The organism is Roseovarius mucosus (genome assembly GCF_002080415.1).
Classification (GTDB): domain Bacteria; phylum Pseudomonadota; class Alphaproteobacteria; order Rhodobacterales; family Rhodobacteraceae; genus Roseovarius; species Roseovarius mucosus_A.
This window is the reverse complement of record NZ_CP020474.1, coordinates 3,312,365-3,367,028: the sequence shown is the minus strand read 5'-3', so window position 1 is coordinate 3,367,028 and position 54,664 is coordinate 3,312,365. Positions and strand designations below refer to the sequence as shown.

Here is a 54,664-nt window from a genome sequence, read left to right as displayed (position 1 = left end):
TATGCCGTCCATGAGGCAGCGTTTGGTCCGCAGCCCGCGGGTGGGCTCTGCCCCCTTGGGCCTGAAGCGATGCGCAAGCGTGACACAAGCGCCCTCCACCGAGATGATCCGCACCACACCATCAGCGCGCGTGTTGGGGTTTTTCCAACTCACCTCATCGCCGACTTTTCCGCGCCCTTCCGAATAAAGACTGGCCGCACTACGCATCATGATGTTGACATCGCCTTGAACCATTCCAGAGCGATCCAAATCGCGGAGAATGGCATTTGCCGAAGCTGGGGCTGCCCCCATGAAGACCATGACACCAATGGCAACAGCGTGCGCGAAATTTCTTTTGTGGATCATGGATCGCCTTCCCCGAGTTGTTACACCAATGCTGGAAAGGTAGGTGGCACTCCTCAGGGCGTCAACACAAAGCCCGCCTCAGCCCCGGATCACGCCCGCGAACTTGTCAAAGATCGCCTCGTTGCCGCAGATCACTTCGCCATCGGCCAGAATATTGCCACCAGAGCGCAGCGGTTCGACAAAGCCGCCCGCTTCGCGCACGATGATCACCCCTGCGGCCAGATCCCAGGCGTTCAAACGCCGCTCCCAGAACCCCTCGTAGCGCCCTGCGGCGACATAGGCCATGTCGAGCGCCGCTGATCCCCAGCGGCGCACACCCGCGCAGGTGGGCATCAGCCGTGCCAAATCCTGCAAGGTTTCAGGCAGGTCGGCCCGCCCGCCAAAAGGCAGGCCCGTGGCAAAAATCGACTCGATCATCTTGCTGCGCCCCGAGACACGCAAGCGGCTCTCGTTCATCCAGGCACCTGCACCTTTTTCGGCAAAGAACGCCTCGTCCTTGCTGGCGTCATAGATGACACCTGCCACGACCTCGCCCTTGTGTTCGAGGGCAATGGAAACGGCCCAATGCGGCAGGCCGTGCAGAAAATTGGTGGTGCCGTCCAGCGGGTCGACAATCCAGCGGCGGGTGGGGTCCTGCCCCTCTTCCTCGCCGCCCTCTTCGGCCAGCCAGCCATAGGTCGGACGCGCGCCCATCAACTCGGTCTTGAGGATCTTTTCCGCAGCAATATCGGCGCGGCTGACGAAATCGCCCGCGCCCTTCATGCTGACCTGAAGGTTCTCGACCTCGCGGAAATCCTTGGCCAGTGCCCGCCCCGCTTTGCGCGCGGCCTTGAGCATGACGTTGAGATTGGCACTACCTACCATGGGACGGGCTCCTTTTGGGTCAGGCCGGGGCTATACGCCGCGCATCCGCAACAGACAAGGCCCGATCAGGTAAAGCGGTTGTCACGCGGAAAGCCGCGCGGGGCCATGCGCCCCGATCCAGCGCGCTTGCCCAACCATTCCTCAAGATTGCTTTCCGTGCGGGTGCGCCCTGCGGGATCGCGCCAAGTCAGACCGGCCGCGAGATCAAAGGTGGTGGCATCGGACAACCCACCGTCCTTATATTTCTGAAGCCGCACGCCCTTGCCGCGCCCAAGTTCGGGCAATTCATCCAGAGCAAATACCAGCACCTTGCGATTATCCCCAACACAGGCGACGTGATCGCCCGTCACCGGGCGGCAGACCAAGGCCCGCGCCGGTTCTTTGAGGTTCAGCACCTGCTTGCCGCTGCGGGTCTGGGCGATCACCTCTTCCTCGGGCACGATAAAACCGTCGCCCGCATCAGAGGCGACCAGCAATTTACGCCCCGGTTTATGGATAAGCAGATCGACGATGCCCGCCTCATTGGGCAGATCGACCATCAGGCGCAGCGGTTCGCCCATACCGCGCCCGCCGGGCAGGTTTGACGCGCTCAGCGTATAAAAGCGGCCATTGCTGCCAAAGACCAGAATCCGGTCGGTCGTCTCGGCATGGAACATGAAGCGGGGGCCATCGCCATCCTTGAACTTCAACTCGCGGCTCAGATCGAGATGCCCGGTCATGGCCCTGATCCAGCCCATTTGGCTGCACACCACCGTGATCGGTTCACGGTCGATCATCGCCTCAAGCGGCACGTCTTCGACGCTGCCCGCCTCGGCGAATTGCGTGCGGCGCGCGCCGATGGGATGGGTCTTGCCAAAGGTCTTTTTGACCTCTTTCAACTGATCGGCCACCGCCGCCCATTGCAGGGATACATCGTCGAGCAGATCCTCAAGCCCCGCACGTTCCGCCATCAATGTGTCGCGCTCTGCGCGCAACTCCATCTCTTCCAGACGGCGAAGGCTGCGCAGCCGCATGTTCAGGATTGCCTCGGCCTGCACCTCGGTCAGCCCGGCCTCTGCGGTGGGTGGGGGCGGTACATAGTCCGCCTCAGACATTGCACGCGGCACGGTGCGGCCCCAATCCTCGCGCATCAGTGCCGCCTTTGGATCCTCGTCGTAGCGGATGATGTCGATCACCCGGTCGAGGTTGAGGAAGGCGATAATCAGCCCTTCCAGCACCTCCAGCCGGTGGTCGATCTTTTCCATCCGGTGCACAGAGCGGCGCAACAGCACCTGCTGCCGGAAATCAAGGAAGGCGCGCAGCACCTCTTTCAGCGAGCAGACCTTGGGCGTTACACCGTCAATCAAGACGTTCATATTGAGCGAGAACCGCACTTCCAATTCGGAGTTGCGATACATCATGCCCATCAACACCTCGGGGTCGACATTCTTGGATCGTGGTTCCAACACCAGACGCACGTCATCGGCGCTCTCGTCGCGGACATCGGCAAGGATCGGCACCTTGCGGGTCTGGATCAGTTCGGCAATCCGCTCGATCAGCTTGGATTTCTGCACCTGATAGGGAATTTCGGTCACGACAATCTGCCATTGACCGCGCCCCAGATCCTCCAACTCCCATTTACAGCGCAGACGGAACGCACCGCGCCCGGTCAGATAGGCCTGTGCGATGCTCTCGGGCGGCTCGACGATGACACCGCCGGTGGGAAAATCGGGGCCAGGGATATACTGCAGTAGCGTGTCGTCGCGGGCATCGGGCGACTTGATCAGATGCAGGCAGGCATCAATCAATTCGGCGATGTTATGCGGCGGAATATTGGTCGCCATGCCAACGGCAATGCCCGAAGAGCCATTGGCCAGCAGGTTCGGAAAAGACGCCGGAAGCACGACCGGCTCGCGCAGGGTGCCGTCGTAATTGTCACGGAAATCCACGGCATCTTCGGCCAGACCATCCAGCAGCGCCTCGGCAAAGGCGGTCATCCGCGCCTCGGTATATCGGCTTGCGGCGGGGTTATCGCCGTCGATATTGCCGAAATTGCCCTGCCCATCCACCAGCGGATAGCGCACCGCGAAATCCTGTGCGAGACGCGCCATCGCATCGTAGATCGCCGCGTCACCATGCGGGTGATAGTTGCCCATCACGTCGCCGGAAATCTTGGCGGATTTGCGGAATCCCCCCGAACTGGACAGGCGCAACTCGCGCATCGCGTAGAGAATGCGGCGATGAACTGGCTTCAACCCATCCCGCGCATCGGGCAGCGCGCGGTGCATGATGGTCGAAAGCGCATAGGTCAAATAGCGCTCGCCAATCGCACGGCGGAGCGGCTCTGACACAGCCTCGGGCTGCATATTGGGGTCGTCCAACAAATCACTCATGGATATGGTGATAGCCCTGCCACCCTGCGGCGTAAAGCATCCAGAGGCCACAGGTTTCAATCTTTTCCGATTTCCCCTCATGCGACGGCACGAATCGGATATACTGGGGGCGCTGCCAAGCACTTTAATCTGTCGTATGGTACTGGGGGGATGCGCAATGTGGCGCTTTATTCTTGTGAGCTTTGCTTTTCTGGGATGGTCTTTTTATGAATTGAGCGGCGGGGCTGATTATCGCCCGTCGGCCAATTCCATTCAGGCGCGTGCCCTTCTTGACAATCACCGGCCGCAGGCCCGGCCCTTGCGTGTGAATGTGATCGAACTGGCGCAGGATGGCACACCCCGGCAGGATGCCGAGGTCACGCGCACCATCACCTCGCTGCATGATCTGGGCCTCAGCATGGGTGATAAAGTGGTGCTGACGCTGGCCTCTGCCGAAGGGGACGCAATACCTGATCCCATTTCCCTCAACCTGCCGACCGTGCGTGTGGCAACGCCCACCGCCCTGCCCGACACGCCAGAGGTGGCCCAGCCCGTGCAAGCGGTTGCGCTGGACGGTGAAACGCTGGCCGCGGCCTCAGACTTGCGCCGGGTTTCGGGAAATTCGGTCAATCTACGCACCGGGCCCGGCACTGGTTTTGGTCGCGTGGCCAGCCTGAAGCGCGGCACCGAAGTGATCGTGCTGCGCGACCCCGGTGAAGGCTGGATCAAGCTGCGCGTGGTCGAGACCGGGCGCATCGGCTGGATGGCAGAGACGCTGCTTACGCTGGCCTCTGACTAACTCTTGCATCGCGGCGCGGCGCACGCCACAAGGTCGGGCATGACGCAACGCTCCATCCTGATCACCGGCTGTTCTTCGGGCATCGGCTATAACGCAGCCCACGGATTGCGCGCGCGCGGCTGGCGGGTGTTTGCCGCCTGCCGGCAACAAGCCGATTGCGAACGGCTGCGCGCGGAAGGGTTCGACAGCCCACGCATCGACTATGCCGATGAGGCCAGTATTGAGCAGGCCGTGGCCGAGGTGCTGGCCGCCACCGGTGGGCGGCTGGATGCGCTGTTCAACAATGGGGCCTATGCCTGTCCGGGGTTGGTCGAGGATTTGCCGCGCGGCGCCCTGCGCGAGATTTTCGAAAGCAACTTTTTTGGCTGGCATGACCTGACACGACAGGTGATCCCGGCCATGCGCGCGCAGGGGCATGGCCGCATCGTGCAATGCTCGTCGGTATTGGGTCTGGTTACACTCGGCTGGCGCGGGGCCTACGTGAGCACCAAATTCGCCCTTGAGGGGCTGACCGATACGCTGCGGATCGAAATGCGCGACAGTGGCATTCATGTCTGCCTGATCGAGCCCGGTCCCGTGACCACAAAAATCCGCGAGAATGCCCGCGCGCCATTTGAACGTTGGATTGACTGGGAAAGCGCGCATCGCATGGCCGAATATCGCGACAAGTTGCGCCCGCGTCTTTACGGCCCCTACGCCAAAGACAATTTCGAACTGCCCCCCGAGGCGGTCACCAAGAAACTGATCCATGCGCTCGAAGCGCCCCGCCCAAAGGCGCGGTATTACGTGACCACGCCCACTTACCTCATGGGCACGCTGCGCCGCATTCTGCCCACGCGCCTGCTGGATTGGGTGATCTCGAAAGCGTGACGGGCGCGCGCCCGCGTCATATTTTCCCTTTCGCTTTTCGCCCCGCGCCGCCTAGATGTGCCCCAGCACCAACCCCGAAAGGACACCTTATGCTGCAAGACCCGCTTTTCATCCTCATGGCCGTGGGCTGTATTACGGTGGCGGTGATCCTGATCCGAGGCATTTCCACCTTTGGCAAAGAAGGCGTGGAGAATGCGAAACGATCGAACAAATTCATGCAATGGCGGTTGATCGCGCAATTCATAGCGATCATCCTCATCCTAATTTTCGTATATTTCCGCAGGCAGGGAGGATAATCCATGGTGGTTCTCAACAAAATCTACACGCGCACCGGCGATGCGGGGGAAACAGCACTGGGCAATGGCACCCGCGTGGCCAAACATTCGGCCCGCGTGACGGCCTATGGCACGGTGGATGAGGTCAACGCGACCGTGGGTCTTGCCCGGCTCTATGCCAAGGACGAAACCGACGATGCGCTGGCACGCATCCAGAATGACCTGTTTGATCTGGGGGCTGATCTCTGCCGCCCGGATATGGAGCGTGACAAGGATGCCGAATATCCGCCTCTGCGCATGGCCTCCAGCCAAGTTGACCGGCTGGAAGCCGAGATTGACGCCATGAACAAGCATCTGGAGCCGCTGCGCAGCTTCATTCTGCCCGGTGGATCGCCCTTGGCCGCGCATCTGCATCTATGCCGCACTGTGTCACGCCGGGCAGAGCGCCTGACGGTAGAGTTGTCGGCGCTGGAAAACGTCAACGAATCGGCGCTCAAATATCTGAACCGTTTGAGCGACTGGTTCTTTGTCGCCTCTCGCATGGCCAATGACAGCGGGAAAGCGGATGTTCTTTGGGTTCCCGGTGCCAATCGCTGAAACACTCTGGCAACATTCTTGCGCTGAAAACCTGAAACGCGACGTCGCCGGACGATAACGTGACGATTTTGCCCTGTTTCCCGTGCGGCTGAGCCGGTATCAACGCGCTGGAGAGATTATCCGGGGGGCGCACTGCCCCCCACCACCATTAAGGGAGACCATGCCAATGAAGGTGCTCGTGCCTGTCAAGCGTGTGATCGACTATAACGTGAAAGTTCGTGTGAAGGCGGACGGGAGCGGTGTCGATCTTGCGAATGTGAAGATGTCGATGAACCCGTTTGACGAAATTGCCGTCGAAGAAGCGATTCGCCTCAAGGAAGCAGGCAAAGCCAGCGAAGTCATCGCAGTCTCTATCGGCGTGAAACAGGCGCAGGAAACGCTGCGCACGGCGCTTGCCATGGGCGCGGACCGGGCCATTCTGGTGGTCGCCGCCGATGATGTGCATCAAGACATCGAGCCGCTCTCGGTGGCCAAGATCCTCGCCAAAATCGTCGAAGAAGAGGCCCCCGGCCTTGTGCTCTGTGGCAAGCAGGCGATCGACAACGACATGAACGCCACCGGACAGATGCTGTCGGCGCTTCTGGGTTGGTCTCAAGCCACCTTTGCCTCGTCGCTTGACGTGGACGGCGACACCGCCGTTGTCACCCGCGAAGTCGATGGCGGCTTGCAGACGATCAAAGTCAAGACGCCGACCATTGTCACCGTCGATCTGCGCCTTAACGAGCCGCGTTATGCCAGCCTGCCCAATATCATGAAGGCCAAGAAAAAGCCGCTGGATGAGAAAACCGCCGCCGATTACGGCGTCGATGTCACGCCGCGGCTGGAAATCACCGGCACCTCCGAGCCCGCAAGCCGCGCGGCGGGTGTCATCCTCGGCTCGGTCGACGAGCTGGTTGCGAAACTCAAGGAAGTGGGAGCCGTATGATGTCTGTTCTTCTTCTCGCCGAAGTCACCGATGGGGAATTGTCGCTGGATGCGACCGCCAAGGCGGTCACGGCAGCGGCCAAACTGGGCGATGTGACCGCGCTCTGCTGTGGCGCCTCTGCGGCGGCGGCTGGTGCTGCGGCGGCCAAAATCGCCGGTGTCAAAAAGGTGCTGGTGGCCGAGGATCCCTCGCTTGGGCACCGTCTGGCAGAACCCACAGCGGCGCTGATCGTCAGCCTCGCGGGCGACTATAGCCATATCGTGGCCCCTGCGACCACGGATGCCAAGAACGTGCTGCCGCGCGTGGCCGCACTCCTGGATGTGATGGTGATTTCGGACGCCTCAGGCGTGGTTGATGCCGATACGTTCGAGCGCCCGATCTATGCCGGCAACGCGATTCAGACCGTTAAATCGCGCGACGGCAAAAAGGTCATTTCCTTCCGGACCTCGACCTTTGACGCAGCGGGCGAACAGGCCGCAGCACCGGTCGAGACAATTTCGGCCACGCCGAACCCCGGCCTGTCGGAATGGATCGAAGACAAGGTTGCGGCCTCTGATCGCCCTGAACTGACCTCGGCGGGCGTCGTGGTTTCGGGCGGGCGCGGTGTCGGCTCCAAGGACGATTTCGCACTGATCGAAGGGCTTGCGGACAAGCTGGGAGCCGCTGTTGGGGCTTCTCGCGCCGCAGTCGACTCGGGCTATGCGCCGAACGACTGGCAGGTTGGGCAGACCGGCAAAGTCGTGGCCCCCAACCTCTATGTCGCGGTGGGCATTTCCGGCGCGATCCAGCATCTTGCTGGTATGAAGGACAGCAAGATCATCGTCGCCATCAACAAAGATGAAGAAGCGCCGATTTTCCAAGTGGCCGACTACGGCCTTGTCGCTGACCTCTTTACCGCCCTGCCGGAACTGACCAAAAAGCTCTGATTTGCGGCAAAGCGAAACCGAAACCCGCGCCTGATCGGCGCGGGTTTTTTATTCGCGCAACAAGGATTCCAACACCGGCGACAGGGCACGCGATGCCTCGGAATGGGCCAGCAAACCGGGCAGATCGGCGGCGACCCCCTCTTGCATAGGATCAAACCGCATGCCGCGTGTGCCCTGCGCACAGGCCTCGGGGCTGATCACCACCTCAACCACATGGGCCGCCCGGGCCCCCACAGCGCGCAGCATGGCGCGGCTGACAAAGGCGGGATCGTCCGCGATGCCCGCTGCCTCATGCCCAAGGCCGGGCAGATGCCGCGAGAACCACATCAACACGACTGGCGCAGTCATCCGTTCAAGCAACGCCTGCATGCGCGCCACCCAGACCTCTTGCAGACCTTCGCGCAGCACCGCAAAACGGTCAGGCGAAATATCCGCCAAGCGCTGCATCATGTGGCGGGTAAAGTGGAACTCGGTAAAATCGACCTCGGGATAGAGGCGGCGCAAGCGGGGGCTCGCCTCTAGAAAGCGGTCGTTGCGGCGCGGATGCACCCGGTAGAACGGATTGCAAAGGTTGATCGCCCCCGGCACCTGCAACACCACGGCGCGCGCGGCTGACACCAAATCAAGCAGGCCCTCATCCTTGAGAAAGGCATCGACACCCGCATTTGGCCAGCCGAAATTGACGCAGGCCGTTCCCAAGGATCGCTCCATCAGATCAGGATAGGGTCGGTCAATGAAGGTGCCGTAGGTTTCAGTGCCGCCAAGGCAGGCCACGAAATCCCCCGTCAAGCGGCGCTGCGGGCCGCGAAATACCAATTTTGACCCGTCATACCGGACAGGCCGATAGTCGAGGGGCCTATGCCCCAAGCGTTCAAATCCCATGTTACCCACCTTGATCTACTCACCCATGGAAAGGGTGGACGATTCCTCTTGCTAAATCGCTAAACGACCAATTCGCGGATTATTTTACCTATCCCATGCCCTTGCGGCCTACGCCCGCTGCGGCCTATGCTGCTGCAGCAATCGGACAGGGATCGGGCGGATGGACATCACGAGAATCGGTGTGGTTGGCGCGGGCCAGATGGGCAACGGCATCGCCCATGTGATGGCTCTTGCGGGCTACGATGTGCTGCTCAACGACATCAGCGCCGAGGCGCTGGATCGTGCCATGGCGGCCGTCCGCAAGAACATGGAACGCCAAGTCAGCCGGGGCAAGATCGCGCAAGACACTATGGAGGCCGCACTAGCGCGGATCACCACCACCCAGACCCTGACCGACCTGGGCAAGACCGATCTGGTGATCGAAGCCGCGACCGAACGCGAGGCAGTCAAACAGGCAATCTTTGATGAACTCTTGCCGCATCTGGAGCCGCATACGATCCTGACCTCGAACACCTCGTCGATCTCGATCACGCGGCTTGCGAGCCGCACCGACCGACCCGAGAAATTCATGGGCTTTCATTTCATGAACCCGGTGCCGGTTATGCAACTGGTGGAACTGATCCGGGGCATCGCCACAGACAAGGACACGTTCAACGCCTGTCTCGCCGTGGTCGAGAAACTGGGCAAGACCGCAGCTTCTGCCGAGGATTTTCCGGCCTTCATCGTCAACCGCATCCTGATGCCGATGATCAACGAGGCCGTCTACACGCTCTATGAAGGGGTTGGAAACGTCAAATCCATCGACGAGTCCCTCAAACTTGGGGCCAATCACCCGATGGGGCCGCTGGAATTGGCGGATTTCATCGGGCTTGATACCTGTCTTGCGATCATGAATGTGCTGCATGACGGTCTGGCGGATACCAAGTATCGCCCCTGCCCGCTGTTGACGAAATATGTCGAGGCTGGGTGGCTCGGGCGCAAGACCGGGCGTGGGTTCTACGATTATCGCGGAGAAGTGCCCGTGCCCACGCGGTGAGCGTTACTTGCTGCTATCGCCCAATGAGAGCGTGTGGGCGCGCAGCCATTCCATGAAACCGCGCGGGTCGCTTTCCAGCATCGCCATGCGCTCGTCGCTGATCGGCGCACCTACAACCGGTTTCTGGGCATTGTTGCAGCTATGCACGACCTCATGCAAAAGCAAACCTTGCCGCAGGGTGGCAGACGTGCGGTTGGCGATCTGATACCAGCGAGAATTCGCCCCCGGAAAAAAGATCGGCACGACGCGCGCACCGGACCGCCGGATCATCTGCGCGGTGAAGACATTCCATTCCCGTTCTATCGCAGGCCCAAACATCGTATCGCTTGAGGCCACGACGCCCGAAGGAAATACGCTGATAACGCCGCCCTCTTTGAGATGCGCCATCGCCTTGGCACGCATCTCGACCGATTTGCGCTGTGCATCGGGTTCGTGGGGAAACGGGACAGAGATCATGTAAGAGGCCGCCACCTCGTCGATCCCGGTCAAAAGCGCGCGGGTGAGGATCTTGTAATCACTCCGCCGCCGACCGATCAGATCGGCAAGGATCATCCCATCCACCAGACCATGCGGATGGTTGGCCACCACCACCACCGGCCCCTCAAGCGGGATATGCGCCACTTCTTCATCCGGGGTCAGCAGGGGAATGCCCATGGTATCCAATGCCGCGCGCCAAAACGCCTGACCGGTTGGCGCACCACGTTTCTCGAACTTGCGGATCATGCGCAGGATGGTGATCTTGCCGGTCATCCATTCCATCACACGGATGATGAACGAAGTCAGCCCGTTGTCAAAACTATTGGCATAGGTCAGGCTGCGGCGGTCGTATTTAGTATAGAGGACCGTATCGCCCGTCTCTGTGCCGGACTCTGGCTGCGCCTTGATGTTCACTGCTTTGTTCCTGTCCCGCTCGTGTCGCGACTTCCCGATCCCGCGCGCTTACATGCTTTCGCCAAACCTGTCGGCAACCAGTGCCGAAACCGCCTCTGCCAGAGGGGTTGCATCCGGCCCAACGACTTCGACGTCAATAGTGGTTCCTTTGGCCGCTGCCAACATCAAAAGCCCCATGATGCTATCGCCCGAGGCGGATTGGCCATTGCAAGAGACCTCTGCACGGGCGTCAAAACCCTCGACCACCTCGACCAATTTGGCCGCGGCGCGGGCGTGCAACCCCTTTTCGTTGACGATCTCCATCCGGCGGATCACCTTGTCCATGCTCGCCCCTGCCTTCCTACTCTTCTGATACATTATGGCTGTCGATGTATTTGCGCCCTGCCTCAAGCGCGGCGCGCACCGCATCGGGCAACGGCATGTGTCGGCTCTTGGCCAGCTTGATCAGCATCGGCAGGTTCGCACCATAGAGTATGCGCCGATCATTCGGGCGACAGGCGCGCAGCGACAGGTTCGACGGCGAGCCGCCAAAGATATCGGTCACAAGCACAACGCCGCCACCTGTGTCGACCGCATCAGCCGCTGCACAGATCTCGTCTTGTTTGGCGGTGCGATCATGGTCGCCCTCGATGGAAATCGCCATCACCCCGGTCTGGGCCCCCACCACATGTTCGACGGCCCTGAGATACTCATTGGCCAGCCCGCCATGCGCCACGATCACGATCCCGATCAAGACTGCGTCACTCCTCAGACGTCGCGGGCGGGGCCGGGGGCCTCTGCCCCACTGCGCCGCTCCAGTTCTCGGTGCCTTATTGACACTTGCCAGCCATCTTTCGCAAGGGTCGCACCCAAAGTTTCTGCCATCGCCACGCTGCGATGTTGCCCGCCAGTGCAGCCAAAGCCTATCGAGAGATAAGCCTTGCCCTCGGTCTCATAAGCGGGAAGCAGCAGTTCGACAATCTCTGTTACCCGCTGGCGAAATTCTGCAAAGAGCGGATCGCCCGCAATATGCGCCGCCACTTGGGGCACACGCCCGTCAAGGGCCCGCAGGTCTGGCTGCCAATAGGGATTGCGTAGAAACCGGCAGTCAAACACCATATCAAGGCCGCGCGGCAGCCCACGCTTGTAGGAAAACGAATGCACCGAGACCGCAAGGCTTTCGGCATCGCCCGGCCCATACCAGCGCCCCAATTCTGCGCGCAGGTCATGCGGCGTCATGTCGGACGTGTCGATCAGCAGATCAGCCCGAACACGGACCGGGGCGAGCAAATCGAATTCGCGCGCGATTCCGGCCTCGGCACTCTCGTCCGGGGCCAGCGGATGCCGCCTGCGGGTTTCGGAAAACCGCCGTTGCAGGATTTCGGCGCGGCAATCAAGATATAGCACCTGCAACGGTTGGCCGGGGTGCCAATCACTGCGGTCGATCATCTCGATCAGGGCATTGGTCGAAAAATCACGATTGCGGGCATCAACACCAAGTGCCAGCGGCTTGTCGGATTTTGGCGCCTCCAAAAGACGCGGCAAGAGCGAGAGCGGCATATTGTCGATCGCTTCATAGCCCATATCCTCAAGCGCACGGATCGCGGTGCTGCGCCCGGCACCAGAAGGCCCCGTGACCAGAACAAGGCGATTGCGCGTCTTTCCGGCCTCTGTTCGAGCGTCAGGCTCGGACGGCATGGTGTGGCTCCTTCAGATCAACGTCCCATGCATGAGATATAGCAGGACCGCAGCCGGAAAATGAGCATGATCCGCTTTTTTTACAAGCGGCAGGCTCTGCCCCAGAAGATCGGCATGCTCGAGCGGTGGCAAGCGATCCGTGCTTTCGGTGTCCAGATCGACAATCAAAGCAAGCGGCTGTGGCCCGGTCGAGGGTATTTGCAGGATACCAACACCGCGCGCCTCGATCTGCCCGCGAATGGTTTCGGGCGCATCCGCCATGATACGCCCTGCCTCAAGCCAGAGACGGGTGCGGTCATCGGCGACCAACCCCGCGCCAAGCGCCAGAAGTTGCAGGGCAAGGCCGGACTTTCCGCGCCCCGATGCCCCCCGGATCAGCACCGCGCGGCCAGAATGCGCCACGCAGGTGGCATGTAGGATGATACCGTCAGGATGAGGCGTGTCTGTCACCGGCTCAGACCGGCAGACCCACGACAAAGCGCGCGCCCAAGGGATCTGAGGTGGCATCGGCATGGGTGGGACGAATGTTTTCGGCCCAGATCACACCATCATGCGCCTCGACGATCTGTTTGGAGATCGCAAGACCAAGGCCAGAATTATTGCCGAAATCCCCCTCGGGCCGCTCGGAGTAGAAGCGTTGGAAGACCTTTTCCAGCGCCTGTTCAGGGATACCAGGGCCGGTATCTTCGACCACCACCAGCACGCGGTTGGCACGGCGGCGCGCCCAAACGCGGATTGCGTCACCCTCTTCGCAGAAACTGATGGCATTGGTGATGAGATTGACAAACACCTGTGCCAATCGCCCCTCAAGCCCGGTGGTGACGATGGGCTGAGGCGGGAAATCCATGATGAATTCGATCCCGTTCTTCTGCGCCTCTTCGCCCAGATATGTCCCGAGGTTCTGCAACATCTTGAGCAGATCAAAGGATTCTTGTTCTTCCTTGACCAATTCGCTGTCAAGCCGCGAGGCATTGGAAATATCGCTCACCAGACGGTCCAGACGGCGCACATCATGTTCGATCACCTCCAACAGACGCTCGCGCTGATCGTCGCGCTTGGCAATGCGCATGGTGCCCACGGCAGAGCGCAGGCTGGCGAGAGGGTTCTTGATCTCATGGGCCACGTCAGCGGCGAATTGCTCGTTGCTGTCGATCCGGTGGTAAAGCGCCGAGACCATGCCACGCAACGCACCGCTAAGACGCCCGATTTCATCGGGGCGCGCGGTCAGGTCGGGGATACGGATACGTCCCTTGGCCCCTTTGCCCTTGTTACGGTCGCGCCCGATTTCCGCAGCCGCCGCCAGATCGGCCAAGGGGTTCGAAATGGTCGAGGCAAGAATGAGGCTGAGACCCACCGATACCAAAGTGGCAATCAGGAACATCTGAAGCACGCGCTCGCGCTCTACCCTTGCCAGCTTGTCAATCTCGCCGCTGGCATTGGCCAACGCCACCACCGCGACAGGTGTATTGCCTTGCATCACCGGGGCGGCCACCGTCAGAACAACGCCCTGCGCGGTCTCGGCGGTGCGCACTTCTACGCCGCCGCCCACTGCCAGATCGACCATGTCGCGGGCCACATCCTCGACCACACGGCTGGCAGAGACCTGATCCACGCCAGAAAACGGGCTTGAAATCCGATCCCACACCCGGCTGAGAAAATCCGTCATTGGCGTTGATGGCAGGGTCGCAGTGCGGTCCTGCCCCATCGTATCGCCCTGCTTGCGCCCCACCAACATGCCGGTGCGATCAAACAAAAACACCTCTGTTCCGGTCTGAATATCCAGATTGTCCAGCGTGGTGGCCATATCCACCCCATCGCCGGTTGCAAAACTGACCGGCGCACCGACGGGCAGACGCGCCTCGACCACATCCGCGATCAGGGCTGTCTGCACCATCAGGCTGTTGGCGCGCTGCATCGCGAGATTGTCGCGTGACGAATTGAGATAGAGGATACCCACAACCAGCACGTTGAGCGCAATCAGGTTGAAGGTGATAATCTTGCGCGTCAGCGAGGAGTCACGAAAGCTGAACCAGCCGCGTTTGGCGCGGCGGGCATTCAGCTCTCCTTCGTCCAGACGATCCGGTGCGACAAAATCATCGCCAAGGACAAGGTCGTTATCCTTTCGCGGCTCCACGCTCCGCACCCCTATCCGCTCGACCAGAGCCATTATTCTTCGTTGTACCGATATCCGATACCATAAAGCGTCTCGATTGCCGAAAACTCAGGATCGACCATGCGCAGCTTCTTGCGCAACCGCTTGATATGGCTGTCGATGGTGCGGTCGTCGACATAGACCTGATCATCATAGGCCACATCCATCAGCTGATCGCGGCTTTTGACGAAGCCGGGCCGCTTGGCCAGCGCCTGCAGCAGCAGGAATTCGGTCACGGTGAGTGACACATCCTGCCCTTTCCAGCTGACCGAATGGCGCAGCGGATCCATCAAAAGATTGCCGCGTTCGATCACCTTGGTTTCTTCGGTTTCGACCACGACATGCCCATTGGCTGCATCCTGACGGCGCAGAAGGGCGCGGATCCGTTCCACCAGCAAGCGCTGCGAGAACGGCTTTTTCACATAGTCATCGGCGCCCATGCGCAGGCCCAGAACCTCGTCGATCTCATCATCCTTGGAGGTGAGGAAGATCACGGGCATCTGCGATTTCTGGCGCAGGCGTTGCAACAGGTCCATGCCATCCATGCGCGGCATCTTGATGTCGAGCACGGCCATATCGGGCAATTTCTTGCTAAAGGCGTCAAAGGCCTGTTGGCCATCATTATAGGTTTCAACCTCAAAGCCTTCGGCTTCGAGTGTCATGGATACGGATGTCAGAATATTCCTGTCATCGTCCACGAGGGCGATTTTGGACATAGTTCTATTCCTTTTACTGCTCGGTCTGCCTGCATTTTTTGTGCCACTATGCTCTGTTTCCGGTCGTTTGATCAATTCAAATCTGCGAATCAGCCGGGTCGCCATGGTCGATTGACGCAGAAATTTCTTGAGAATGGCTAAATTGACTCACTTTACACGCTCTGGCAGTGCAATGTTTGCGCCACCATCCACTTGGTTGCGCTAACCTGCGGCTGGTTGCGCTAACCATATGAATCTGCCCTGTTATTTTTCCAAAGCGGCATGTTAAGAGCCGCCCAGCCGGGCATGCTGCCCGACCGACGCCGCCCAAGCGGCGCCCTGAACGATCCCGTAGCAAAGCTGCGGATCTGGCGAACAGGAGCTTGACAATATGACATTCGGACGGGTGAACCCGCATTTCCAGCTTGAGGATCAAGGTATCACGGGGCTGGGAACGGTCCATTACAACCTCATCGAACCGGCCCTGATCGAAGCCGCGCTAAAGGCCGGTGAGGGCACCCTGGGCCAAGGCGGCACGCTGCTTGTGACCACCGGCAAATTCACCGGCCGGTCGCCCAAGGACAAGCATATCGTCAAAACCGACAGTGTTGCCGACACGATCTGGTGGGAAAACAACGCCGCCATGTCGCCCGAAGGGTTCGATGCGCTCTATGCCGATATGCTGACCTATCTTAAGGGGCGCGATGTTTTTGTTCAGGATCTGATCGGCGGTGCCGACCCCGCGCATTCCATCAACATGCGGATGATTTCGGAACTGGCGTGGCACAGTCTTTTCAACCGGACCATGCTACGGCGTCCGAAGCGCGACGCGCTGGACAGCTTCATCGCTGATTTCACGGTCATCAATTGCCCGGGGTTCAAGGCAGATCCCGAACGCCACGATTGCCGCTCGGAAACGGTGATCGCAATGAATTTCGACCGCAAGCTGATCCTTGTGGGCAATACCGAATACGCCGGTGAAAACAAGAAATCGGTGTTCTCGCTGCTGAACTACCTCTTGCCGGAAAAAGGCATCATGCCGATGCATTGCTCCGCCAATCACGCGGAGGGCAATCCGGTGGATACCGCCATCTTCTTTGGCCTCTCGGGCACGGGCAAAACCACGCTATCGGCTGATCCCAACCGCACGCTCTTGGGTGATGACGAACATGGCTGGTCGGATCGTGGCACCTTCAACTTCGAGGGGGGCTGCTATGCCAAGACCATCAATCTGAGCGCCGAGGCAGAGCCGGAAATCTATGCCACCTGCGGCATGTTCGGCACGATCATCGAAAATATGGTGTTCGATCCTGAAACGCAGGAGCTGGATTTCGAGGATGACAGCCTGACGCCCAACATGCGCTGCGCCTATCCGCTGCATTACATCTCGAACGCGTCAGAGACCGCGCTTGGTGGGCACCCCAAGAATGTCATCATGCTGACCTGCGATGCCTTTGGCGTATTGCCGCCAATCTCGCGGCTCACCCCGGCACAGGCGATGTATCACTTCCTCTCTGGTTTCACCTCCAAGATGGCGGGCACGGAGCGGGGAATTGATGAACCGCAGCCCGTGTTCTCCACCTGCTTTGGCGCGCCCTTCATGCCGCGCCGGCCAGAGGTCTATGGCAACCTTCTGCGCGAAAAGATTGCCAAGCATGGCGCAACCTGCTGGCTGGTCAACACCGGCTGGACGGGCGGCGCATTCGGCACCGGATCGCGGATGCCGATCAAAGCGACGCGGGCGCTTTTGACCGCTGCTCTCGATGGCTCGCTCAACGATGTGGAGTTCCGCAAGGACCCGAATTTCGGCTTTGAAGTGCCCGTGGCGGTTCCCGGCGTGGCCGAGGTGCTGCTTGATCCGCGCCGCACCTGGACCGATCCCACCGCCTATGATGCGCAGGCCGCCAAGCTGGTGCAGATGTTTGCCGATAATTTCGCGCAATATGTCCCCTTTATCGACGAGGATGTGCGCGCGGCGTCGCTGGGCTAAGCCCCCCCATTCGGGAACGCCTGGACCCTCGCCTTGACGGGCGGGGGTTTTTCTTTGGGCGCAAATCGCGCGCGTCCTGTCGGATTTCCGATTTCCTTCGCCGCGCTCTGCCGTTAGCGTCCCGCCAATGTAGTCAGAAGGGAGACAAAGATATGAGCCAGTTCGAGAAAAAGCTTGCCGAGATGGGCGTAACCCTACCCGAGGCCCCTGCCCCCGCCGCCAATTACGTGCCCTATGTGCAGGCCGGTGACATGCTTTTTGTCTCGGGCCAGATTGCCAAGGAGGGCGACACGCTCTTGACCGGCAAACTGGGCGATGATCTTGACGTGGCGGATGGGGCCAAGGCCGCGCGCGCCTGTGCGATTGCCCTTTTGGCGCAGGTCAAAGCAGCCTGCGGCGGTGATCTTGACCGGCTGGTTCGGGTGGTGAAATTGACGGGTTTCGTCAACTCAACCGCCGATTTCACCCAGCAACCCGCCGTCATCAACGGCGCGTCCGACTTTATCGGAGAGGCCTTGGGCGATGCAGGCAAACACGCGCGTGCCGCTGTTTCGGCCCCCTCATTGCCTTTTGGCGTGGCGGTGGAAATCGACGGGGTATTCCAAATCAAATGAGCGCGCTGCCCGACGGTTTCCGCCGTATCCCGCTGGCCCATCGCGGCCTGCATGACGTGACCGATGGTCGCCCCGAGAATTCACGCGCAGGTATCGCAGCGGCAATTGCGGCAGGTTATGGGATCGAGATCGACCTGCAACTGAGCCGTGACAATCAGGCGATAGTGTTTCACGACTACGACCTTGGCCGGCTTACGGCGGAAAAAGGCCCGGTGCGCCAACGCGATGCGGCGGACCTCGCGCAAATCCCGCTTTTGGGCGGGGATGAGGGGATACCCGACCTGCCACAGATCCTTGACCTTGTGGCAGGCCGCGTCCCGCTCTTGATCGAGCTGAAGGATCAGCAGGGGCAAATGGGCGCAAGCTGTGGCACGCTCGAGGCCGCCACCGCAGCGGCGCTTGCGGGCTATGTGGGGCCGGTTGCAGTCATGTCTTTCAACCCGGATATGGTGGTGCAGATGGCCCAACTTGCCCCCGATACGCCGCGCGGTATCGTTACTTGCGCCTACACGCCCGAGGATTGGCCGCTGTTGCGCGCAGAAACCCGCGCGCGTCTGCGCGACATCCCGGATTACGAGGCAAGTGGCGCTTGCTTTGTCAGCCATGACATCGACGATCTGACCGCCCCGCGCCTAGACACCCTGCGCGCCAAGGGGGCCGCGATCCTCTGCTGGACCGTGCGCAGCCCAGAGGCCGAGGCGGAGGCGCGCAAACATGCCGACAATATCACCTTTGAGCGCTATTTGCCCGATCACCCGGCTTGATCCGCGCGCCGCGTGACCCAATTAATCCGCCGGGGCAAAGGAACCGTCAGGGCAGATGACGCAAGATCAGATCACCGTCACCCTGCATGAGCGCCTGTCCGACATCGGGCAGGTGGCTTGGGATGCCTGCGCCTGTCCCGAAACCGCCGAAGGCAGGCCAGACGATCCTTTCACCACCTACCGCTTTCTCAAGGCCTTGGAAGACAGCCGCTCGGTCGGCACGGGCAGCGGTTGGCAACCGCATTACCTGAGCGCCGAACAGCATGGTCAGATCATCGCCGTGGCCCCGCTTTACCTAAAATCCCACTCTCAAGGCGAATACATCTTTGATCACAACTGGGCGCATGCCTATGAACGTGCGGGCGGGCGCTATTACCCGAAATTCCAGATCGCCGTGCCCTTTACCCCCGCGACAGGCCGCCGCCTGTTAACCCGTCCGGGGTATGAGGACACGGGGCGCGCAGCATTGATTGAGGGCGCGCGCGATGTGGCGCTGCGCAATGGGCTGTCATCGCTGCATATCACATTTTGCACGCAAGCAGAGTCAGAGGCGGGCGCGGCCCTTGGCCTATTGCCCCGGCGCAGCCAGCAATATCACTGGATCAATCGCGGCTATGCCGATTTTGACGCCTTTTTGGCCGATCTATCCTCGCGCAAGCGCAAAGCGATCCGCAAGGAACGCGCCCGCGCTGCAGAGTTCGGCGGCGAGATTGTGACCCTGACCGGCGATCAGATCCTGCCCGAACACTGGGACGCGGTCTGGGCCTTTTATCAGGACACCGGCGCGCGCAAATGGGGCACGCCCTATCTCACCCGCGCCTTTTTCACCCGTGCGCATGAAACGCTGCGCGATGATATATTGCTGATCCTCGCCTTGCGAAACGGGCAACCTATAGCGGGTGCTTTGAACCTGATCGGCGCATCGGCGCTTTATGGCCGGTATTGGGGCGCGATCGAGGATCATCCCTGCCTGCATTTCGAACTCTGTTATTACCGGGCTATCGAATTTGCGATTGCTCAGGGTCTGCAAAGAGTAGAGGCTGGCGCGCAGGGCGAACATAAATTGGCGCGCGGCTATCTGCCGGTGGCCACACATTCGCTGCATTGGCTGCGCGATCCCGGCTTTGCCGAGGCGGTGGCGCAGTATCTCAAGGCCGAGCGTGCCGCAGTTGACCAGGATATAGATATCCTCACCAGCTATGGGCCGTTCCGCAAGACCGCACAGGAGGATCACGAATGACCGAGAAGCTCAGCGACACCGCCCGCAAGACAACGCTGGCACCGCTTTTGGAGAATGGCTGGGCCATGGTCGAGGGGCGTGATGCCATCTCCAAGACCTATAAATTCAGCGACTTTCCCGAAGCTATGGGGTTCATGACCCGTGCCGCGATCTGGGCCGAGAAGTGGAACCACCATCCCGAATGGTTCAATGTCTATTCCCGTGTCGAGGTTACGCTGACCACACATGATGTGGACGGATTGAGCAGCCTTGACGTGAAACTCGCGCGCAAGTTCGACGGGCTAGTGGGCTGACGCGCAAAAAGAAAACGCCCCGGCCTATGGCCGGGGCGTGATTATTACAGGTTCGTACTTTGTTTGCGCTTAGTGCTTGCGCAGCTTGCGGATTGCTTCCAGCTCCGAGGCGCTAATGCCGGTGTTGCGGGCGATGCTGTCGGGCTTTTGGCCAAATCGGGCCATGTCGATGGCCTGTTCGATCATGCGGTCACTCACCAGCCAGTCGAAATCGCGGCGCATCTCGTCCATGCGGTCGGCGATGCTCATCAGCGATGCCTCGTCGCTCAGGCCCAGTCTGTGACCCAGACGCCGTGCGATATGGTCAATCTCCGGATCGCTCAACCGCAGGACCTGTCCGCTCAGATGCGCCAACATTCGCGCGATCCGAACCGAGACCGCCACAAGCAGCGGCAGGGTGATCATGCAAAGCACCGCGAGCGCGTAGAGGGTAATTTCAAAGTAGGTCATGCTCTGCCTTGTCTCAGCGCGTCATCGCGCTGTAGTCCTGAAAAATGCTGTCGGCGATGCGCTTGGCATCAACCGGATAGTTGCCGTTGGCGACCGCCTCTTTGATCCGCGAGACACGCTCGGCATCAAAGGGCGGGCCTTGCTCGACCATTTTCTCGATCACCCCGACCGAGGCCGAAGAGCTGAGTTTCACGGAATCCACCGCACTGACGGGCTTGTGTGCCTTGGCACCGCTGGCACCGCCCGGTGAGGCCTCGGTCGAGACCGGCATGAGCCGCGGTCGCGCGGCGTGGGAAGAATTGACTGAATCGACCATCTGATCTCTCCGGTGAGGCGCCATTGGGGCGCTGTTCTTGGAGTGAAAAACGGCAGGTCTTCACCGAATGTTAGGACGCACCGTCACTTTGTTGCGTCCCGTCACGGTGACATGCACCACCTCGCCACTGCCAGCATTGGTCACGCGGATATCCTGCCCCATCTGGCCGGGCTCCAGCGCGACGCCTGCTGCCTCGATCCGAATACCGCCGAGATCGGTGGCAATCGTCACCGGGCCGCCCACATCGACCTGCCAGTCATGTTCCAGATGCCGCGCCAAAAGCGGCTGACCGGCACCCAAGTTGCTTTTGAGGCGGCGACCGATAGCCGTCTCTGGCGACATCACCAGATCGCCCCGCGCGCGCGCGCCAATCGGGGCTTCACGCAGATGCGTGGCCTCAAGAACGGTGCCGCGCGGCAGGCTTTCGGTCAGCACCAGAGCGGGGCGTTGCGGTGCATCGTCGGTCACCCCCGGCAGGCGTGGCGCGGCGGCCCCGCCTTCGATCCGGATCACCCGGCTCCAGCCACCCGGGCTGGCGCAGGTCACTTGCACCGCCTGCCAGCCGCCCTGATGTGGCGCGACGTTGAGGGGGTCCATACAAGGGGGATAGGGCCGATTGGCCGAGACCACCGGCGCGCCCCCCTGCCCTGCATCGCGCAGCGCTTGCGCAATCACCGCCTGCACCGCCTGTCCGTCCAGAGCCGCTGCATCAAGGGGCAAGAGGCAGGCCAAAACCACAGCAATTCCGCCCCGGATCACAGCCCCGCCTCGACAAAATAGACCCGCAAGCCATTGAAACTTGCCGGGGATCGTGTGGGATCGAGCGGGCGTAGCGTGGTATGGCGATTGTCGAGGCTGACCACTTCCAACAGGCCGAAACCGTCATTGGGATCATCGACAAAAGCAAGGCTTGCCCGCGTCAGCCCATGCCGACGCCCCAAGGGCACGCTCAGCCCATCCGCACCCAACGCCAGACGCGCCTCGGCGGGTTGGCAGGCCAGACCGTCGAGCATGGCGCGCACCTCTAGCAAGAGGCCAGCAGTTAGATCGGTTTCCGCGCGGCTGCGGCTCTGGCCCGCGACATAGCCCGCAAAGCCGCCACGCGGCACCATGGCCTCGCGCTGAAAGCGGCGGGTGACGTTGGTGCCGTCTTGCCCCATCAGCGCAAGGTCAAGCGTGAGGCGCAAGAGCTTGCCTTGCCGCTCCACGGTGATGCTTTGGCTCATGCGGTGATCGCCCGGCGCGGGCAGGGATTGCCCCCGTGTCAGCGCGGTGTAATCCAGCGCCGCCGCAACCGGCGCGGCAGAGACGGGCGCGATCCGTTCCAGATCGGTATCAGGATGGGCGCGCAGTACCTCCATCAGGTCGCGTGCCAGCCCCTGCGCTAGGGGTTCCGCCCAGGCCGAGGCCTCGGGGGTTACCCGGATTTGCGGCGGCGTGGCGCTGACCGTCATCCGCCGGCGCGACGCACAGGCACCCACCGGCATCGGCCCAACTTCCGCCGCGACCCGCACCAACCATTCCCCGTTCTGCAACTGGGCAGACAGGACACGGTGGGTCAGAATACGCCCCGTGGGGCGCAAAATGGTCAGATCAGCGGTGATACGCCCCTTGTCCATCGCGGTATGACCGCGCAAGGACGCCCCACCCGACAGCGCCGCCGTCACCAGCGCCTCGCCAATCGCGCGGCGGCGTGCCGCGTCCTGATCGGCGGCAGAGGCGACATAGGCCCGCCCCTCAGCCTCAACCCAGAGCGTTGCCTCTTTGGCCCCAGCCGCGGCACAAAAGAGGCTGCTCAGCAGAACCAGAAACCAGAATTGCGGCCGAAACACATGCCCCCACATGGCCTAGCCCCGCTGCCGCACGGCGCGCAGGATGTAGCGGACCGTATCGGGATCAAGTGCCAGCACCACCTCAAAGGAATCGTCGCCTTTGGGCGTGATCCGCAGGGTGCGCGCCCCCCGGATTTCACCTGCCACCACCGCGCGCACCGTGTCGCTGCGCAGAACCTGATCGTGCAGCGTGCTTTCGGAATTGATGCGGATGCCGTGGATTTGCTCGGTCAGATCGCGGATCGCCTCAAGCCGCGCAGCGCGGATCGCCATCAGGCGCCGCTCGTTGATCGAGGCCCCCGGCTGGGTCGAGACCTGCGACAGGCCAAGCCCGGTGAATTGCACCACCTCAGGTGCCTGCGCCGCCGCAGGCACAGGCAGGCCCGACAGATCATCCCGCAACTGGGCCACAGCCTCGGTTCGGGGGCTGGCATCGGCAGGCAGGGCATCGACCGCACGACCGGATGACATGCAGGCACCAAGCGGCATCAAGGCCAGCGGCAAGAGCAGGGGACGAAGCAATCTGGAGAACATGGGAACCTCTTTTGACGGGGCCAGACAGGCGCGGTTTTCAGCGCCAGACCTGCAAGGTGCGTGCCAGCCCCAAGCCCATTCCACCCCCCCGCCGTGAGACCCGAAAATTGGCACGCGATTTGCACCGATTACCCCGATGTGATGCAACACAAGGGATACCCGATGGCCGCGCTGAGCCGTGCCTCTTACCGCCCGCAACTCGGGGCTGGCCTGCTGCCTGTGGGCATCCTCGCCGTTGTGGCGATGATGGTGCTGCCGCTGCCCTTGGCGCTGCTCGACATTTTCTTTGTATTCAACATCCTTCTGTCGCTTTTGGTGCTGATGGTCGCGCTCTATAGCTACCGTCCGCTTGATTTCTCGTCTTTTCCGTCGGTCCTGCTGATTGCCACCGTGTTCCGCCTTGCGCTCAACGTGGCCTCGACGCGGATCGTTCTGACCTCGGGGCACGAGGGCAGCGGGGCGGCGGGCAAGGTGATCGAAGCCTTTGGCAATTTCGTGATTGCCGGCAATTTCGCTGTGGGTCTGGTGGTTTTTGTGATCCTCGTGATCATCAACCTGATGGTTATCACCAAGGGTGCCGGTCGCGTGTCCGAGGTGTCGGCCCGCTTCACCCTCGATGCCATGCCCGGCAAGCAGATGGCGATTGACGCCGATCTCAACGCTGGAATTCTAACCCCGGAACAAGCGCGCGCACGCCGCGCCGAAGTGGGCGAAGAGGCGGATTTCTACGGTGCCATGGATGGTGCCTCGAAATTCGTCAAGGGTGACGCCATTGCCGGTATCCTGATCCTCGCCGCCAATATTCTGGGCGGTATTGTGATTGGCACCGCACAGCACGGGCTCTCGCTGGGCCAAGCGGCGGAAACCTACGTGCTCTTGTCCATCGGCGATGGTCTTGTGGCGCAAATCCCGTCGCTCTTGCTCTCGATCGCCACGGCAGTGATCGTGACACGTGTGGCCTCGACCAAAGACATGACGGGCCATATCGGCAGCCAGATCGGCATGCACCGGGCGTGGCTGCCCGTGGCGGCGGTCATGGCCATCATGGGCCTCATTCCGGGCATGCCGAACCTGCTCTTTCTCATCGCAGCGCTTGCCGCAGGCGGCGTAGCCTGGGCCACCCGCAAACAGCTCGCCCCCGGTGAGACCGCACCTGCGGCTGCCCCCGGCCAAGCGCCGCGTCGCGCAGCACTTCCCGCCCCGGGCGGCGCAAGCGCCGGACAGACGGGCACGCGCCCAGATACAAGCGGGGCCATCACCGCCGAAGAGGTGACGGATTATGCCCCCATCACCATCCAGATCGGTTTCGGCCTCATTCCCCTGATCGAAGAGGGTGCCGGCGGCGCGCTCGTATCGCGCATTACCGGCATCCGGCGCGAAGTGTCGACGGCCATGGGCTTTGTCATTCCCGGCGTGCGCATCCGCGACGATATGGGCCTGCCTGCCAACAGCTACCGCATCCGTATCCGTCAGGCCATCGTGGCCGAGGATATGGCCTATCCAGATCGCAAGCTGGCGCTGCCCGGCGGCGGCACCACCCGGAAGCTGCGCGGGATCGAGGTCAAGGACCCGTCCTTTGGCATGGATGCCGTCTGGATTCAGCCGCATCAACAGACCGAGGCCGAGGCGGATGACTACGTCGTGGTTGAACCCGCCTCTGTGGTCGCCACCCATCTCAGCCAGATGCTTTATGCCCATGCCGCCGATCTCTTGGGCGCGGATGACGTGCAGGGGCTCTTGGACAATCTGGAACGCTCGGCCCCGACGCTGGTCGAATCCGTGGTGCCGAAACTGGTGCCGCTGCATGTGCTGACCGCCGTTTTGCGCGCGCTCTTGCGAGAGCGGATGCCGATTGCCGACCTGCCACGCATCCTCGAAGACCTGGCAGGCATGTCCGCCCGCCTCAGCGAACCGCAGGATATGGCCGAGGCGCTGCGCCCTGCGCTTGCCCCGCAACTCTTGCAACAGATTGCACCACTCAAAGATAGCCTGCACCTGATCACGCTGGCCCCCGAACTCGAAGATTTGTTGACCCGGTCCAAGCATGAGAGCGCCGGGCTGATCGTCGAGCAGGGGTTAACGCGCCAGATCCTTGGCCAGTTGAACGAGGCGCAGGAAGCGCTGGCCGGTCAGGGCCGACAGGCGGTCGTGGTGGTTTCCGCCGCGCTGCGCCGCGCCTTTGCCGCCTTTCTGCGCACCCATGGTGTCGATGCCATCGTGATGGCCGTCTCCGAACTGCCCGATAATCGCCGCGTCGAGATTGCCGCCTCTATCGGCGGTGCCAGAACCGCCCCGCCAAAACCGTCCAACTGAGGATGTGACCAATGAGCACGATGACCTTTCGCGCCCCCGACAGCGTGACCGCGCTGGAACAGGTGCAACGCCGCCTCGGGCCGGACGCCCTGATCCTGTCGAATGACCTGATCGACGGGCAAGTGGTAATCGTGGCCAGCGATGACGATCCCGAGGCCCTGATCAAACCCGCGCCACGTCTGCGGGCTGTGCCCACGCCGCCGCGCGTCGACGTGGTGATTGATGAACCGATTGACCCGATCACCCCGCCATCGTCGTCTGGGCGGATGACCGCTGCGGTCACAGCAGCTGCACCACGCTTGCCCAGCTTTCTGAATGCCCATGCGCCCAAACCCTTTGACCGGATGCTGGGCGAGGCCAAGGCCACTGCGCCTGCCACTGTGCCTGCCACTGCCACGGCCCCCGAGACACCCGAAGCGCAAGCCCCCGACCACAAAACGCCAGAGCCCGTGGCCCCGGCCCCTGCCCTGCCTGATCCGCTCATCCTGCGCGATCGCCTGCTCTCGGCCCCCCGGATTGTCCTTGTGGGGACGGTCGGCGCGGGCAAATCGCAGGTCGCCTTGCAACTGGCCCTGATGCGCCTGACCCGCACACCGGGTCTGACCGTAGAATTCTGCTTTTGTGGCACAGGATCGCATGGGGATGGCGCCGTCTTGGCACAGAAATCGCATCTATTGGGTATGACAACCCTGTTTCATACCCCCGACACCCTCGCCGCGCCGCAAGCGGGCACTGTCCAGATCGTCGTGATCTCAGGGCGGGGCAACGATGGCACATCTTTGGCCGAAGTCGCGCTGGAGTTGCCAGAGGCCCGCGCCGCGCTGGTCGTGCCCGGCGGCCTGCGCCCCGAGCGCATCGCCGCCCTCCGGCAGCGTTGGGCAGAGCGGATAGACTCTGCGATCCTGTCGGGGTCCGAGGACATGCCTGACGCAACCACGGATGTGGCGGCCTTGCGGGCTGTGGGTCTGGTGCCGCTCTGGTGCGCCTCCAACGACCGGCTGGTCGAGGGCTTGCGCGTGATCGAAGGCGACTGCGCAACCGAACCCGCGACCAACGATGATCCTGCGCCTTTGGCTCAGCCCATGCTCTTTCGCCACCACGGCCCCGATGCGGAGTCCCGGTCATGATCGCCCCCCAAGCCTATGCGGAACAACAACCCAATCCGACCCGTCTGGTCGAACAGCACATGCCGCTTGTGCAGCGCCTTGCGTGGCATTTCCACGGTCGCGTGGGTCGTTTCATCGAGATCGACGACCTGCTGCAGGCAGGTTATCTGGGCCTGATCGACGCCTCGCAACGCTATTCGGTCTGTGATGGGGTCAGCTTTGCCGCCTATGCAGCCATCCGTATTCGTGGCTCGATCATCGACCATCTGCGCCGCAATTCCAACCTGTGCCGCAACTCCATCACCATGCGCCAAAAGATCGAGGCCACGCGCCGCAAGCTGTCGCAAAAGCTTGGGCGCGAACCCGAGGTGCCGGAACTGGCGCAGTCACTCGAACTTTCGACCGAGGAATTCCAGGACTGGGAAAACCGCTTTCAGACCAATCAGCTTCAGTCGCTCGACGAGGTTTATACCGATCACTCGCTGCTTTTTAGCGATCATGGGTCTACCCCCGAGGATGAGGTCGAACATATCCAGCTCAAGGCCCTGCTGCAAAGCGCGCTGCAGGATCTGCCTGAACGCTCGGCCTTGGTGCTGCAACTCTATTATGTCGAAGAGCTTAACGTCTATGAAATCGCGGCGATCCTTGATGTCACAACCGGGCGCGTGTCGCAGATCAAGAAAGCGGCTATCGGCCAGTTGCGCGACCTGATGCAGGCGCGGCTGCACAACACCGCAGCAGAGTGATCCGCCAGAGCGTGCGGGCGGATCAACCGGCCAAAAGGATTTCGTTCTCGGGAAGGGCCTCGGGCCAGAGCGCCAGCGCGTCGCGGGTTTGCCAGACGCCCAAGGTTTCAGCCAGCGGTGCATAGGCCCGCCCAGCATGACCCGCCACCGCAAGCGCCGCATGCGCCTCGGCCCGCAGCTCTGGTGCCAGCCGCGCAATCATCGCAGGACAGGGAAAAAGGCTCTCGACCGGGGTGCCATTGGCAAGGATCAGTGCGTGGTGATCAAGCAGCAGATGGTGATAGGCCAGCCGCCCGGCCAGATGCGCCACCCGCACCCCCGGCAAACCGACAAACCCCAAGGCGGGGCCTAGGCAAAGCGCGCCATCGGCACCCGGCTCCGGCACAGGCAGATGATGAAACGGCGACAGTTTGAGCGGGCGCATGGGATGCCCGGCCCCCAGCGCGCCAACCTCGAACCTGACCGGTGCCACCGAATTTGAGGTCAGCGGATCAAGATCGACGTCGGTCACTCCCGCCCAGATCACCACCCGCTCTGCGCCCGATGTATCCAGCACCCGATCGCCTGCGACCAGCGTCTGCACATTGCGCTCGCCCGTGGGGGTCAAGATTCCGGTTCCTGCAACCAATCCCAACGGCATGCCCGCATCAAGGCGATAGGCGGCAGCGGTCAGATCGACAACAAGCGCCACCATTCCCGGCGCATGTGGCACAGCTTGGGGATAGAGAAAGAGGGTCTCACCCGTGTCTTCCTGCCGCAAAAGAACCAGATCGCGGGCCTCGCCCTTGGCCTCGATCACGTCAAGCAAGGGGATTCCCGGCTGCGCGCGACCTGAGCCAAGCACAGTGCACGCGGCCCCTCTAAGGGTTACCTGCGCCCCTGGGATCAGCAGCACCCCGTCAACGGACAGCGCAGCCTCGCGCAACTCGGCGAACTCTTCCACGCCGACCGCCGCATGCGACAAGGTCGGGCACGCCCCAAGAGGCGCACCGCCAAAGACCTGATAGACCACGTGCCATTCAGCCATGCCGCTTGCCTTTCCTTGGTGCCGCGCCATCGTTCCGCGCGCCGTTTTGCGGATCAGCGATCCGCATTCCAGCCTTCCACCAGATTGGTCAGGTAGTCGCCGGTTGAATTGAGCTGGGTCACGATCATTTCCATTTGCGTGAACTGCCCAAGATAGCGGGTGCGCACCTCTTCAGACCGCAAGTTCAGCGCTTCGAGTGCAGTGGTTTCGGTGACAATCGAGGCACCCAGCGCGTCCTCGCGCTGTGCCAGCGCGTTGCCGTCGGCCAGGATGCCCGACAAATAGGATTGCAGGCTGCCAACCATGCTGGGTTGAAAATTGATTTCAGCCCGCTCTGTCCCTGTGCCAACCGTCAACGTCAGGCCGCGCATCGGCCCCGAGGGCACGCGGTAAGTCCAATCGCCATTGGCCTGCGCCGAACCGATCAAGGCCACACCGGCCAGCGTGGCCTCGCCCGTGGCGGCATCGCGGGTCAACGCATAGCGGCCCGCCGTGGCACCGCTGCCGGGTGTTCCACTGATTTGCACAGTCGTACCCACCAGATCGTCACGGATCAGCGGATCAAGCAGCGCCGGATTGGCCGTCAGCGCCGTTGAAAAACGGTCAGCATCAAGCGACAGGCTTCCGTCGCGCTCTGTTCGGATACCAATATCCGACAGATGCACGCCCTTCACGCCAAAGCCACGGGAAAGCACCGATTGCATGCCGCGCAGCACGCCATCGGCCAAGCTGTCACCCGCCAGATCGCCCGCCACGCCACCTTCGCCAAAGCCGCGCGCAGTCAGCGATTTCACAAGGCCCTGCGTGGCGTTGATAATGTCGACAAAGCTTTGCATCACCTCAAGCGCGCCCTCGACATTGGCGCGGCCCGACAGGTTGGCATCGCTCAGGGTCTGCCCCGTCACATTGAGGGTCACACCGGGCAAAAGATCGTCGATCTGATTGCTGGAGCGGGTCACGGCAATGCCATTGAGGCTAAGCTTGGCATCCTGCGCGCCTTGCACCTGCACCGCGCCGGGATCGGCGCTGATGTCGAATTGCGCCATGCGCGGATCGGCATCCGCCGCCACGCTGAGGCGCAGCGCGTTCTGCGATCCGGTTTCGGAAATGACGCCCAGCGAAAACGTGCCATCGCCAAGGTCAATGACCCGCGCCGACAGCCCGTCAAGGCTGCTCAGCGCCTCGGCCATGTCGGCAAGGCTGCTGCCGGGTTGAAAGGTGATGGTTTGCGCCGTCCGTGTCCCGGCGCTGAATACGGGCGGAACATCCGCCGACCAGTTGCCGAATTCCACCGTCAGCGCACCTGCGCCAATCTCGGCCTCGGCCTCGGAAAAGCCGACAAAGCTCAGCACCTGCGATTGCGCCAGTTGCGAGACGCCAATGCGCGCGTTTTGGAGGTCTACCTTGCCCGGATCACTGACCGTGACCGAAACGGCGCTGTTGTCACTGCTTAGACTGCGAGACGAGAGGCCGCGCATCAATTCCAGCGCACCGCCCATCTGTTCGGCCTGTCCGCGCAGGCGGTCATAGCCCGACAGGCGCACCTCGGCCCGGTCGATGCGCTCGGCGATCAGCGCCCGCCGGGGCGCGATTTCGGCCTGCGTGAGCGAGTCAGCCAGTTCCGCGATATTGATCCCAGTGCCGCCGCGATTGAGCGCGGTCAGAATCTCGTTTTCCATGATAAGCCCTCTTCGCCCCTGACAACGGCGCGCAACGCCGGGCTGTTAGCCCCGACGCCTCAATAGGTAATCTCAATCTCGATCCGGCGGTTCTGTGCCCGGCCCGCTGCAGTGTCATTCTCAGCCACGGGCAGGGATTCACCCCGGCTGGTCGCGGTCAGACGCTCGGGTTCGATCAGCCCTGAGCCCGACAATTCACGCACGACCGACGATGCCCGCGCCGCCGCGAGCCCCCAATTGTCGCGATAGGGCGACGCGCCACCAAGTGGCACCGAATCTGTATGCCCGGTCACGACAATCTCGCTGGCTTCGCCCATCGCGGCAAAGGCCAGACGTGCCATGACATCGCGCGCCTCGTCCGTCAGGTCGGCCCCGCCCGAAGGAAAGGCCCCGCCTTCGCCCACGGTAATCACCACTTTGTCCTCGCGCTGTTCGACCGATACCAGCCCCTCGCCGATTTCTTGCTGCAAGGCAACTTGGAGTTGCGCATCGGCAATGGCGGCGCTGCGCGCGGATTGGCCGGCTTGGGTTTCTGCTTCGGCCTTGCCCTGCATAACCTCGGCCATCTCTTGTATATTGTCCGCAAGCCCTTGCATCATCACATCCGATGTGGATTGCCCGGTCGCCTCTGCGGCCTGTTGCAGGGCCTCGGCGGCCTCGGTCAACTGTCCCGGCAGGCTTTGGGCATCGGGGGCATCAAAGGTCATCACCACTTCACCTTCGCGGGACTCGACCTTGACCTGACCAGACTGCAACGCCTCTTGCAAAGCCTCGGCCATTTCGCGCGCCTCGGATTGGCCGGGCGCATCGGCCCCTTCGCCCTCGGCAGCGCCCTTGCCATCCTCTTCCGTCACCGGACGCTGGATTTCGGGCTGCTCTGTCTCGGTCGTGTCTTGTGTCATCTGTTCAGTGACCGACATCTCGGGTGACGGGCTAAAGGACAGATCCAGAATCGTGGTGCCCTTGGGCTGTTCCATCACCGGCACCTGCCGTTGCACCCCAAAGGCCATGCTGAGCGAGCCTGCCACCATCTTGAACTTGGGTTGGTTGAACTCGGCAAAGGACAGGATCAGCACAAAGAACGCCATCAGCAGCGTGGCGATATCGGCAAAGGTCGCCATCCACGCCGGTGCGCCCTTGGGCGGGCATTTCGGGCACTCGTCCTCGGGGTCCTCGACGGGCACCGGCAGGGGAATGGGTTTGCGCGCCATGGCTCAGACCACCTTGCCTAGGCCGCGAGCAGTTTGATTTGCAGCTTGGGCGGCAGCACCGCGACCATCTGCTCTTGAACGTTGCGCCCGGATTCACCCTTGGCGATATTGCGCAGGCCCGCCAGAACCATATCCCGATACGCGGTTTCACTGGCGGTATATCCCTCCAGCTTGGACAGAACGGGGCCGACCATCACATTGGCGATGAAAGCCCCGTAAAGCGTGGTCAAAAGCGCCACCGCCATCGCGGGGCCAATGGCCTTGGGGTCAGCCATGTTGCCCAGCATCTGCACCAGACCAATCAGCGTGCCGATCATACCCATGGCGGGGGCGATGTCGATCCAACCGCGCAGCGCTTCATGCACTTCGCCGTGGCGCACCTTCATCGCCTTAATCTCATCAGAAAGTTGCTTGACCAGCTTGGACTCGTCCGCGCCATCCACCAACATCTGCAATCCCTTGGAAAAGAACTTGTCGGGCACTTCCTGATTTTCCAGCGCCATAAGGCCATTCTTGCGCGCGACATCCGACAACTCGACCATCTTGGTGATCAGCTCTTCCTTGCTTGGTGCCTTGGGCATGAACGCCTTGCCCACCGCGCCAAAGCTGCGCAGGAAAATTGGCATAGTGCATTTGTACATGACGGCAAAGAACGTCCCACCGAACACGATTAGGATCGACGCCACGTCGATGAACGGCCCCAGACCGCCCGCAGCCAGCATCGAGCCGACCACCATTCCCAGCGCACCGATCAAACCGATGAGCGACGCAATATCCATTGACGGGACTCCCTGAAAAGCGTGGCAACCGGCACTCTGCCAGGTCTCGCAAGAGAAGGGGCAAGAACCATACCAAGCCGATCAGGGTTAGTCGCAAAAGTATTAATTCGTTTAATTACATACACTTAAAACGATTTTTGGAAATCTTACTAAACATTTTCCGCCGCCGCCGTTGCTCTTGTCAAGCGCTGGGCAGCGTACAGCCAGCAAGCGCCGGCAAACGTAACAAGCCAACTCAGGAGACTGAAAATGACCACGATCAATACCAACATGAGCGCGATCACAGCGCAGGCCAACATGACCCGCGTTAACGATGACATGAACGCGGCCATGAGCCGCCTGTCGTCGGGCCTGCGCATCAACGCCGCCAAAGACGACGCCGCCGGCATGGCCATCGCGGAAAAGATGACCTCGCAGATCACCGGCCTCAACCAAGCCGTTCGTAACGCCACCGACGGCAAGAACCTGCTGGACACGACTGAAGGCGCGCACGTCGAAGTTTCGAACATGCTTCAGCGTCTGCGGGAACTGGCCGTTCAGTCGTCGAACGACACCAACACCGCGTCTGACCGCTCGAACCTCGGGGCCGAAGCCAAGCAGCTCGTGACCGAAATCAACCGCGTCGCCAAAGACACCACCTTTAACGGTATGAAAATTCTTGACGGTTCTTACACAGGCAAGCAGTTCCAGATCGGTGCTGACGCGGGCCAGGTGCTGAACATCAGCGTGGACAGCGCCGCTGCCACCGACATCGGTGCGCATACTGTGACGTCAAACGTATCGCTGGCCGCAGGGGCAGGCACCAGCGACACCGGCATCACCGCCGCCTCGACCATCAACATCACCGGCTTTGCCGGCAGCGCAGAACTGACCACCAGCGCAGGCCAGTCGGCCGAGGAAATGGCCGCCGCGATCAACAATGTCAGCGCCTCGACCGGCGTCACCGCATCGGCCACGACCAACCTCGAACTGTCAAGCTTCTCTGCCGCCGACACCGTCACCTTTGACGTCAATGGCGTGAACATCGGCACCGTGGCCATCTCGGACACCTCCGATCTGCGCGGCGTTGCCACCGCGATCAACAACCAGTCGGGTCGGACCGGTGTGACCGCGACCATGGGTGATGACAATTCCAGCATCAAGTTGACGGACGCCACCGGTGCCGACATCCTGATCACCGATTTCACCACCGGCACCGGCGGGTCGACAATGGCTGTGACCGCCCAGAACTCGGATGGCACTGCTGCAGGCGCAACCGCAGGCACCCATACGGCCACGCTGGACGACACCGACAACGATGTTGCCGTCAGCGGTCAGGTGGAACTGAGCTCGACCAAGCAATTCTCTGTGGGCACAGACGAGACCACCGCCGGGGAAGTGTTCTTTGAATCGGCTGCCACGACATCCGAACTCAGCTCTGTTGCTGAAATCGACCTGACAACGCTGGAAGGCGCCGCAAGTGCCCTCAAGGTGATCGACGTAGCCCTGCAAAAGGTTAGCCAATCGCGCTCTGACCTCGGTGCCGTGTCCAACCGCCTCGACAGCACGATCTCGAACCTGACCAACATCACGGTCAACGTTCAGGCCGCACGTTCGGGGGTCATGGATGCCGACTTTGCCAAGGAATCGTCCGAGATGGCACGCTCGCAGATTCTGTCCCAGGCCAGCACAGCAATGCTCGCACAGGCCAACCAGTCGGCCCAGGGCATGCTCTCGCTGCTCCGGTAAACGTCGAAATCTCGACAGTATCGAAAGAACCCCAACGGTATCGTTGGGGTTTTTTCATTTTAATCAAAGGGGGTTAGAAGGTTTTTCCGTCAATGGATCGACACCGTCCAAAGCGTCGAATTCCGAGTCTTCAGTCTAACGGCAGGCCAGATAGGTATTTAAGCACGAGATTGGAGAAAAATCGATGAACCTGCAAATTTCTCAGCGCGCCGCCCAGACTCAGGGGCTTGTGATGACCGGCCACATGCAACAGGCGATTGCCCTGCTGCAACTGTCCAACACCGACTTGCAACGCTATATCGAGCAAGAAGCCGAGGAAAATCCCTTTATCGAGGTGGCCCGCTCTGAACGCGCCCTGCCCAGCCTGCCGCATGTTGGCGGCAAAGGAGCGGATGCCGATGACGCGACCGGGCGTATCGCCGATCACCCGCTCTCGCTCTATGCGCATGTCGCGGCCCAGTTCGACCTCATGTTCAATTCTACCCAAGACCGTCTGATCGCGGATCGCTTTCTAGAAGCCCTCGACGAGAATGGCTGGTTGGGTGAACCGCTGGAAGAGATCGCCTTTGCCTGCGCCCTCGATATGACCGAGGCCGAACATATGCTGCACGCGGTACAGGCGGTCGAGCCTGCTGGCCTCTTTGCCCGCACCCTCGCCGAATGTCTGGCCCTTCAAGCCGAGGATCAGGGGCTGATGACGCCGCTTTTTCGCGCCGTGCTCAACAATCTGCCGCGTCTTGCGGCCGCTGATCTTACTGGTCTGGCCCGTGTTTGCGCCTGCACCATGGACGACCTGCGCGCGACGCTGAAACAACTGCGCAGCCTCAACCCCAAACCCGGCGCTGATTTCCACCTCGCCAATCTGGTCGAGCGCGAGCCCGATCTGATCGTCAGCCGTGGCGCATCAGGCTGGAAGGTTGAACTCAACCGCTCGACCCTGCCCGCCGTGCTGGTCGACGAGGAAAGCGCCGCCGTCGCAACCCAAGACAAACGCGCCCGTGAATATGTCGGAGAGCGTCTTGGCGTCGCCCGCTGGCTGCGCCGCGCGGTCGAGCATCGCAATCAGACCGCCCTTGCCGTAGGGGCCGAAATCGTGCGCCGTCAGGCTGCGTTTCTCGAACATGGCCCCGCCAAGATCGCGCCGATGACACTGGCCGATGTGGCGCAGGCGATTGGCGTGCATGAAAGCACCGTCAGCCGCGTGACCACGGGCATCCTGATGGTCACCCCGCAAGGCACCATGGGCCTCAAGCGGTTCTTCAGCACCGCTCTCGCCGGGGATGCTGATGGCGAAGGCGGGGCCTCTGCCGCCGCTGTGCGTTATCGCATTCAAAAGATGGTCGCGGGTGAAGACCCCACCAATCCGCTGAGTGACGATGCCATCGCCCAGATGATCAGCGCCGATGGTCCGGTTCTTGCCCGCCGCACGGTCGCAAAATACCGCGACATGCTGCATATCCCCTCGTCTTTTCAGCGCAAGCGTCAGGGCAAGCTGAACGGCATGTAAGGAACGGTCGGGGCGTCAGCGCGCCTCGACAGGCTTTGGCACCGACCGCACTGGCGCGTGTACAAACCGCAAGTCTGGTGCCAGCGTGGTCATCTGCCGATGCAATTCACGCTCTGAGCGTGCCGCGATGACCCGCCATAGGCGAAAGCCCCGCGCCATGCGATCCGTGCGCACCAGCATCGGCGCCGCACGCCAGAAATAGACGCAGATAAGCATCTGAAGCGCTGCCCCAGCGATCCATCCCAAGGGCACAGAGACCAGCGTCAAGGCCGCCCATAGGATGAGTGGCGTCCAGAGGCGCATCTGGATCATGTAAAGCGGCGGCAAGAGCGCGACAACCGACGGCGTCCGGGGCTGCGCATCATAGGTCTCGTCCGGGCCAATCATCACGTCAAAGTTTTGCATCCGGTCCGTCGGGCTGTGATCCGGCAGGGTGACGATCACCTCGGGCTTTGGCATCACGCGCCAACGTCCCAGAATGGCGCTGCGCCCCAGAACCGGCCAAACCTGTCCGTCCCGCCAGATCCACAGCGCGCGCGCACGATCGGGGTGTTCGCGGAACAGCGCCTGAATATCCTTGGTTTTGCCGTCGACCGCGTGCCCGTCCACCCGCATCAGGATGTCACCGGGCCGCAAGCCCAGCGCCTTTCCTTGCGGATTGACCGACGCCAGCGCGAGCGCACTGGCGCGAGGAGATGGATCAGAAAGGCTCATCCACCGAGCCTCCTAGGGAAAGCCAAAGGGATTCGGCTCGGCCCGGGCCTGTGGTTTTTTGCGGGCGGGGGGCTTGGCGACAGGCTTGGCAGGGGCCGCAGCGCTTTGGGTGACAGGTTGGGCCACTTGCGCCCGCTCGGCCAACATGCGCGTCATGGCCAGTTGCAGATCCGACAGACCCTTGGCAAAGGCATCTCGTGTTTCGCCATGGCTGGCCTCGATCCGGTCCACCAAGCCGCGCAGCATCTGCGGCGCAGCCGGGTCTTCGGTGCCGGATATGGCCTCGGCCAGACGTGCGGTCTCGGCGGTCATAGCCGCCTCCAGCCGCTCAAGCCCTGCGGTTTGTGCCGCCTCAATCGCCGCAACCTGCGCCGACATATCCCCCAAGGTCTCAAGCTGTGCCTGTAAATCCCCCACGGATTTTGAGAACACAGTCAAAGCCTCGATCTGCGTCGCCGTTGCAGTGCGCATATCCGAGAGGGTCCGCAGATAGACCAACCCTGCCAGTGCAACACACAGCACCGCCGCAGCCACCACACCGAACAAAAGCGGCTTCATGCCCTTGGCGAATTTATCCAGCCGCGCGGCGGCGGCCAATGTCTCGGTGGATACGCGCGCCACGTCCTCGGCGCTGTCATTGGCGGCGGTTGCCGCCTCCAGCGCCAGTTGAATGCTGTTTTCCAGCTCGGTCGGGGGGGTGCTCATGCGGGAATCCTTTGGATGTTGCGGATTGCCGGGGGGCCCGGCCTTGGCCCTAGCGTGCAGGGTTCATGCCAAGTGCACCGCTAACATTCCCCCAAGGTCTGTCGTTGACACAGCTAGACCCGGACCCAAGATCGAGAGCCGCATATGCACAGCCAAACATTCATGACTGACACCGTTGCCCCCCGCGCCGATTGCCGCCCTCGCTGCGCGAGCCATGGCCATGTCTGTAGTGCAAGTGCCCCCTTTGCATTGCTCACGCTGGGCGCGCGAACCTACGAGATCGCCGAAGCGAATGGCGAGGGCGAACGCCTCGCCTTTCGTGCCCAAGGCCAGCAGGAATGGTGCGCACTCGACCGGCGCATTGCCGATGGCTGGATCGAGGTGGGGTCGGATATTCTCTTGCTTGATCCCGATGTCCTCTTTGATTTCCTGATGACCCATGCGGTGCGGACACAGACAGCGCAGCAACCGCCCTATGACATGGCCTTTGATACGCTCGGCATCAAATGGTCGGCCCGGCTGTTGCAAGACCGCGATGGCGAAGTGTGTTTCAGTGATGGTCTATGGCAGCATGCGCGGCTTGGTCTTAAGGCCCCTCAGGACGGGCGCGAACGCGCGATCATGGTCCTGATCGCCGCCCTGCCCGATGCCCGCCAACGATTCGAGCCGCATATCACCAACTGGGCACGTCGCATCGCCCAAGGTGTGCGCGTCATGCCGATCATGTGACGTTACGTCGACCGCTCAAGTCTTGGGCGCAGAAGTAAACATAGGAATAAAACTCACGTTTATGTGAGACACCCCCTGAACAGTGTATGCGTTGATTTCGCTACACTTTTGTCAGGCGTTACTATCTTTAGATATCTCGATACCTTTAGCAGGCTGCTGAAAAAGTCGGCCCTCGACGCGGTTATGAGAACATGATTCACTTCCGGCATGGCAGCGGCAGCAGGAGGTGGCGATGCGTGGGACGGACGAGGCAAGCGGGTCGCTGTTCAGCTATGTTGATCTTGAGCAGCGGGTTCCGGATCGTCATCCGCTGCGGTTGATCCGTCGGGTCGTCAATGACGCGCTGGCCAGCCTGGATGCCGAGTTCGCCGCGCTCTACACCGATTTTGGCCGCCCCTCCATCGCGCCGGAGCGACTGATCCGTGCGAGCCTTCTTCAGCTCCTGTTCTCGATCCGCTCGGAACGGCAGCTGATGGAACAGATGAACTATAACCTGCTGTTTCGGTGGTTCGTCGGCCTTGGCATCGACGATCCGGTCTGGGTTCCTACGGTGTTTACCAAGAACCGCGATCGGCTGCTGACGACCGACATGTCGCGCAAGCTGATGGCGGCGATCCTGGCGCACCCGGAGGTCCGTCCGCTCCTCTCGGATGAACACTTCTCGGTAGACGGCACTTTGGTCAAGGCGTGGGCGTCCATGAAGAGCTTTCAGCCCAGGAACAGCGCGCCGCCACCGCATGACGATGATCCTGGCGGACCGCCACCACCGGCCGACGCGACCTTCGCAAACACCGAACCGCAGCCCCAGCAGACAGAAACGCAGCCGATGCCCGACACGCCCCGCCATATCCGCAACGCCGCAGTGAACTTCCGGGGCCAGAAGCGCTCGAACGCAACCCACATCTCTGTGACGGACCCCGATGCCCGTCTCTACAAGAAAGCACCGGGTGCCGCGGCGACATTGTGCTTCATGGGACATACGCTGATGGAGAACCGCAACGGGCTGATCGTGCAGGCCGATTTGACCCATGCCGATGGTTACGGCGAGCGCAAGGCGGCCCTCGAGATGATCAACCGACACTCCCCTGGCTCGACCCGGCGCCTGACGCTTGGAGCAGACAAGGGATATGACAGCGCCAACTTTGTTGCCGCACTCAGGCGCATGGTTGTGACGCCACATGTCGCGCAGAAGGCCCGGAGTTCCGCAATCGACGGGCGAACCACCCAGCATCCCGGTTATGCCTTGTCACAGCGGCGCCGGAAGAAGATCGAGGAACCCTTCGGCTGGGCCAAGACCGTGGGCGGCATGGCCCAGACTGTTCATCGCGGCCTCGACAGGGTCCGCGCCCAATTCACAATGACCATGGCAGCCTGCAATCTGGCCAGACTACCGAAACTCCTTGCCCCCTGACGAAGGGGTCAAACCCGACCCGGCGTCCGCAGTCGCAAAGAGCCACCTTCAAACCGTGGGGGAAGAATAACGTCCTTCAAGGCTGACTTCTTCAGCAGCCTGTTAGATAGCGCCCCCTCATCCAAAAACTCTGTTAAAACGCAGCAGGCGATCAAGCCCTGTTCCGGTATCCAAAAGAGACACACAATGAACCGTAGATTTTTTCTGACCCTCGCAGCCCTTGGCCTTAGCCTTGCTCAGACCGTCGCAAGCCCTGCTTTCGCCGACGAGGTCATCTTGACCGTCAATGACCTGCGCAGTGGCCAGACCAAGACATTTACCGAGGCGGATCTTCTCGCTTTGCCGCAGCAGAGCTTTGAGACGACAACGATCTGGACAGATACCACGCCCAAGACCTTTTCTGGTCCGTCGCTTATGGCCGTGCTTGATGCCGCGGGCAGCGCGCCGGGCACTCTGCGCGTCTATGCGATCAACGACTATAACGTGACCTTCCCCGAGGCGCGGCTGGAAGAGAACGTGCCGATCCTTGCCGCGCGCATTGATGATGCCGCCTTTTCCGTGCGAGAAAAAGGGCCGCTCTGGCTGGTCTTCCCGTATGATTCCGACACCCGCTACCAGAGCGAAGAGTATTTTACCCTCAGTGTTTGGCAGTTGAACAAGATTGACATTCTTGCGGAATGACCCGTGCTGACCTCTCAACCAACAGGCGCTGGACCCGATAAGGTCTTTAATACGACCAAGCGTCTATCGGCGCAGATTCTGCTGTTCCTGATGCTGGTTGCAAGCATCGCGCTGCTTGTCAGCGCGATGGCCTTTCAGCAGCGCCTTGATGCCATTCGATCCGCCAACACCGACAATGGCGGCTGGGTCGTGGCCCAGCTCGAGGTGGATCACTTGGGCCTCATGCAAACCCTGGACAACGCGGTTCTCGGGACACGGCCCGATATCACCGCCCCCCTCACATCGGACACACTGACCAAGGTAAAGCGCGAGTTTGACATCTTTTACAGTCGGGTGGACATTTTCACCGCGACGCTTCAACGCATGGCCGTGTCTGATGACCTTTTGAACCGGGTTGAACGGCTCAAGGTCGCGCGCGAACGTCTGGCCAACCGGATCGATGCAATCAAAGAGGATGACCCAAAGGCACTCGAGGCCTTTCGTACGGCCGTTGATGCGACCTATCCGATGGTGCGTGACATCACCGTCGCAGGGCTCCAAGAGATCACCATCGAAACCTCGCGCGCACGCGTTGAGGAGCAGCGCCTCTTTGTGCGCTTTTTCATCCAATCCCTGTTGCTCTTTTGTCTGATGGCCATCGGCGCCGTTCTGGCAGTGCGTCTCTGGCGAGAGCTTGAGCGGCGCACGGCGGAAACCGGGCGCATCGCGGCCATGCTCTCGACCGCGTTCAATTCGACCATGAACGCGGTTATCGTGACCGATCCACAATCGCGCATCCTCTATAGCAATGCGCGCGCGCAACGGCTTTTGGGGTATACCGCCGAAGATTTGCAGACCATGCGCGCCGAAGACATCCTGATCTTTGATCCCACCGTTCCGCGTGACACCGTTGAGGGCCTCGCGCCGCGCGAAAAGGCTCCTTTTGTCGCCGCCTGCCGCAGCGCGGTTGGGCGAGAGATCCCGGTGGATTTCGCGATGGTCGAGGATCACGATATTTCGGGTCATCCTATCGTCATTCTCTTCATCCGCGACATCTCGGTACAGGTCGAAGCTGAAACCAACCTGCGTGCCGCGCTGGTTCAGGCCGAACAGGCCGCCCGCGCCAAAAGCATGTTTCTGGCGACCATGAGTCACGAAATGCGCACACCCTTGCATGGATTGATGGCCTCGTTGTCGTTGATCAACGAAACCGACATGTATCCCGAAAATCGCGCCTTGCTCAAAACTGCGCGCGATTGCAGCGCCCGCGCATTGGTCCAAGTGGATGATGTGCTCGAACTGACCCGGCTGGGCGAGAGCACGGAAACGCCCGTGCCGTTCAACCCCGCGCGTATCGCTGCCGATATCGTGGATGAATTGCAGCCACTCGCCAAGAAAGCCCAAAACAGGATCGAGTTGATCACCCACGGCGACTTTGACAGTCACCGGCTGGAAGGGCTGCCCAATGCTTTTTCCCGCACGCTTTACAATCTGGCGGGAAATGCCGCCAAATTTACCAAGAACGGCGTCATTTCCATACGGCTCAGCCTGGGTGGCCATGCCCCCGACAATCTCGATCTGACGGTCGAGGTCGAGGATACCGGCATCGGCATTGCCCCCGAAGATCAGAAGCGCATTTTCGAGAGCTTCGAGACTGTGGGGCGCAGCGAGGTGAATTCTGCAATGGGCACCGGTCTGGGCCTGCCCATCGCCAAACTTGCGATCGAACGGCAGGGCGGCGCGCTCGGGCTCTTTAGCACGCCGGGCGTCGGCAGCCGCTTTTTCTTTACGATCCCCCTGCGCCTGTCACAGGCACCACAGAACCAGCCTGCGCCAGCCCTCTCGACTTTGAAGCGCGCGATTCACGAAACCCCCAAGCGGATCCTCGTGGTTGATGACAATGACATCAACCTAACCTTGATGACCGAAATGGTCCGGCGCATGGGCCATAGCCCAGACACAGCCACCAATGGTCAAGAGGCGCTGGACAAGGCGCAGGCGCAAGCGTTCGACGTGATCCTGATGGATTTCTCCATGCCGGTGATGGACGGGCCCACAGCGGCCAAAATGATCCGCGCCTCTGGCGGGCCATCCGCGCAGGCTGTGATCATCGGCGTCACCGCCCTCATCGGAGCGCATACCGGCGACGAACAGGCGGTTGCGATGGACAATATCCTGACCAAACCCGTTGGGCAGGAACACCTTGCCCGTGCGATCCGCGACACCCGCCGCGACGTGATCCCAGACGTCACGCCACCGGACGAAGGCGAAGGCGAAGGCGACGGCGTAGACGACGATCTTCTGGCCGAAAGCAGGGATGCCGCGACGATGCTGCATGATCTGGGCGAAATGGTGGGCCACGACACCGCGCTGCGTCTGGTCCGCACCACCCTAAGCGATGCCGAAGCAGCGTTTACAGCGATGATCGACACGGACCTCTCGCTTGAAGACAAGGCGTTGATCATCCACAAGGCGGTCGGATCGACCGGCATCATCGGATTGGAGGAATTGACAGAAACCCTGTCAGAGGCGGAAACCCTCGCACGGGCGGGCACAGACCCGGGCACCAGCGAACTTGTCCCCGCCGCAAAGGCGCTATTGCAAGAGGCGCGCAGCGATTTTGCGCCGCTGTTGCAGGCGCAAAACAGCTCCGACAGGCCCTCAGAGACCGTCTGACTCAAGGCCCAACTTCTGCATACGGCTGATGAGCGTGGTCCGCTTGAGCCGCAGCATTTCCGCTGCGCGGGTGACGCGCCCTTCGCTCAGTTCCAGTGCCGATTGGATCACCTTGACCTCGACCCGCTGCAACATGGTGCGCAGGTCCAGCGATCCGTTGCCGGCCAGCATCCCTTTGAGATCGGTCACCCCTTCCGGCAGCGCCTCGACCGCCGGTTCCGGCGCCGCCGGAGCCCCGCCAGCAAAGCTCAACCGGGGCGCCATCGCGATACGCGCCTCGGCCGCGGTGATTGTCCGGTTGCGAAACAAGATCTGCGCCCGGTCGTGAAAATTGCGCAATTCACGCACATTGCCGGGCCAGTCCTGCGACATCAGCAACGCCAGCGCGCAGGGCGTCAGTTGCAATGTACTGCCGCCCCGGCTGCCCTGCTCCATGGTGCGCAGGATTTGTGGGATGTCCTCTGCATGTTCGCACAGCGCGGGCACACTAAGGCTAAAGACCTCGATCCGAAACAACAGGTCCTCGCGGAACCGCTTTTGGGCGACGTCTTGCTGCAAGTCACGATGCGTGGCGCTTAGCAGGCGAAAATTGACCGGAATCGGCGCGCCGCCCCCAACCCGTTGAATGGTCTGGGTTTCCAGCGCGCGCAGCAGTTTGACCTGCACATGCAACGGCGTCTCGCCAATCTCATCAAGAAAGAGCGTGCCTCCCTCGGCCTGTTCAATCAATCCGATCCGTTGGGCTGTGGCCCCCGTGAACGATCCCTTTTCATGGCCAAAGAGTTCGGATTCCAGCAGATCGGCGGGAATGGCCCCACAGTTGACCGGGATCATCGGCCCTGTGCGCCCCGACATGAGGTGCATCGCATTGGCAACAACCTCTTTGCCCGCCCCGGTCGGCCCGTTGATCAGAACCGGCACATCGCTAGGGGCGATGATGCTGATCGCCTGTTTCAACCGCCGCATCACGGGCGCGTCGCCCACGAGCACAGCGTCTAGACGCAGGTCGATGGGAAACTGTTCCGTGATGGAAGAGGTGGGCCAATAACTCGTCATGAACTGCGCTCCGGTATACAGAGGGATATACCACCGCTATAGCAGCATCTCTGACGATCCTTGCGCGGGCAAAAGGAGTCTCGAGACTCTCTAAAGATAGATTTCCGACGCAAGGATACGCGCGACACGTTCAGCGGCGCGTCTTTTGCGGGGTCTTGCGCATGGGCATGACCGGCACTGCGCCTTCGGGAAGAGAAGCGGTTTCCCAATACCGCACGTTCTGCACCCGGCTGACAAGCGGCGCGGCCCCGGCAAAACGCCGGTCCTCACGCGGTGCCGGGTCTGCAAGGCGCGGCGCTTCGCGTGGGGGAAGGCTTGGCCCCGTGACCATCGGCGCGGCGCGCGCAACCTCGGACTGTCGTTCCACAGCTGGCATCGCCTCGACCGGGCCTAGCCGCGCCATGACAGCCTGCACGCGCCCCAGATAAGCCGCGCCGCGCCGTGGATCGCGGGAATGGTAATAGCGCGTTGCCGCGTCCCAACTGCCGGTTTCCGCGCGTAATTCGCTTAGGTATCGGGCGGCGTATTCTATATTCTGGACAGGGTCGATCATCTCTTCGAGAGTGGCGAAATTATCGCCATGCCAGCGATAATTGAGCTGCATACAGCCCACATCAAACCCCCGAACCCCGCGCGAAACCAACTGCCGCAGATGGGTCAGCGCCTCGTCTTTGCCTGAGTAGTAATAGCCCTTGCCCCGCACATTCGAGGTCCAGGCCCAGGCCCGTGTCCCGGTGTCGCCCAGTGCCCGTCCCGATTCTGTGCGCGCGATGGCGCGCAACAGGCCCTTGGGCAAACCATGACGCTCAGCCGCCTGCGTCGCCAGCGCCTCGCAATTCGCGGGGCTGGCGGCGGAAAGGGACGGCACCCAGAATAGCGCCACACACAGAAGGATAAGATGTCTCATGCCCTCGCGTTGCAAGCGTCGGGCCAAGTTTGGCACAAGGCCCGAAAACCTCAGCGCAGGAAATCAAACAGGCTTTGCTGGGTGATGCGCACATAGGCCTGTTGCGTGGCGTCCCGCGTCAGCATGGATTGCTGAAGCCGCGTCAGCGCATTGGCAAGATCAAGATCCTCCAGCCCTGACACCGCTTGGCTCATCGCCAGCTTGCGGTTGTCGATCACATCCGATTGCCGCGCGGCATCCGCCGACAGAGCCCCCAATTGCGTGCGTTGGTCGATCAGATGCTCTGACGCCCCGCGCAACCGATCAATCACCGCATCCCGCGTACGCGCAAAGGGCACCAGCGCTTGCGTCCCGCCTTCGGCGTCGCGTGCCACCATCAACACCCCGCCTGTATCGGGCGCGCGCGCGATATTCGAGACCTTCACATCGCCCTGCGCCGTGAGCATCAGACCACCCGTCTCGGGATCAAGCGCGGCGCTGATGCCGGTGGCTGCGGTCTGGGCATTGATCGCCTCAACCGCCCCTGACATGGCCCCTTCTGCGGCGACAAATGGAATCGTCGTAGATCCCAAAGGCCCCTCCAGCGTCATGGACCACGCAGCCGGCGCACGGCTCAGGGTCAGATCAAGGTCAAGCTGGCCTGCACCCGTGACGCTGGCACGCGGCGCGCTGCTCGCTGTGCCAAGGCTGGCCAGAAAGTCGTCGATCACGGCAAAGACATCGCCGCCTTCAGACCCGATCGCAAACACCGCATCCCCGCTCAGCCCTGTTGGCAGGCTCAGGGATTCCGAAACCTGCAAGCGCGATTGCCCACCATCGCCCTGATAGACCACGCCGCCCGGTCCATCGCGAAACGGATCGGATTGCGTGCCATAGCCGCCAAAGAGCGCACGGCCGCTCTCGTCGCGGGCATTGGCAAGGCCCAAGAGGCTGTCGCGCAGCGCCCGCACCTCGGTGCCGATACTGTCGCGCTCGGTCGCCGTCGCCGTGTCCGATGCCGCACGCAGCGCCAACTCGCCCACCCGGCGCATGACATTGCCCGCCTCGCTCAGCACCGTGTCGGCCTGATCCAGCCGCGCCCCGGCCCGTTCAAGATTATTGGAATAACGATCCAACGCCTCTTGCTGTTCTTTGGCCGCCGACAGGCGCAAGGCGCGCACCGGATCGGCAGAGGGGCGGGGATCATTCACGCCAGAGGAAATCTGCCCCTGAAGATCGGATATCCGCTCATTGACCTGTGACAGGTTGCGTGTGGTGACGTTGTGAAAAAAACTGGTGCCGATACTCATTCAAACCCTCATATCGCTTGCAGCAGGGTGTCGAACAGGGACCGCGCCACTGAAAGGACCTGTGCATTGGCCTGATAGGCCTGTTGCTGTTGCATCAATTGCGCCGCTTCCGCATCCAGATCGACGCCGCCCAACTCTGACTCGGCGCGTGCAGCGCTCTCAGCCTCGGCCTCGGCAATGGCGACCCGGCTCTCGCTGGCCGTAACCTGTGCCCCCGCCCGCTGTTGCAGACTGGCAAAGCCGGTGGCATAGCCGCCCCGCCCGGTCAGCCCGTCGCGCTGCCGCAGATTGGCCATCGCCTCGACACTGCGCCCGTCCCCGGCCCCGCCTGCGTTGGGCGCAATCAAATATCTGTCACCGGTCACGCGCCCACCGCCCAACGTGATCTCCAGATCGCCAAATCGTGCCGTGCCCGCCGCATCCAGCGTGCGCGACGCCAAATGCGCGCCACTGTCGCGATCGAAAAGCCCGACAAGACCTGTGGTGGCATCAAGCACCCGCACTTCGCGGGCGCGCTCTGTCGCGGGCGTATCGCTGATCTGTCCTGCCAGACGCAGGGCACCAGTGCCGCCCATCACCACGATCAGATCCTCATCAGGAATAGAGTTGAGGCGCAGCACAGAGCCCCCGCCAGTGGCGACATTCTCAACCCCAAGCACCCGGTCATCCGTGGCCGTCAGACGCAGCGCGCCGTCTTCTGTCACCTCGGCGCGCAGGCCCAAGGTCTCGAACCCGGCAGCTGCCGCCCCCGGCTGCGCCTCAATCATCATTTCGCCGTCAAGGGCGCTGAACTCGATCTCGACCCGGCCAAAGGCGGTGTTGATATAGCCTGTGCCGGGGAACGTAACAGGCAGAACCACCGCCCCCGCCGACACGCTGACAAAATGCTCCTGCCCATTGAGCTTGATGGTAAAGCTCGACGGCAGGCTCCCGGCATCGAACGGCTGTCCGATGACCGTTGTCACCGGCGCATTGCCAGCCCCCATGCCAAAGCGCGCCGCCTCGCCCGCATCGCTGGGCAGACGCAGAGCAGAGCCATCAAGCGTGCCGCCCTCGGTTTCAAGGATGAGGCGGTTGTTCTCGTCAAATCGCGCGGTAATACGTCCCGCTTCGGGGCCGCTCACCACCGGCGCGCCGCCGCTCATCCGAATGCCATAGTCCTGCGCCCCAAGGCTCACGCGCATTTGCGCGCCATCGGGTGGCAGCGCCGGTAGCGCTGCACCCGTGATCCGGCTTGCTGGGGCCGTAGCCCGCAGATCAGCGGCCAGCGCCCGCGCCATTGCGGCCCCCGAGCCAAGCGCCGGATCGGCCTCAGCCGTCACCACGCGGCCATCGGCCCCGGTCACGGCGATCCGTCTCAGGCTCAGATCCCCCGGTCCCGGCTCTGCCGGGGTCAGGGTCACTTGCGCGCCTGCTGCGCCAGTCTGCCGTGTGATAAGGCCGTTCTCGAACCCATCTGGTGCGGCCACCTGCAAAACACCGTTCTCGGTGACGCCAAAGCCAGCGCTACCGCTCAGGCGCACCGTGCCGGAAATCCGCGCCGCATCCGGCCCGCCAGCCCCAAGGCTCACCGTGCCCAACGCCGCGCCATCCGGTGCCAACCGCGTCAACAAGGCGGCCTCGCCTCCGGAGTGGGTGAGGCGCGACAGGGAAATATCTGCGCCTTGATCCTCGACCAGCACCAGCCGACCGCCATTGGGGGCCCGCTCGGCGCGGATGCCCGTGGCCCCCGATTGCGCGTTGATCGCCGCTTGCAGCCCTGCCACCCCGACCGCGCCCATATCGGCCGAAATCGTGACGGGCGTCAGGTTCTGCCCGCTCAGCTGAAAGGACAGCACACCGCTTGTTGGCAACGCCAGCGCAAGCCGTGTTTCCGCCTCGGCGCGCACCGGCAGGGCGGTTGTCAGTTCCTGCGCCATCCAGGCCGCATTGGCCCCCTCTGGTAGACGCAGCGTGCTGGATTGCGTCGCCCCCTCATAGCCGACCTCAACGCTGGGATTGGCCGGGGCGGGGATGGTGCCGGTCCAGGCAGCAATACCACCCGCCTGCCCCAAGAGCGCCACGTGATCGCCCCCCACGGATTGCCGCCCAAGGCTGAGCCCACCATAGGGCGCGGCCCCGTCCAGGTAGTCGGCGCTATAGGCCGCATCTGCGTGAAACCCGTTTTCCTGCGTCAACAGCGCGGCCGCCTCGGTGGCACCCAAAGGCGGACCAGAAAGTTGCCGCCCGTCGCGGGTAAAGACCGACAGCACCGCCGCCGGGGCCGCATCGGCGACGACCACACCCGCCACGCTGCCAAGATTGGTCGCAAGGCTCGCGGCAAGCGGCAAGACCCCGTCACGGGCCATAAGGGTCAACGTATCACCCTGCGCCTCGGCCAAAAGCCCAAAGGCGGCCAGGCGCTGCCCATCAGCGGTTTCTACCGCGCCGGAATTCAGCGCCGCCGCCAGTGCGTCGGTCGTCAGCCCCGCAGGCAGTGCGAATTGCGCGACACCTTCGGGCGTGGTCAGGCTTAGCGCTTGCGGGGTTGCCCCTGCAAGCGGCCCTAGATCCATCGCCGCAAGGCGCGGTTGCACCGACAGCGCGGCATCTGCATGACCCGCCGCGATCACGCCGATGACGCCTGCATTCAGAAATTCGACAGGGTTTTCCCCCAGAACCCCCGACAGATCCCGCGGTCCGGTGCCCTGTGCGCTGAGCACCGTGGCGCTTAGCGTGGCAGTGCCGCGATTGCCCGGCACGGCGCTGATTGTCAATGTGCCGGCTGCCGCAATCCCCTGAGGGTCGTTTAGCACAAGTGTCATATGCCGCGCCGAGGCATCCTGCCGTGCCAGCGTGATCCGGTCGCCATCCAGCGGCACACCACTCATCTCGATCCGTAACCCCGGCAGGCTGAGGGTCTGTTCGCCCGTCGCCAGAACCTGCCCAGCCGCATCGCGCGCCTGCCACAGCCCAGAGGGTGCATCCTGCACCAGGGTCAGCGGCCCCGCAGGCATGACAGTTGCATCGGTGATTGTCACACTGGCCGCGCCCGTGCCGCGCATCAGCGCGCCCGGCGTGGCCTCCCATCCCGATACGGAAAAGAGCGCGCCACCACGCCCGCCCGTGGGCGTCAGGCCTTGGGCATGTACCGCGTTGATTTCGTCGGCCATCCGGCTGGCCCAGAGATCCAGATCAGAGGCCGCTTGCGCCATGGCCCCGGCGGCATTCGCCAGACCGCCCAGCATTCCGCCGCTCAACGTGGTCTGCACCTCGACCGCTTTGGTGTCAGCGGAGGTGACAGTGTAGCGCCCCGCCGTGCCGACCTCGATCCGCCCGGCACGACCGCGTTCCAACACCATCGGCCCGCTGCCATCCGCGCCAAGCCGCACGGTCGCGCGGCCAGCATCATCCATCTCGACATCAATCGCCACAAGTTCCGCAAGATTGACCAAGAGCCGGTCGCGCTGATCCAACAGAGGATTGCGCGCGCGCTCATCGGTGACCTGCGCCAATTGTTCCTGAACCTCGGCCAAACCGCTCAAGACGGTGTTGGCCCGCTCTACGGTCTGTGCGATCTCTTCGCGCACGTTGCGCGTCAGCACGTCGATCCCTTCGGCCAGATCGGCCACACCCCCGGCCAGCGCTGTGCCCGCACTCAAGACCGCTTGCCGCAGCCCCTGATCCTCAGGCACCTGCGACAACCCGTCGAGCGCATCGAAAAATCCATCCAGCAAGTCGGGCAAGCCGCCTTCACCCGGCAAAAGGCGATCTTCCAGCGCCTGCACATGGCTCAAATGCGTCTCTGCCGCACCAAGCGTGCTTTGGGCATCGCGGCTGCGCGCAGCCACCAACCCGTCAAAGGCGCGGCGGATGTCCACCACGTCCACGCCGCCACCAACACCAACCTCCTGCATCACTGCGTCGCGGCGGCGATACCCAGCCGTATCGACATTGGCGATATTCTCGCCGGTCACGCCAAGCGCTGTGCGATAGGCCAGAACCCCGCCGCGCCCGATGTCCATGAGATCGACCATGGTTTACTCCTGAACCCCACCCAGATGGGCGGAAAACTGGCGATAAATTGCCTCTGATAGGCCCAGACCCGAACGCCCGGCCCCGACTTCGGTCAGCGTGCTGTCAAGCAAGGATTGAGCGGTCTGGGTCGCAGAACTTTCCGTCAACGAATCTCCAAACGACGCAGCGCGCCCCGATTGTAGGATCTGATTGAGAAAAAGCGCCTCGAACCCCTCTGCCGCGCCACGCAGCCGATCCTCGTCGCGCGTGGCCTTGGCGGCAATGCGGTCATCCGAGAGGCTGGCGGTCTGGCGCGCGTCAAACGCTGTGGCAAGCGGGGGCAGGGTCATGGCGGCGCGCTCCTCAGATCACGATCAGTTCGGCGCGCAGCGCACCCGCACGGTGCAGCGCCTCAAGAATGGCCACCAGATCAGCGGCACTTGCCCCCACGGCATTGATCGCATCAACCAGCGAAGCCAGCGACACACCGGGATCGAAAACGAAGGCGGGGTTGTTTTCCTGTTCCACGTCAATCTGTGTGTCCGGTGTCACCACGGCATTGCCCGGCACCACCACGCCCCCATCCTGACCATTGACCACCGTCGCGGCCTGATCGACGTTGAAATCCTCATTCACCCGCACGGTCAGCGACCCATGCGACACGGCGGCGGGCGTCACCCGCACCATGCCCCCGATCACCACCGTGCCGGTGCGCGCATTGACGATGACTTGGGCAGGCGGCGCGGCGGGATCGACCTCGATATCCTGCAAAAGCCCCATGAACGGCACCCGCGCCGCCGGATCGGCAGGCGCACGCACCCGAACCGAGCTGCCGTCAAAGGCCACGGCCACACCGGCACCAAATTGCTCATTGATCGCATCGGCCACATTGCTCGCGGTCGAGAAATCCGGGCGATTAAGATTCAGCACGAAATATTCGGTTTCGAGAAACGACGTCTCGACCATACGCTCAACCGTGGCACCACGCGGCACCCGGCCCACGGTGGGCACATTGACCACGACAGACGAGCCGTCACCGCCCTGCACCCCCAGACCGCCAACCACCAGATTGCCTTGGGCGATGGCGTAAACCTCGCCATCGGCCCCCATCAGCGGCGTCATCAGAAGGGTGCCGCCCTGCAATGACTTGGCCTTGCCAGCGGTCGAGACCGTGACATCCAGCACTTGACCGGGCTTGAGAAAAGGCGGCAATTCCGCCGTCACCATCACCGCCGCCGCATTCTTGGCATCCAGATCATTGGTCCCCACCTCAAGCCCGAGGCGCGAGATGATGGATTGCATGGATTGCCGCGTCAGCCCCGAATTGCCATCGCCCGAGCCATTGAGGCCCACGACCAGGCCATAGCCCACCAACGGGTTTGACCGCACTCCGGCCACATCGGCAAGATCCTTAAGCCGATCCGCCAGCGCCGCCCCAGGCACAAGGCAGACAAGCAACAGCAAAAAGCGCAACATACCCGCGCCCATCATAGCGGCGACACGGTTTCAAAGGCGCGGCGCAGCCAGCCTTGTTTGGCGGTATCGGCCACGTCACCGGCCCCGACATATTTGATCTCGGCATGGGCGATCCGGTCCGAGCGCACGACGTTATCGGCGGAAATATCGGTAGGCCGCACCACACCGCGCAGGCGGATATATTCCTGACCGTTGTTCAGCGTCAGTTGTTTTTGGCCAATGATTTCAAGATTGCCACCGGGCAGGACACGCACCACCGAAACAGACACCCGCCCCGTCAGCGAATTGGACTGCGTGGCATTGCCCCGCCCGGCATAGCTGCGGGTGGTGCCGCTGGTCAGGCGCGTGTCGTCAAAGCCAAAGGACAGGGCATCGGGCAGGTCCAGCTCGAAATTGTCGGTCTTGCTTGATCCCGCGGCCTGCGATTTGCTGGCGGCGAACCGTTCCGAGAATTCGACCGTCAGGATGTCGCCCACGGCACGCGCGCGCCGGTCGGCCACGAAAAGACCGTTGGAATATCCGGCATAGATCGAACCGGTGGGCATCAGGCGCGATTGCTGCACCTCTTCGACCGGATAAACCGGCGCGTAAAGCTCCGATTCCGCTTCCTCGATCTTGGTGGAGCAGCCCGCCAGCGCGATCAGCGCGGCGGCGGTGCAGGTGAAACGGCGCATCATGGTCCCCTTCAGAGGTTGTTGGCGAGATAGCTCATCATCTCGTCCGAGGCCGAGATGGAGCGGGAATTGATTTCATAGGCGCGCTGCGCTTCGATCATTTCGACCAGCTCTTGCACCACATTGACATTCGAGGTTTCAAGCGCGCCCTGAACCAGATCGCCCATGCCATCCTCGAGCGGATTGCCCACAACCGGTGCGCCGCTGGCGGTGCTCTCGACCACAAAGGTCTCGCCCACCGGTTCTAGCCCGCGCGGGTTGGCGAATTGCGCAAGGGTCAACTGCCCCACCTCTTCGGCCTCGACCGCATCGGGCAGGGTCACGCTGATGATGCCATCTCGGGAAATGCTGATGCTGGTGGCCTCGGGGGGGATCTGAATTTCGGGCTGCACAACATAGCCGCTCGATGTGGTCAGCACACCATCGGCATTCTGGGAAAACGTGCCGTTGCGGGTATAGCCGATCCGCCCGTCGGGCATCAGCACTTGAAAGAACCCCTTGCCGTCAATCGCAAGATCAAGCGCGTTGTCGGTCGTGGTCAGGCTGCCTTGGGTATACATCTTTTCGGTGCTGACAAGGCGCACACCCGTGCCCAACGTGGTGGGCGCGGTCTGTTCGGTGGCTTCCGAGGTTTGCGCCCCCGCCGGACGCAGCGTCTGATAGAGCAACGTTTCGAAATTGGCGCGGTCGCGCTTGAATCCGGTGGTGTTGACGTTGGCCAGGTTGTTGGAAATCACCTGAATGCGGGCCTGCTGGGCGTTCAGCCCGGTTTTGGCCACATGCATCACGTTCGAGGACATCGGCGCTGCCTTTCCTGAGGTCTCTGTTCGATCTCAGTCTGCAAGCCGCGTGCCAGCCCAATCAGGTCTTACGACCAATGCGTGGGCAATTTTAGCCCCATGTTCGAAAAATGCGGCCTCGGGCCGTTCAAGGCACACGCCCGCATGCCTCGGGGCGCGCCTCGGCGGGCATGTCTGCGCACCATTTGACAAATTCTGCGCCTGCGCGTTCCTGCACCGCCAACCGTGCCTTTGGCTCCAGATCGGCCATCGCAACCTCGCGCAGCGCGAGCGCCCCCGGCTCTTCAAACGCGGCCCCAAGGGTGAACCACAGCGCCGCCTCGTCCATTTTCGCAGGCGTGCGCAACTGCGCCTCAACCCGGCCAATCGCCGCGAATTGCCCCGGCACGCCGTCCCTGGCCCGCGCGCTCAGATCGGCAATCAGCCGGTCGGCCAGACGGGCGCGCGCCGCCTCTGTCAGCCGCCCCAGCAATAGGTCGCTGACCTCCATCGCCCGCATCTCGCCCGCAAGACGGGCGCGCCACGCCCAATAGGCCGCCGCCTGATCGTCCTGCGGCACACCCTGCCCCCGCGCCAGCATCACCGCCAGATTGACCTGTGCCGCGCGGTGCCCGGCCTGTGCCAGATCCGCGAAAATCGCCACAGCAGCGCCCGCCTGCCCATCCTGAGCCAAGGCCACGGCGCGACCGAAATCCGGCGTGGACCCGGCCATCGCCGCCGCACCACATAGCCAGAGCGCAGAGACCAGCAGAACGCGCCGCATCTATTTGCCCGCCATCATCACGAGTTGCAGATACATCATGCGCCGCCGCTCGCCATCGAGGCGCTGCTCATAGACCACCAGACGATGCCGCTGCGTCGGGGTCATTTCCACCTCGATACTAACCGCCTCGGGCAAGTGAATGTCGTGCTGTGCAAGCAGCGCCTTGGGATCGGCCAAGAGGGCAGTGCTGAACGCACGATCAATCCAGCTGCGCGCCAAGGCCCGCCCAAGGATTTCCGGCAAATGCCGCTCGACCAGTGAAATGTCATGCAGATTGGTGCTTCGCCGCACCAGAGGAAAGGCATCCTGTGTCTGGCCCGGTGTGGCCTGTCCCGCAGCCCGGCGCAGAATCCTGAATTTCGACAAGGCGCCCGCCACTCTGCCCACTCCTTTTGGTTCCTTTGCGTCGCTCGGGCGACACGGCCCCACGCAATCACAACGACAGAAAAGACCGCCAGTTTAGCACCGCTTGGCGCGATCCTTGCTCTTTGCCTTACATGACCCGGATTTCGCCTCGCCAACCGCTGATTGTCTTTGCTGTGACTGCAAGTCTCGGGCCAATCGCGCTTGGCTTGGCAAGCCTTTGGATCTTGAACCAGACGCCTGCGGTGCCACAGCCCACAGCGGCACCCGCGCCCGCATCAGAGGCCCCCACAGGGCCAGAGCCGCGCCGCTATCTGCCGCTCAGCCTGCCTGTGACGGTATCGCTGCCCGAGGGTGGCGGCACGCTCAGCATCGGCTTGGGCGTTGCCCTGCGCGAGGCGGGCAGTCTTGAACTTATGGCGCGACTGGCTGATCGCCAGCAAGAGGCGCAGGCCGAATTGGCCGATGTCATGCTGCGCGCGGCCGAAAGCCTGCCTGCCGATACACGCCTTGCGGCGCTGCGCAACAGCCTGCCTGAAACCCTGCAAGAGGCGATGAACGCCCGGTTGATCGCCATGGGCGAAGAGCCCGCCATTCTTGAGGTTCTGATCCTCGACTGGGCCCATGCCCCGTGATTGGCAGACTTCTTGCAGCCCGAAAACAAATACCAAGCCCGAGAAAGGACATCCCATGATCGCCATGCGCCAGACCTTCATACCCGCCCCCGGCACCGACCCGCACAAGGTGGGCGTGGAACTTGTCCTATGTGATGAACATGGCGAACCCCGGCGTCAGCATGTCTGGGGTTTGGTGCGGCTTCTGCGTCGCCTCTGCTGAGGGCGCGCCGCGTTTTCTTTAGCGCTGATGCCGCAGATGATGCCGCAGGCGCAGCGCAAAACCCAGACTTCCAAAACCGCAGATTGCCCAGCCGATCAGCAGAGGTGCCGGCATCAACCCCGCTACCGCCGTGGCCCATCCGGGTTGCAGGTAAAGCCCGGCAATCAACGCGCCCGCAATCGTCAGAAACATGC

The 54,664-nt window shown here is 62.2% G+C and carries 56 protein-coding genes (2 of these 56 cut by a window edge); 23 read left to right on the top strand and 33 right to left on the bottom strand.

What is annotated here, in order from left to right; all coding sequences use genetic code 11:
• The 3 genes from ROSMUCSMR3_RS16045 to ROSMUCSMR3_RS16035 all read right to left on the bottom strand — a co-directional run.
• Positions 1-345, bottom strand: partial view of a hypothetical protein gene (locus ROSMUCSMR3_RS16045; RefSeq protein ID WP_157667338.1) — the 5' portion only. The gene continues 21 nt to the left of window position 1, outside the view; only the first 345 of its 366 coding nucleotides appear in the window; its start codon is at positions 343-345; its stop codon lies off the left edge, out of view.
• Between the two features lie 78 nt (positions 346-423).
• Positions 424-1,209, bottom strand: a complete 786-nt coding sequence (locus tag ROSMUCSMR3_RS16040) for an inositol monophosphatase family protein (RefSeq protein WP_037297120.1) — start codon at positions 1,207-1,209, stop codon at positions 424-426.
• Positions 1,210-1,274: 65 nt separating this feature from the next.
• The gene (locus ROSMUCSMR3_RS16035; RefSeq protein WP_008279955.1) at positions 1,275-3,581 is read right to left on the bottom strand and encodes a DNA topoisomerase IV subunit A; all 2,307 of its coding nucleotides are present in this window, start codon (positions 3,579-3,581) and stop codon (positions 1,275-1,277) included.
• Positions 3,582-3,738: 157 nt separating this feature from the next.
• Between ROSMUCSMR3_RS16035 and ROSMUCSMR3_RS16030 the strand changes: the two genes are divergently transcribed.
• From ROSMUCSMR3_RS16030 to ROSMUCSMR3_RS16005, 6 genes are all read left to right on the top strand, one after another.
• On the top strand, positions 3,739-4,359 hold the full coding sequence (locus ROSMUCSMR3_RS16030; RefSeq protein WP_081507953.1) for an SH3 domain-containing protein: 621 nt from the start codon (positions 3,739-3,741) through the stop codon (positions 4,357-4,359).
• Between the two features lie 39 nt (positions 4,360-4,398).
• Positions 4,399-5,229: an SDR family oxidoreductase gene (locus ROSMUCSMR3_RS16025; protein WP_081507952.1), complete on the top strand. Its 831-nt coding sequence runs from the start codon at positions 4,399-4,401 to the stop codon at positions 5,227-5,229.
• 89 nt (positions 5,230-5,318) lie between these two features.
• Positions 5,319-5,525 (top strand): twin transmembrane helix small protein, encoded by a 207-nt coding sequence (locus tag ROSMUCSMR3_RS16020; RefSeq protein ID WP_081507951.1) that lies wholly within the window; start codon positions 5,319-5,321, stop codon positions 5,523-5,525.
• 3 nt (positions 5,526-5,528) lie between these two features.
• On the top strand, positions 5,529-6,101 hold the full coding sequence (locus tag ROSMUCSMR3_RS16015; RefSeq protein WP_008279951.1) for a cob(I)yrinic acid a,c-diamide adenosyltransferase: 573 nt from the start codon (positions 5,529-5,531) through the stop codon (positions 6,099-6,101).
• A gap of 166 nt (positions 6,102-6,267) precedes the next feature.
• Positions 6,268-7,026, top strand: coding sequence for an electron transfer flavoprotein subunit beta/FixA family protein (locus tag ROSMUCSMR3_RS16010; RefSeq protein WP_008279950.1), 759 nt, complete (start codon positions 6,268-6,270; stop codon positions 7,024-7,026).
• Positions 7,026-7,952: an electron transfer flavoprotein subunit alpha/FixB family protein gene (locus ROSMUCSMR3_RS16005; RefSeq protein WP_037297306.1), complete on the top strand. Its 927-nt coding sequence runs from the start codon at positions 7,026-7,028 to the stop codon at positions 7,950-7,952. Before ROSMUCSMR3_RS16010 ends, ROSMUCSMR3_RS16005 begins: the two co-directional genes overlap by 1 nt.
• A gap of 48 nt (positions 7,953-8,000) precedes the next feature.
• Here the strand turns inward: ROSMUCSMR3_RS16005 and ROSMUCSMR3_RS16000 are convergent, their stop codons facing one another.
• Positions 8,001-8,834: a DUF6473 family protein gene (locus ROSMUCSMR3_RS16000; RefSeq protein ID WP_081507950.1), complete on the bottom strand. Its 834-nt coding sequence runs from the start codon at positions 8,832-8,834 to the stop codon at positions 8,001-8,003.
• Between the two features lie 160 nt (positions 8,835-8,994).
• Between ROSMUCSMR3_RS16000 and ROSMUCSMR3_RS15995 the strand changes: the two genes are divergently transcribed.
• Complete coding sequence (locus ROSMUCSMR3_RS15995; RefSeq protein ID WP_008279947.1) at positions 8,995-9,870, top strand: 3-hydroxybutyryl-CoA dehydrogenase; 876 nt, start codon at positions 8,995-8,997, stop codon at positions 9,868-9,870.
• Between the two features lie 3 nt (positions 9,871-9,873).
• Here ROSMUCSMR3_RS15995 and ROSMUCSMR3_RS15990 read toward each other — a convergent pair whose 3' ends face one another.
• From ROSMUCSMR3_RS15990 to ROSMUCSMR3_RS15960, 7 genes are read right to left on the bottom strand one after another with little or no spacing between them, the layout of a single operon-like run.
• Positions 9,874-10,761, bottom strand: coding sequence for a lysophospholipid acyltransferase family protein (locus ROSMUCSMR3_RS15990; protein ID WP_008279946.1), 888 nt, complete (start codon positions 10,759-10,761; stop codon positions 9,874-9,876).
• A gap of 48 nt (positions 10,762-10,809) precedes the next feature.
• The gene (locus ROSMUCSMR3_RS15985; RefSeq protein ID WP_008279945.1) at positions 10,810-11,085 is read right to left on the bottom strand and encodes an HPr family phosphocarrier protein; all 276 of its coding nucleotides are present in this window, start codon (positions 11,083-11,085) and stop codon (positions 10,810-10,812) included.
• 16 nt (positions 11,086-11,101) lie between these two features.
• Positions 11,102-11,494 (bottom strand): PTS sugar transporter subunit IIA, encoded by a 393-nt coding sequence (locus ROSMUCSMR3_RS15980; RefSeq protein WP_008279944.1) that lies wholly within the window; start codon positions 11,492-11,494, stop codon positions 11,102-11,104.
• 14 nt (positions 11,495-11,508) lie between these two features.
• Positions 11,509-12,438, bottom strand: a complete 930-nt coding sequence (gene rapZ / locus ROSMUCSMR3_RS15975; RefSeq protein ID WP_008279943.1) for an RNase adapter RapZ — start codon at positions 12,436-12,438, stop codon at positions 11,509-11,511.
• 12 nt (positions 12,439-12,450) lie between these two features.
• Positions 12,451-12,888, bottom strand: a complete 438-nt coding sequence (locus ROSMUCSMR3_RS15970) for an HPr kinase/phosphorylase (protein WP_081507949.1) — start codon at positions 12,886-12,888, stop codon at positions 12,451-12,453.
• A 4-nt stretch (positions 12,889-12,892) separates the two neighbouring features.
• On the bottom strand, positions 12,893-14,605 hold the full coding sequence (locus ROSMUCSMR3_RS15965) for a sensor histidine kinase (RefSeq protein ID WP_081507948.1): 1,713 nt from the start codon (positions 14,603-14,605) through the stop codon (positions 12,893-12,895).
• Positions 14,605-15,306, bottom strand: coding sequence for a response regulator transcription factor (locus tag ROSMUCSMR3_RS15960; RefSeq protein WP_037273860.1), 702 nt, complete (start codon positions 15,304-15,306; stop codon positions 14,605-14,607). Before ROSMUCSMR3_RS15960 ends, ROSMUCSMR3_RS15965 begins: the two co-directional genes overlap by 1 nt.
• Before the next feature lie 370 nt (positions 15,307-15,676).
• On the opposite strand from ROSMUCSMR3_RS15960, the gene ROSMUCSMR3_RS15955 reads away from it, so the two are divergent.
• The 5 genes from ROSMUCSMR3_RS15955 to ROSMUCSMR3_RS15935 all read left to right on the top strand — a co-directional run bounded on the left by ROSMUCSMR3_RS15955 (position 15,677) and on the right by ROSMUCSMR3_RS15935 (position 20,186).
• Positions 15,677-17,275: a phosphoenolpyruvate carboxykinase gene (locus ROSMUCSMR3_RS15955; RefSeq protein ID WP_081507947.1), complete on the top strand. Its 1,599-nt coding sequence runs from the start codon at positions 15,677-15,679 to the stop codon at positions 17,273-17,275.
• Positions 17,276-17,427: 152 nt separating this feature from the next.
• Positions 17,428-17,889: a RidA family protein gene (locus ROSMUCSMR3_RS15950; protein WP_008279938.1), complete on the top strand. Its 462-nt coding sequence runs from the start codon at positions 17,428-17,430 to the stop codon at positions 17,887-17,889.
• Positions 17,886-18,653 carry a glycerophosphodiester phosphodiesterase family protein gene (locus tag ROSMUCSMR3_RS15945; RefSeq protein ID WP_081507946.1) on the top strand — a complete coding sequence of 256 codons (768 nt, stop codon included), beginning with the start codon at positions 17,886-17,888 and terminating at the stop codon, positions 18,651-18,653. The genes ROSMUCSMR3_RS15950 and ROSMUCSMR3_RS15945 overlap by 4 nt, the downstream gene beginning before the upstream one ends.
• Positions 18,654-18,708: 55 nt before the next feature.
• Positions 18,709-19,893: a GNAT family N-acetyltransferase gene (locus ROSMUCSMR3_RS15940; RefSeq protein ID WP_008279935.1), complete on the top strand. Its 1,185-nt coding sequence runs from the start codon at positions 18,709-18,711 to the stop codon at positions 19,891-19,893.
• Entirely contained in the window at positions 19,890-20,186 is a 297-nt protein-coding gene (locus ROSMUCSMR3_RS15935) for a 4a-hydroxytetrahydrobiopterin dehydratase (protein ID WP_008279934.1), read from the top strand. The genes ROSMUCSMR3_RS15940 and ROSMUCSMR3_RS15935 overlap by 4 nt, the downstream gene beginning before the upstream one ends.
• A 69-nt stretch (positions 20,187-20,255) precedes the next feature.
• Here the strand turns inward: ROSMUCSMR3_RS15935 and ROSMUCSMR3_RS15930 are convergent, their stop codons facing one another.
• Genes ROSMUCSMR3_RS15930 through ROSMUCSMR3_RS15910 form a run of 5 tightly spaced genes read right to left on the bottom strand, consistent with a single transcriptional unit; the run spans position 20,256 to position 23,318 of the window.
• A complete protein-coding gene (locus ROSMUCSMR3_RS15930) occupies positions 20,256-20,636 on the bottom strand; it encodes a hypothetical protein (protein WP_008279933.1) in 381 nt (126 codons plus the stop codon).
• 13 nt (positions 20,637-20,649) lie between these two features.
• Positions 20,650-20,952, bottom strand: coding sequence for a flagellar biosynthesis anti-sigma factor FlgM (gene flgM, locus ROSMUCSMR3_RS15925; protein ID WP_008279932.1), 303 nt, complete (start codon positions 20,950-20,952; stop codon positions 20,650-20,652).
• Positions 20,953-21,012: 60 nt separating this feature from the next.
• Positions 21,013-21,711, bottom strand: coding sequence for a flagellar basal body P-ring formation chaperone FlgA (flgA, locus tag ROSMUCSMR3_RS15920; protein WP_081507945.1), 699 nt, complete (start codon positions 21,709-21,711; stop codon positions 21,013-21,015).
• Positions 21,708-22,796: a flagellar assembly protein T N-terminal domain-containing protein gene (locus tag ROSMUCSMR3_RS15915; protein ID WP_081507944.1), complete on the bottom strand. Its 1,089-nt coding sequence runs from the start codon at positions 22,794-22,796 to the stop codon at positions 21,708-21,710. Before ROSMUCSMR3_RS15915 ends, flgA begins: the two co-directional genes overlap by 4 nt.
• Positions 22,797-22,799: 3 nt before the next feature.
• Complete coding sequence (locus ROSMUCSMR3_RS15910) at positions 22,800-23,318, bottom strand: LPP20 family lipoprotein (RefSeq protein WP_008279929.1); 519 nt, start codon at positions 23,316-23,318, stop codon at positions 22,800-22,802.
• Positions 23,319-23,480: 162 nt separating this feature from the next.
• Here ROSMUCSMR3_RS15910 and flhA point away from each other — a divergent pair, with 162 nt between their 5' ends.
• The 3 genes from flhA to ROSMUCSMR3_RS15895 are packed head-to-tail and all read left to right on the top strand — an operon-like array spanning position 23,481 to position 27,483.
• Positions 23,481-25,631 carry a flagellar biosynthesis protein FlhA gene (gene flhA, locus ROSMUCSMR3_RS15905; RefSeq protein WP_081507943.1) on the top strand — a complete coding sequence of 717 codons (2,151 nt, stop codon included), beginning with the start codon at positions 23,481-23,483 and terminating at the stop codon, positions 25,629-25,631.
• A gap of 11 nt (positions 25,632-25,642) precedes the next feature.
• The gene (locus ROSMUCSMR3_RS15900) at positions 25,643-26,758 is read left to right on the top strand and encodes a hypothetical protein (RefSeq protein ID WP_081507942.1); all 1,116 of its coding nucleotides are present in this window, start codon (positions 25,643-25,645) and stop codon (positions 26,756-26,758) included.
• Positions 26,755-27,483: a sigma-70 family RNA polymerase sigma factor gene (locus ROSMUCSMR3_RS15895; RefSeq protein ID WP_081507941.1), complete on the top strand. Its 729-nt coding sequence runs from the start codon at positions 26,755-26,757 to the stop codon at positions 27,481-27,483. Before ROSMUCSMR3_RS15900 ends, ROSMUCSMR3_RS15895 begins: the two co-directional genes overlap by 4 nt.
• 22 nt (positions 27,484-27,505) lie before the next feature.
• Here ROSMUCSMR3_RS15895 and ROSMUCSMR3_RS15890 read toward each other — a convergent pair whose 3' ends face one another.
• Genes ROSMUCSMR3_RS15890 through ROSMUCSMR3_RS15875 form a run of 4 tightly spaced genes read right to left on the bottom strand, consistent with a single transcriptional unit; the run spans position 27,506 to position 32,179 of the window.
• A complete protein-coding gene (locus ROSMUCSMR3_RS15890) occupies positions 27,506-28,510 on the bottom strand; it encodes a Hint domain-containing protein (RefSeq protein ID WP_157667337.1) in 1,005 nt (334 codons plus the stop codon).
• A gap of 53 nt (positions 28,511-28,563) precedes the next feature.
• Positions 28,564-30,189, bottom strand: a complete 1,626-nt coding sequence (gene fliD, locus ROSMUCSMR3_RS15885; RefSeq protein ID WP_081507939.1) for a flagellar filament capping protein FliD — start codon at positions 30,187-30,189, stop codon at positions 28,564-28,566.
• Positions 30,190-30,248: 59 nt separating this feature from the next.
• Positions 30,249-31,400, bottom strand: a complete 1,152-nt coding sequence (locus ROSMUCSMR3_RS15880; protein WP_008279923.1) for a flagellar motor protein MotB — start codon at positions 31,398-31,400, stop codon at positions 30,249-30,251.
• Between the two features lie 17 nt (positions 31,401-31,417).
• The gene (locus ROSMUCSMR3_RS15875) at positions 31,418-32,179 is read right to left on the bottom strand and encodes a motility protein A (protein ID WP_081507938.1); all 762 of its coding nucleotides are present in this window, start codon (positions 32,177-32,179) and stop codon (positions 31,418-31,420) included.
• A gap of 249 nt (positions 32,180-32,428) precedes the next feature.
• Between ROSMUCSMR3_RS15875 and ROSMUCSMR3_RS15870 the strand changes: the two genes are divergently transcribed.
• On the top strand, positions 32,429-33,907 hold the full coding sequence (locus ROSMUCSMR3_RS15870; RefSeq protein ID WP_081507937.1) for a flagellin: 1,479 nt from the start codon (positions 32,429-32,431) through the stop codon (positions 33,905-33,907).
• Between the two features lie 184 nt (positions 33,908-34,091).
• Positions 34,092-35,414 (top strand): RNA polymerase factor sigma-54, encoded by a 1,323-nt coding sequence (gene rpoN / locus ROSMUCSMR3_RS15865; RefSeq protein ID WP_081507936.1) that lies wholly within the window; start codon positions 34,092-34,094, stop codon positions 35,412-35,414.
• A 15-nt stretch (positions 35,415-35,429) separates the two neighbouring features.
• On the opposite strand, the gene ROSMUCSMR3_RS15860 is transcribed toward rpoN, so the two are convergent.
• Both ROSMUCSMR3_RS15860 and ROSMUCSMR3_RS15855 read right to left on the bottom strand, forming a co-directional pair.
• Positions 35,430-36,128: a PDZ domain-containing protein gene (locus tag ROSMUCSMR3_RS15860; RefSeq protein WP_081507935.1), complete on the bottom strand. Its 699-nt coding sequence runs from the start codon at positions 36,126-36,128 to the stop codon at positions 35,430-35,432.
• A gap of 12 nt (positions 36,129-36,140) precedes the next feature.
• Positions 36,141-36,833, bottom strand: a complete 693-nt coding sequence (locus ROSMUCSMR3_RS15855; protein ID WP_081507934.1) for a hypothetical protein — start codon at positions 36,831-36,833, stop codon at positions 36,141-36,143.
• A 162-nt stretch (positions 36,834-36,995) separates the two neighbouring features.
• On the opposite strand from ROSMUCSMR3_RS15855, the gene ROSMUCSMR3_RS15850 reads away from it, so the two are divergent.
• From ROSMUCSMR3_RS15850 to ROSMUCSMR3_RS15835, 4 genes are all read left to right on the top strand, one after another.
• On the top strand, positions 36,996-37,562 hold the full coding sequence (locus ROSMUCSMR3_RS15850) for a hypothetical protein (protein WP_151978570.1): 567 nt from the start codon (positions 36,996-36,998) through the stop codon (positions 37,560-37,562).
• Positions 37,563-37,794: 232 nt separating this feature from the next.
• Entirely contained in the window at positions 37,795-38,973 is a 1,179-nt protein-coding gene (locus ROSMUCSMR3_RS15845) for an IS5-like element ISRssp10 family transposase (RefSeq protein WP_008281741.1), read from the top strand.
• A gap of 186 nt (positions 38,974-39,159) precedes the next feature.
• Entirely contained in the window at positions 39,160-39,654 is a 495-nt protein-coding gene (locus ROSMUCSMR3_RS15840) for a hypothetical protein (protein ID WP_081507932.1), read from the top strand.
• Positions 39,655-39,744: 90 nt separating this feature from the next.
• On the top strand, positions 39,745-42,309 hold the full coding sequence (locus ROSMUCSMR3_RS15835) for a hybrid sensor histidine kinase/response regulator (protein WP_198385540.1): 2,565 nt from the start codon (positions 39,745-39,747) through the stop codon (positions 42,307-42,309).
• Here ROSMUCSMR3_RS15835 and ROSMUCSMR3_RS15830 read toward each other — a convergent pair.
• From ROSMUCSMR3_RS15830 to ROSMUCSMR3_RS15785, 10 genes are all read right to left on the bottom strand, one after another.
• Positions 42,295-43,365 (bottom strand): sigma-54 interaction domain-containing protein, encoded by a 1,071-nt coding sequence (locus ROSMUCSMR3_RS15830; RefSeq protein WP_081507930.1) that lies wholly within the window; start codon positions 43,363-43,365, stop codon positions 42,295-42,297. The genes ROSMUCSMR3_RS15835 and ROSMUCSMR3_RS15830 overlap by 15 nt on opposite strands.
• A 130-nt stretch (positions 43,366-43,495) precedes the next feature.
• A complete protein-coding gene (locus ROSMUCSMR3_RS15825) occupies positions 43,496-44,272 on the bottom strand; it encodes a transglycosylase SLT domain-containing protein (protein WP_081507929.1) in 777 nt (258 codons plus the stop codon).
• Between the two features lie 50 nt (positions 44,273-44,322).
• Entirely contained in the window at positions 44,323-45,561 is a 1,239-nt protein-coding gene (gene flgL, locus ROSMUCSMR3_RS15820) for a flagellar hook-associated protein FlgL (protein ID WP_081507928.1), read from the bottom strand.
• 8 nt (positions 45,562-45,569) lie between these two features.
• Positions 45,570-49,577: a flagellar hook-associated protein FlgK gene (gene flgK / locus ROSMUCSMR3_RS15815; protein ID WP_081507927.1), complete on the bottom strand. Its 4,008-nt coding sequence runs from the start codon at positions 49,575-49,577 to the stop codon at positions 45,570-45,572.
• 3 nt (positions 49,578-49,580) lie between these two features.
• Entirely contained in the window at positions 49,581-49,907 is a 327-nt protein-coding gene (locus ROSMUCSMR3_RS15810) for a rod-binding protein (RefSeq protein WP_081507926.1), read from the bottom strand.
• Positions 49,908-49,920: 13 nt separating this feature from the next.
• A complete protein-coding gene (locus tag ROSMUCSMR3_RS15805; RefSeq protein WP_081507925.1) occupies positions 49,921-51,033 on the bottom strand; it encodes a flagellar basal body P-ring protein FlgI in 1,113 nt (370 codons plus the stop codon).
• A gap of 11 nt (positions 51,034-51,044) precedes the next feature.
• Positions 51,045-51,710: a flagellar basal body L-ring protein FlgH gene (locus ROSMUCSMR3_RS15800; protein WP_081507924.1), complete on the bottom strand. Its 666-nt coding sequence runs from the start codon at positions 51,708-51,710 to the stop codon at positions 51,045-51,047.
• An 8-nt stretch (positions 51,711-51,718) separates the two neighbouring features.
• Positions 51,719-52,507, bottom strand: coding sequence for a flagellar basal-body rod protein FlgG (flgG, locus tag ROSMUCSMR3_RS15795; RefSeq protein ID WP_008279913.1), 789 nt, complete (start codon positions 52,505-52,507; stop codon positions 51,719-51,721).
• A gap of 127 nt (positions 52,508-52,634) precedes the next feature.
• Complete coding sequence (locus ROSMUCSMR3_RS15790) at positions 52,635-53,270, bottom strand: hypothetical protein (RefSeq protein WP_081507923.1); 636 nt, start codon at positions 53,268-53,270, stop codon at positions 52,635-52,637.
• Positions 53,271-53,648, bottom strand: a complete 378-nt coding sequence (locus ROSMUCSMR3_RS15785; protein ID WP_081507922.1) for a hypothetical protein — start codon at positions 53,646-53,648, stop codon at positions 53,271-53,273. It abuts the gene before it with no gap.
• 119 nt (positions 53,649-53,767) lie between these two features.
• Between ROSMUCSMR3_RS15785 and ROSMUCSMR3_RS15780 the strand changes: the two genes are divergently transcribed.
• Entirely contained in the window at positions 53,768-54,268 is a 501-nt protein-coding gene (locus ROSMUCSMR3_RS15780; RefSeq protein ID WP_157667336.1) for a hypothetical protein, read from the top strand.
• Positions 54,269-54,323: 55 nt separating this feature from the next.
• Positions 54,324-54,470, top strand: coding sequence for a hypothetical protein (locus ROSMUCSMR3_RS21265; protein ID WP_008279909.1), 147 nt, complete (start codon positions 54,324-54,326; stop codon positions 54,468-54,470).
• 18 nt (positions 54,471-54,488) lie between these two features.
• Here the strand turns inward: ROSMUCSMR3_RS21265 and ROSMUCSMR3_RS15775 are convergent, their stop codons facing one another.
• Positions 54,489-54,664 carry the 3' portion of a hypothetical protein gene (locus ROSMUCSMR3_RS15775; RefSeq protein ID WP_081507920.1) on the bottom strand. Its footprint extends 46 nt past the window's final position, so only the last 176 of its 222 coding nucleotides appear in the window; its start codon lies off the right edge, out of view; it ends in the stop codon at positions 54,489-54,491.

Bases quoted from the DNA above. Each gene is read 5' to 3' on its own strand.
- ROSMUCSMR3_RS15890 (WP_157667337.1), bottom strand. From the start codon at position 28,510: ATGGCTGAATGGCACGTGGTCTATCAGGTCTTTGGCGGTGCGCCTCTT.
- ROSMUCSMR3_RS15805 (WP_081507925.1), bottom strand. From the start codon at position 51,033: ATGTTGCGCTTTTTGCTGTTGCTTGTCTGCCTTGTGCCTGGGGCGGCG.
- ROSMUCSMR3_RS15835 (WP_198385540.1), top strand. From the start codon at position 39,745: ATGCTGGTTGCAAGCATCGCGCTGCTTGTCAGCGCGATGGCCTTTCAG.
- ROSMUCSMR3_RS15810 (WP_081507926.1), bottom strand. From the start codon at position 49,907: ATGACCCTGCCCCCGCTTGCCACAGCGTTTGACGCGCGCCAGACCGCC.
- ROSMUCSMR3_RS15930 (WP_008279933.1), bottom strand. From the start codon at position 20,636: ATGACCTACTTTGAAATTACCCTCTACGCGCTCGCGGTGCTTTGCATG.
- ROSMUCSMR3_RS15845 (WP_008281741.1), top strand. From the start codon at position 37,795: ATGCGTGGGACGGACGAGGCAAGCGGGTCGCTGTTCAGCTATGTTGAT.
- ROSMUCSMR3_RS15960 (WP_037273860.1), bottom strand. From the start codon at position 15,306: ATGTCCAAAATCGCCCTCGTGGACGATGACAGGAATATTCTGACATCC.
- rapZ (WP_008279943.1), bottom strand. From the start codon at position 12,438: ATGCCGTCCGAGCCTGACGCTCGAACAGAGGCCGGAAAGACGCGCAAT.
- ROSMUCSMR3_RS15915 (WP_081507944.1), bottom strand. From the start codon at position 22,796: ATGTGGGGGCATGTGTTTCGGCCGCAATTCTGGTTTCTGGTTCTGCTG.
- ROSMUCSMR3_RS15780 (WP_157667336.1), top strand. From the start codon at position 53,768: ATGACCCGGATTTCGCCTCGCCAACCGCTGATTGTCTTTGCTGTGACT.
- ROSMUCSMR3_RS15880 (WP_008279923.1), bottom strand. From the start codon at position 31,400: ATGGCGCGCAAACCCATTCCCCTGCCGGTGCCCGTCGAGGACCCCGAG.
- ROSMUCSMR3_RS16000 (WP_081507950.1), bottom strand. From the start codon at position 8,834: ATGGGATTTGAACGCTTGGGGCATAGGCCCCTCGACTATCGGCCTGTC.
- ROSMUCSMR3_RS15935 (WP_008279934.1), top strand. From the start codon at position 19,890: ATGACCGAGAAGCTCAGCGACACCGCCCGCAAGACAACGCTGGCACCG.
- flgL (WP_081507928.1), bottom strand. From the start codon at position 45,561: ATGAGTATCGGCACCAGTTTTTTTCACAACGTCACCACACGCAACCTG.
- ROSMUCSMR3_RS21265 (WP_008279909.1), top strand. From the start codon at position 54,324: ATGATCGCCATGCGCCAGACCTTCATACCCGCCCCCGGCACCGACCCG.
- ROSMUCSMR3_RS15950 (WP_008279938.1), top strand. From the start codon at position 17,428: ATGAGCCAGTTCGAGAAAAAGCTTGCCGAGATGGGCGTAACCCTACCC.
- flgG (WP_008279913.1), bottom strand. From the start codon at position 52,507: ATGTCCTCGAACGTGATGCATGTGGCCAAAACCGGGCTGAACGCCCAG.
- ROSMUCSMR3_RS15855 (WP_081507934.1), bottom strand. From the start codon at position 36,833: ATGAGCACCCCCCCGACCGAGCTGGAAAACAGCATTCAACTGGCGCTG.
- ROSMUCSMR3_RS15870 (WP_081507937.1), top strand. From the start codon at position 32,429: ATGACCACGATCAATACCAACATGAGCGCGATCACAGCGCAGGCCAAC.
- ROSMUCSMR3_RS16010 (WP_008279950.1), top strand. From the start codon at position 6,268: ATGAAGGTGCTCGTGCCTGTCAAGCGTGTGATCGACTATAACGTGAAA.
- ROSMUCSMR3_RS15895 (WP_081507941.1), top strand. From the start codon at position 26,755: ATGATCGCCCCCCAAGCCTATGCGGAACAACAACCCAATCCGACCCGT.
- ROSMUCSMR3_RS15940 (WP_008279935.1), top strand. From the start codon at position 18,709: ATGACGCAAGATCAGATCACCGTCACCCTGCATGAGCGCCTGTCCGAC.
- ROSMUCSMR3_RS15875 (WP_081507938.1), bottom strand. From the start codon at position 32,179: ATGGATATTGCGTCGCTCATCGGTTTGATCGGTGCGCTGGGAATGGTG.
- ROSMUCSMR3_RS16020 (WP_081507951.1), top strand. From the start codon at position 5,319: ATGCTGCAAGACCCGCTTTTCATCCTCATGGCCGTGGGCTGTATTACG.
- ROSMUCSMR3_RS15965 (WP_081507948.1), bottom strand. From the start codon at position 14,605: ATGGCTCTGGTCGAGCGGATAGGGGTGCGGAGCGTGGAGCCGCGAAAG.
- ROSMUCSMR3_RS15790 (WP_081507923.1), bottom strand. From the start codon at position 53,270: ATGCGGCGCGTTCTGCTGGTCTCTGCGCTCTGGCTATGTGGTGCGGCG.
- ROSMUCSMR3_RS15800 (WP_081507924.1), bottom strand. From the start codon at position 51,710: ATGATGCGCCGTTTCACCTGCACCGCCGCCGCGCTGATCGCGCTGGCG.
- ROSMUCSMR3_RS16015 (WP_008279951.1), top strand. From the start codon at position 5,529: ATGGTGGTTCTCAACAAAATCTACACGCGCACCGGCGATGCGGGGGAA.
- ROSMUCSMR3_RS15945 (WP_081507946.1), top strand. From the start codon at position 17,886: ATGAGCGCGCTGCCCGACGGTTTCCGCCGTATCCCGCTGGCCCATCGC.
- flgM (WP_008279932.1), bottom strand. From the start codon at position 20,952: ATGGTCGATTCAGTCAATTCTTCCCACGCCGCGCGACCGCGGCTCATG.
- flhA (WP_081507943.1), top strand. From the start codon at position 23,481: ATGGCCGCGCTGAGCCGTGCCTCTTACCGCCCGCAACTCGGGGCTGGC.
- ROSMUCSMR3_RS16025 (WP_081507952.1), top strand. From the start codon at position 4,399: ATGACGCAACGCTCCATCCTGATCACCGGCTGTTCTTCGGGCATCGGC.
- ROSMUCSMR3_RS15985 (WP_008279945.1), bottom strand. From the start codon at position 11,085: ATGGACAAGGTGATCCGCCGGATGGAGATCGTCAACGAAAAGGGGTTG.
- ROSMUCSMR3_RS15900 (WP_081507942.1), top strand. From the start codon at position 25,643: ATGAGCACGATGACCTTTCGCGCCCCCGACAGCGTGACCGCGCTGGAA.
- ROSMUCSMR3_RS15850 (WP_151978570.1), top strand. From the start codon at position 36,996: ATGACTGACACCGTTGCCCCCCGCGCCGATTGCCGCCCTCGCTGCGCG.
- ROSMUCSMR3_RS15955 (WP_081507947.1), top strand. From the start codon at position 15,677: ATGACATTCGGACGGGTGAACCCGCATTTCCAGCTTGAGGATCAAGGT.
- ROSMUCSMR3_RS15830 (WP_081507930.1), bottom strand. From the start codon at position 43,365: ATGACGAGTTATTGGCCCACCTCTTCCATCACGGAACAGTTTCCCATC.
- ROSMUCSMR3_RS15840 (WP_081507932.1), top strand. From the start codon at position 39,160: ATGAACCGTAGATTTTTTCTGACCCTCGCAGCCCTTGGCCTTAGCCTT.
- ROSMUCSMR3_RS16035 (WP_008279955.1), bottom strand. From the start codon at position 3,581: ATGAGTGATTTGTTGGACGACCCCAATATGCAGCCCGAGGCTGTGTCA.
- ROSMUCSMR3_RS16030 (WP_081507953.1), top strand. From the start codon at position 3,739: ATGTGGCGCTTTATTCTTGTGAGCTTTGCTTTTCTGGGATGGTCTTTT.
- ROSMUCSMR3_RS15995 (WP_008279947.1), top strand. From the start codon at position 8,995: ATGGACATCACGAGAATCGGTGTGGTTGGCGCGGGCCAGATGGGCAAC.
- ROSMUCSMR3_RS15825 (WP_081507929.1), bottom strand. From the start codon at position 44,272: ATGAGACATCTTATCCTTCTGTGTGTGGCGCTATTCTGGGTGCCGTCC.
- ROSMUCSMR3_RS15860 (WP_081507935.1), bottom strand. From the start codon at position 36,128: ATGAGCCTTTCTGATCCATCTCCTCGCGCCAGTGCGCTCGCGCTGGCG.
- rpoN (WP_081507936.1), top strand. From the start codon at position 34,092: ATGAACCTGCAAATTTCTCAGCGCGCCGCCCAGACTCAGGGGCTTGTG.
- ROSMUCSMR3_RS16005 (WP_037297306.1), top strand. From the start codon at position 7,026: ATGTCTGTTCTTCTTCTCGCCGAAGTCACCGATGGGGAATTGTCGCTG.
- fliD (WP_081507939.1), bottom strand. From the start codon at position 30,189: ATGGAAAACGAGATTCTGACCGCGCTCAATCGCGGCGGCACTGGGATC.
- ROSMUCSMR3_RS16040 (WP_037297120.1), bottom strand. From the start codon at position 1,209: ATGGTAGGTAGTGCCAATCTCAACGTCATGCTCAAGGCCGCGCGCAAA.
- flgK (WP_081507927.1), bottom strand. From the start codon at position 49,577: ATGGTCGATCTCATGGACATCGGGCGCGGCGGGGTTCTGGCCTATCGC.
- ROSMUCSMR3_RS15910 (WP_008279929.1), bottom strand. From the start codon at position 23,318: ATGTTCTCCAGATTGCTTCGTCCCCTGCTCTTGCCGCTGGCCTTGATG.